We start from the raw sequence: 57,671 nt of genomic DNA, 5'->3' as shown, positions 1-57,671 counted from the left end.
AGGCGCGTGTTGTGCGCTGAAAGGTAGAGCACGCCGAGGAATTGCCCCAGCATGCTGGACAGCGTCACCACCGGCATCGGCCGCATCCGCAGTTTGGCGCGGATACTGCGCGCCGGCGGGTCGACGAGATCGCGGGCGGTGCGGTCCAGGGTGAGATCGAGCTGACTGGCGAGTTCGGCGCCGGTGGCGAAGCGGTCGGCGGGATCGGGGGACAGGCAGGTGAGCAGGGCATGCTGCAGTACCGGTGGGCAGTCCGGCGGAATGTCGGCGGCGAAGCGGTCGGGGACCGGCTGGCGACGCAGTTCGATCATCCGTTCCAGTGATGTATCCGATTCGCCCGCACTGCGTTCGTCGTCGAAGGGGAGTCGGCCGGTGAGTAGTTCCCACAGCACGACTGCGAGTGCGTACAGGTCGCTGCGTGTGTCGAGGTCGGCGGCGGTGGTCGCCATGGTCGGATGGCAGGCCTCGAGCTGCTCGGGGGACATGTAGGCCAGTGAGCCGCCGAAGTAGGCGGCGGGGCTGGCGCCGGGGATGTGACGGCTGAAGCTGATATTGAAGTCGGCGAGTTTGGGTTGCCCGTCGACCGTGAGCAGTACGTTGGCGGGTTTGATATCGCGGTGCAGCACACCGGCATGGTTGGCGTAGTCCAATGCGGAGGCGAGTCGACTGCCCAGCCACGCAACGGTTTCCGGCCAGCTCAGCCGTGCGACCTCGGTACGGGTAGCGGATGGTTGCGGTTCCAGCACCCCGCCGCTGGCGGCCGCCTCGTCGACGGCGTCGAGCAGTAGTCGACCGGTCTTTCCCGCGACGCCGGTGCGGCGGAGCAGCCGCAGTACGCCGAGCAGGGTCCCGCCTGGAACGTACTGCATGTACATCAATTTCAAGTGTTGATCGGCGATCTGGCGCTGATCGAAGACGCGCACGATGTTTTCGTGATCGAGCCGGGCCAGCGTCTGACCCTCACTGCCGCGATCATGGGAGATCTTGACCGCGACGAGCCGCTGCATCGAGCGCTGTCGTGCCAGAAAGACCCGGCCGAACGCACCCTGGCCGAGCAGGATCAACATATCGAAATCGTCAACGGTCGCACCGGGATTGATGGAGTCGAGCGTCGCGAGCGCGGCCGGATCGGTCAGGATGGTGGTCCGGAAGTGATCGCCATCGAGGCGGTCGGCGATCCGCGCCATCTGCTGCGAATACCGCTGCTTGTATTCGGTGAGATCCAGATCGTGATCGAACTGGCGGCGCGCGGTGATCTCCTCGTAGATCAGATCCGGAGGCAGTGGGGCGGTGTGGAGTTCGGGAAATTCGGCCAGGTACTCGTCGAGGCGCTTTTCGGCCGTTTTGCGGATCGACCGGTGATGCAGATCCACCTTGATCAACTCGATCAGCGCCGACCGCCGCAGTGCGGTTTCGGTGGGCAGGTGCGGGATCAGCTCGGGTGGTTCGCCCGCGGCCTCCCACTCACCCGCGAAATCGGCGACCGCCCTGGCCAATACGGCCTGAGCAGCCATCGCGCGATCCCCACCGTGCTCCGGTGGTACCGCGCCGAGCTGGGTATTCATCGTCGGCTCACTCGATCGAGGTTGGTGTCCCGGACAGAACCGAGAATATTCGATTATCGTCGTCCGCTGCTGATCTTCGCCACCGATGTGGGTCGCCGGGCTGGTCCCGGCGCTCGATTCGTAGTTGAGTGATCGTGGACCAGCGCCTTTCGACCAGTAGGAGGAGACCGTCATGAGCACGCTGTCGGATCGACCGAATGCCGCCTTGATCGTGATCGACGTGCAGAACGGTGTCGTGGGTGAGGCGTATCAGCGGGACACGGTGGTCGCGAATATCGGCACGCTCGTCGAGAAGGCCCGGCAGGACGGTGTTCCGATCGTCTGGGTGCAGCACTCTAGCGAGGAGCTCGTGCCGGGGACCGTTGCGTGGGAATACGTTCCGGAGTTGGTACGTGCGGAGTCGGAATCGTTGGTACACAAGAAGTTCGGCGATTCGTTCGAGGATACCGAGCTTGCGGAGATACTGGCGGAGGCGAGGGTCGGGCGTCTCGTGGTGACCGGCGCGGAGACCGACGCCTGCATCCGGTCCACGATCCATGGCGCCTTCGCACGGGGATACGACGTGACACTTGTCAGCGACGGGCACACCACATTCGACAAGAGCGAATGGGGTGCGCCGCCCCCGGAGCAGGTCATCGCGCACACGAATCTGTACTGGCGTTACCAGACCGCACCGGGAAGGACGGCCGCTGTCGCCGAGACGAAGGACGTGCGCTTCGAATGACGGTGCCCCCGCGAACTATAGGAGTTCGCGGGGGCACCGCACGGGGGATGACCGGCCTTATCGGTCGGTCATTCCTCCTTCATCACACCAGGTCGAACCGGTCCAGGTTCGACACCTTGACCCACGCGGCGATGAAGTCGTTGACGAACTTCTCCTTCGAGTCGTCGGTCGCGTAGACCTCCGCGAGGGCGCGCAGCTGCGAGTTCGATCCGAAGACCAGGTCGACGCGGCTGCCGGTCCACTCGACCGCGCCGGTAGCGCGATCGATGCCCTCGTAGGTTCCGTCATCGGTGGCCGACGGCTCCCACTTCGTGCCCAGATCGAGCAGGTTCACGAAGAAGTCGTTGGTCAACGATCCCGGGTTCGCGGTGAATACGCCCAGCGGCGACTGCTTGTGGTTCGCGCCGAGGACGCGCAGACCACCGATGAGGACGGTCAACTCGGGGCTGCTGAGGGTGAGCAGGTTCGCCCGGTCGATCAGCAGGTACTCGGCCGGGATCCGGTTACCCTTCCCGAGGTAGTTGCGGAAACCGTCCGCGCTGGGCTCGAGCGCGGAGAAGGACTCCGCATCGGTCTGTTCCTGGGTGGCGTCCGTGCGACCCGGGGTGAACGGCACCTCGACGTCGTAGCCGGCGTTCTTGGCTGCCTGCTCGACGGCCGCGGCGCCGCCGAGCACGACGAGGTCGGCGAAGGACACCCGGGTGTTCCCGGTCTGGGCGGAGTTGAAGGACTCCTGGATGCCTTCGAGAACGCGCACCACCTGGGCGAGTTCGTCGGGCTCGTTGACCTCCCAGCCGGCCTGCGGTTGCAGGCGGATGCGTCCGCCGTTGGCGCCACCGCGCTTGTCACTGCCGCGGAACGACGACGCCGCCGCCCACGTGGTCGAAACAAGCTGTGCGACAGTCAGACCCGAAGCCAGGATCTGGCTTTTGAGTGCGGCGATCTCGGCGGCCTCGATGAGGTCGTAATCGGCGGCCGGGACGGGGTCCTGCCAGAGCAGCGTCTCTTCCGGCACCTCCGGGCCGAGGTAGAGGACCTTCGGGCCCATATCGCGGTGGGTCAGCTTGTACCAGGCCTTGCCGAATTCCTCGGTGAGCTCCTCGGGGTGCTCGAGCCAGCGCCGGGTGATCTGCTCGTAGATCGGGTCGATTCGGAGCGAGAGGTCCGTCGTGAGCATGACCGGGGTGTGGGACTTCGACGGGTCGTGGGCATCGACTACGGTGCCCGCGCCTGCACCGTCCTTGGGGATCCACTGGTTTGCACCGGCGGGGCTCTTGGTCAGCTCCCACTCGTACCCGTACAGGGTCTCGAGGAAGCTGTTGTCCCACTTGGTCGGGGTGGGCGTCCAGGTGCCCTCCAGCCCGGAGGTGATCGCGTCCTTGCCGACGCCGGTCCCGAAGGCGTTCTTCCAACCCAGGCCCTGCTCCTCGAGTGGGGCGGCCTCGGGCTCGGGACCGACGAGCCCGGCATCGCCGGCGCCGTGGGTCTTGCCGAAGGTGTGGCCACCGACGATCAGCGCCGCCGTCTCGATATCGTTCATGGCCATGCGGTGGAACGTCTCACGGATGTCGACTGCCGCGGCGAGCGGATCCGGATTGCCGTTGGGGCCTTCTGGGTTGACGTAGATCAGACCCATTTGGACTGCGGCCAAGGGGTTTTCGAGATCGCGGGTACCGGTGTAGCGCTCATCGCCCAGCCAGGTCTGCTCGGGACCCCAGTACACGTCCTCCTCGGGCTCCCACTGGTCGACGCGGCCGCCGCCGAAACCGAAGGTCGGAAAGCCCATGTCTTCGAGCGCGACATTGCCCGCGTAGACCATGAGGTCGGCCCAGGAGAGCTTCTTGCCGTACTTCTTCTTGACCGGCCACAGCAGGCGTCGGGCCTTGTCGAGGTTTCCGTTGTCGGGCCAGCTGTTGAGCGGGGCGAACCGCTGCATACCGGCGCCGGCTCCGCCGCGGCCGTCGCTGATCCGGTAGGTACCCGCGGCATGCCAGGCCATCCGGATGAAGAACGGTCCGTAGTGACCGAAGTCGGCGGGCCACCACTCCTGCGAGGTGGTCATGACCTCGACGATGTCGGCCTTCACGGCAGCCAGATCGAGGGTTTTGAATTCCGCGGCGTAGTCGAAGTCCGCGTCCATGGGGTTGGCAACGGCCGGATTCTTCTGCAGGATCTTGAGATTGAGCTGGTTCGGCCACCAGTCACGGTTGCTTCCGCCCTCGGCTGGGGACTTGAGGCGACCGGACGTCACGGGGCAACCACCGGCGGCGGGTTCCGTATTGGCCTCTCCGATGGGCGGATGTTCCTCAGGCACGGCATTTCCTTTCGGGGGAGTGAGTGAATCGGGCTGTGATCACGGGTGTGATCCGGACATTTGTGCTGCCGAGCAGTCGGGGCACAGGCCCCAATAGATGACCTCGGCCTCATCGAGTACGAATCCGTTGTCGTGTGATGCGGTCAGGCAGGGCGCATCGCCGACGGCGCAGTCGACATCGGCGATGACGCCACACGAGCGGCACACCACATGGTGATGGTTATCGCCGACTCGCGTTTCGTAGCGCGCGACGGATCCCATCGGCTGGATGCGCCGCAGCAGACCGGCGGCCGTCAGCGCGCGCAACACGTCGTATACCGCCTGATGGGATACCGCACCGAGGGTCGCGCGCACGTGACCGAGGATCGAGTCCGTATCGGAGTGCGGATGCTCGTGCACGGCAGTCAGCACGGCAACCCGCGGCGCCGTAACGCGCAGCGACACCCCGCGCAACATGCGCTCGAATTCCGAATTCGTGGACACGTTCAAGAGTATGACTCATTCAAGTCTCCACCGGGAGGGTTTTGCGAAATCTCGAGACGATCCCACAACTTCGCCTGGTCTCTGGACCCGTCGCGTTCTGATGACCCCACAGTCCGCTGCCGGTCCGAGGTCGTGGTTATCGGGAGGGGAGCGGCGGATGAACTGTGAGCGGCCATCGCCACAGCATTTACCTGACATAATGTTGATTATCGGCGTTACAACGGAGGGGCTGGAAGTGGGCGGCTCTTGTTGTATGACGTTGGCATGTAAGGGATTTCGTGACCCTGCCTGCCGAGCGGCTGGCCGGCTACCGGCGAATCTCCGCGCGGAACGTGTGCTGTGGATGCGTGGTGTCCCCTTGTTGCTCGAATCTGTCGGTGTAAATATTCCGGTTGATTCTGGATTTCGGCGGAGAAATGTTGGATCAGCTCGAAGCCTCGGATCTCGACCGTTTGAGCTCGACTCCCCTCTGTGCCGCCGCAACGCTCAAAGCGTCACTGTGACGATTTAAGGGGTGGTGGCAGGAGTCCGGCGAGTCGGATTGGTTTCCGGTTATGAGGCCAGTGCTTGGTGATTGGATCTGTTTTGGGGGTCCAGTTGGCGGCAGGCTGGGGTGATGTTGGTTCGGCGGCTGGTGGCGCTTTATGTCGGGTTGTGGTTGTACGGGTTTTCGATGGCGGTGATGATTCGAGCCGGGCTCGGGTTGGATCCGTGGGATGTGTTTCATCAAGGGGTGGCCGCACATGTGCCGATCAGTTTCGGGGCGGTGACGGCTCTTACCGGAGTCGCGGTGTTGTTGGCGTGGATTCCGTTGCGGCAGTGGCCGGGTCTGGGCACCGTGAGCAATGTCGTGGTGATCGGTGTTTCGGTCGATGTCGGGTTGTGGATGCTGCCGGACTGGGATGTGGTGGCGGTGCGGGTCGGCGCGATGGGTGCCGCGGTGGTTTTGAATGCGGTGGCTACGGTGCTGTATATCGGGGCGGGCATGGGCCCCGGGCCGCGGGATGGACTGATGACTGGACTGGTACGCCGGACCGGATGGTCGGTGCGATTGGTGCGTACCGGGATCGAAGTATCGGTATTGACGACCGGCTGGCTATTGGGCGGCAGCGTAGGCATCGGCACGGTGGTCTATGCGTTCGGAATCGGTCCGCTCATTCAGGTCTTGATTCCGTTCGCGAATCGGTACCTGCCGGGATTTCATGTGGATCGGAAGGCTGAGCCCGATGTTGTCCCGGTGGTGCCTTGATCGCAGTCGGTCGACTCGGTGCCGGGCTTCGAAGTCGGCGGGCGATGTTCGAATTGCCCTGGGTGGCAAGAAGATACCGTCGAACCACTCCCCTTTGCCTCTCCCCGCTACCCCGCCGTAAATCGTCACTGTGACGAATGGCGCCATCGAGCAATGGCCGAAAATGTTGATTTCCTGGCCGCGGTGCTCTCTCGGCAACCGTGTCACCGTTCATACAGTTGTCGACATGACTAGCACTCCGTCCGTGCTCATCGTCGGCGCCGGATTCGGCGGCCTCGCCGCCGCGCTGGAGCTGAAGCGCCGCGGCCACGACGCGTTCACCATTATCGATAAGGCCGACGGGCTCGGCGGGGTCTGGCGGGACAATACGTATCCGGGCGCCGCCTGTGACGCGCCATCGGATCTGTACTCGTTCTCTTTCGCCCCGAATGCGCACTGGCCGAAGCGTTTCGCCGAGCAGCCCGACATCCTCGCCTACATGCATGATGTCGCGCGCCGCTACGACCTCGACAAGCATATGCGGTTCGGTGTGGAGGTCGACTCGGCGGACTTCGATGCCGACCGTGGCATCTGGCAGGTGCGCACGACAGAGGGTGAGCTGCTCGAGGCGGATGTCTTCGTGCCCGCGGTGGGTCAGCTGTCGCGTCCGGTGTGGCCGAATATTCCGGGTATGGATTCGTTCACCGGGGATGCGTTCCATTCGGCGCGCTGGGAACACGATGTCGAGCTGACCGGTAAGCGGGTCGCGATCATCGGCACCGGTGCGAGCGCGATTCAGATCATTCCGGCGATTCAGCCGAAGGTCGGGCAGTTGACAGTGTTCCAGCGGTCGGCGCCATGGATCATTCCGAAGATCGAAAGCTATTACGTGCCACCGAAACTCAATGCGCTGGACAAGCTGTCGATCGTGACGAAGTTCCCGCTGATCCAGCGCGCGGAGCGGTTCGGCTGGTATTCGTTCTACGAGTTGGTGACCTCGGGGCTGGAAGGCAATGGCCGAATCGCCGACGTGATCTCCGGGTGGGCCGACCGGCATCGGGCCTCACAGATCTCCGATCCCGAACTGCTGGCCAAGATGACCCCGGATTATGAGGCGGGCTGTAAGCGCGGGCTGATGGCGAGCAACTACTACCCGGCGGTGTCGCAGCAGAATGTGCACGTCGAGACCTCGCATATCGCCGAGATCACGCCGACCGGTGTGCGCACCGAGGACGGCGCGCTGTACGAGGTCGATGTGATCGTGTACTGCACCGGATTCAAGGCCACGGAGTTCTTGGCGCCCATGACGATTCGCGGGATCGGTGGCAAGGAGCTGCGCGAGGTGTGGTCGGGCGGTGCGCGCGCCTACAAGGGCCTCACCGTGCCGCATTTCCCGAATATGTTCATCATGTACGGGCCGAATACCAACCTCGGCGCGGGTTCGATCATCTACATGCACGAAAGGCAGGCGCGCTATCTGCGCCAAGCGGTCGAGCATCTGCGCGAGGCCGGTGGCTATCTGTCGGTGAAGCCGGAGGTGGAGGCGCGGTTCGATGATGAGATCCAGGGGCGGCTCGAACATACGGTGTGGACCAAGTGCACCAGCTGGTACCGGGAGGCGAGCGGTCGGGTGACGGCGAACTGGCCGGGCCGGATGAGTGAATACGACAAACGGACGCATTTCGATGTCCGCGACTACGAGCTTGTCCGCACCGGAAGGTAACCCCATGACGCACTATGACGTGCTGGTGATCGGTTCCGGTTTCGGTGGCAGTGTCACCGCGCTGCGGTTGACCGAGAAGGGCTACCGAGTCGGTGTCCTGGAGACCGGGCGGCGGTTCGCCGATCACGAATTCGCTGAGAACTCCTGGCATCTGCGCGAGTACCTGTGGGCGCCGAAACTGGGCTGCTTCGGTATTCAGCGGATGACGCTGCTGAACGACACCTTCATCATGAGCGGTTCCGGTGTCGGTGGTGGTTCGCTGGTTTACGCGAACACGCTGTACGAGGCACCGGACGCCTTCTACGGCGATAAGCAGTGGGCACATATCACCGATTGGAAGTCCGAGCTGGCACCGCATTACGACCAGGCCAAGCGCATGCTGGGGGTGACGACCAATCCGGCGACCACACCGTCGGATCGAGTGCTGCGGGAGGTCGCCGAGGATATGGGTATCGGCGATACCTACCGTCGCACACCGGTCGGAGTGTTGTTCGCGGATAAGGAGACTCGGCCCGGAGCTGCGGTCGCGGATCCGTTCTTCGGCGGTGTCGGACCCGAGCGGCGCTCGTGTACGCACTGTGGTGAGTGCATGACGGGGTGTCGGCACGGCGCGAAGAACACCCTGGTGAAGAACTATCTGTATCTGGCGGAGCAGGCGGGTGCGACCGTGCATCCGCTGACGACCGCGGTATCGGTGCGGCCACTGTCCGGTGGCGGATATGCGGTCGAGACCGTGCGCACCGGACGCTGGGTTCGCAAGGCGAAGCAGACCTTCACCGCCGATCAGGTGGTGTTCTCCGCGGCTGCGCTCGGCACTCAGCAGCTGCTGCACAGTCTGCGGGATCGCGGTGTGCTGCCGAATATTTCGCCGCGCCTGGGTCATCTGGCGCGCACGAATTCCGAGGCGGTGCTGGCGGCGCGAACGCGTGATAAGGATTCGGATTTCACCAAGGGTGTCGCTATCACCTCGTCGATCCATCCGAACTCCTACACCCATGTGGAGCCGGTGCGTTATGGCAAGGGCAGCAATTTCATGGGTCTGTTGACGACGGTGTTGGTCGACGGGCAGGAGGGTAAGCGTCGCTGGGTGCTCGGTCTGCGGGAGATGGTGCGGTATCGGCGGGATCTGCTGCGCATGCACAATCCGGCGCACTGGTCCGAGCGGATGATCGGGCTGCTGGTCATGCAGAATGTCGACAATTCGATCATCACCTATAACAAGCGCGGTCTGTTCGGTAAGCGGATGACTACCAAACCCGGTGCGGGACAAGCGCCTCCGGCGTGGATTCCGGAGGGGAACGAGGTCACGCGGCGGGTCGCCGAGAAGATCAACGGCATTCCGCAGGGCTCCTGGACCGAGATGGCCGATATCCCGATCACCGGCCACTTCATCGGCGGCTGCGCGATCGGCGACTCCCCAGATACCGGCGTGGTCGACCCGTATCAGCGGCTCTATGGCTACGAGGGTCTGCACATCGTGGACGGTTCGACGATCTCGGCGAATCTCGGGGTGAACCCGTCGCTGACCATCACCGCGCAGGCCGAGCGCGCGATGTCGTTGTGGCCGAACAAGGGTGAACAGGATCAGCGTCCGCCGCTGGGGGCGCCGTATCGGCGGATCGATGCGATCGCGCCGAAGAATCCGGTGGTGCCGGAGTCGGCGCCGGGAGCGCTTCGGTTGCCGATTACTCCGGTCTGACGGTCGTGGCCGCATCGACGCGATGCGGCTGTCGGCGCTATGCCTCCAAAGTAGACTCGGACTGTGACGCCCGCCCAGCTTCGGGCCTACTGGACCGTGGTGCGGCTCGGCTCCGTCTATGCGGCGGTCAGCGAGCTGGGGATGTTCGACGCCGGTGTCGCGACGCACCTCGCGCGGCAGAAGAAGCTCGACGATCCGCTGTTCACCCGCGCGGCGGCGGGGTCCGGCTTTCCCGCCCGGCGGGCTGCGCTCGGCCGGCCGGGCGGATTCTCGGAGTGCAGCGCCGGACAGCCATCGATGTGACCGAGGCGGCGCACGGCTGACGTGCACGTGACGTTGTGGAGTTGACCCCAGCAGAGGAGCAACACATGGACGACATCGAACGCACGCCGCAGCTCACGGCGTTTCCGCGCATCGACGACTACGGTTTCATCTCCGACTGCGAGGTCACCGCACTCATCGCGCCCAGCGGAGCCGTCGAGTGGATGTGTCTACCTCGCATGGACTCCCCTAGTGTCTTCGCAGCCGTACTCGATCGTTCCGCTGGTTCGTTTCGGTTCGCCCCCGCCGATTTCATGGTGCCCACCGATCGCCGCTATGTCCCCGGCACGATGGTGATGGAGACGAGTTGGCGCAGTGGTGAAGGGTGGGCGACGGTCCGCGATGTGCTGCTGGTCGGGCCATGGCGACACCAGGTACCGGGCCGCAGCGCCCATCGTCGAACTCCCACCGACTACGACGCCGAGCACATTCTGTTGCGGACGGTGCACTGTGAGACCGGGCAAATCCAGTTCGTGCTCGACTGCCAGCCGGCCTTCGACTACGGCAGGCATCGCGCGCATTGGGAGTACCTCGACAGTTACTACAGCGCGCAGGCCGGCGCCGACGGGATCGATCTGCAGTTGACGCTGAGCACCGATATGCGCTTGGGGCTGGAAGGTACGCATGCGCTGGCCCGCACCCTGCTGAAGGCGGGTGACACACGCTTTTGCGCGCTCTCCTGGGGTAGTCGCGACGCGCCACGCGCTGTTGACGAGGCCGACGCGCGGATGTTGCGGACAATCCACCATTGGCGGCACTGGCTGGCCGGTGGGCGGTTTCCGGACCATCCGTGGGCTGCCCAGCTCACCCGTAGCGCGCTGACTCTCAAGGGGCTGACCTTCGCGCCCACCGGCGCCATCAGCGCCGCCGCCACCACGTCATTGCCCGAAACACCAGGCGGACAACGCAATTGGGACTATCGCTATTCGTGGATACGTGACTCCGCTTTCGCGCTGTGGGGCCTGTACACGCTGGGCTTCAGCTGGGAGGCGAACGACTTCTTCTCCTACATCATCAGCTTGACCGAAGACGTCCGGGATATGCAGATCGTCTACGGCATCGGTGGCGAAAGCGACCTGACCGAGCAGACTCTCACCCACCTGCGCGGGTACGAAAATGCCCGCCCCGTGCGTATCGGCAACGGCGCATACCGGCAACGCCAGCACGATGTGTGGGGTGCTGCGCTGGACGCGGTCTATCTCTACGCGCGCAATCAGGATCGAATCGACGCACGAGCCTGGTTGGTGCTGAGCCGGGCGGTCAAAAGCGCCCTCACCTATTGGCGCGAGCCCGACCATGGCATCTGGGAAGTGCGGGGGGAGCTGCAACACTTCACCTCCAGCAAGGTGATGTGTTGGGTTGCCGCCGATCGCGGCGCCCGGCTGGCCCGCATCCATCAGGACTTCGAACGGGCGCATCGTTGGCAACAGGCCGCGGACGAAATCCGCGCCGATATCTGCGCTCATGCGGTCGATTCCCGGCAGGTGTTCACCCAGTACTACGGCAGTACGGCGCTGGATGCTTCGACCCTGCTGATCCCGTTGGTTCGTTTCCTGCCACCAGACGACGAGCGGGTGCGCAACACAGTTTTGGCCATCGCCGACGAACTGACCGAAGACGGCCTCGTATTGCGGTACCGCGTCAGTGAAACCGACGATGGCTGCACAGGGGAAGAAGGCGCGTTCACGATCTGCTCGTTCTGGCTGGTCTCGGCGCTGTCGGAGATCGGCGAGAAGACGCGGGCCAAACAGCTGTGTGAGAAGCTGCTCGCCTACGCCAGCCCCCTCGGCCTCTACGCCGAGGAAATCGACCCCCGAACCGGCCGACACTGGGGCAACTTCCCGCAGGCGTTCACCCATCTCGCTCTGATCAACGCCGTAATGCACGTCATCCAGGACGAACAAGCCATCCTGCGGCAGGCGCTCGGCGGGGAATCGATCGCCCCACGACTCGACGATGCATCATTCACACTGGGATATATGCACCGCTGACCCTGATGCTGCGGCCGGGTTTTCGCGCGACGATTGCACTCGAAATGCCGGCAGTCGCAACGCCGCTGGTCCAGGGCTCGGCCTGCAGACCGACCTCGGCACGAAATCTATTCGCGCATAACAACTTCCGAAGATTTCTATCGATACCGTTGGGCGTCGGGGACCGGCGGAGCCGTGATCGACGGTACGCCAACCGATCCCGTGCGCACGGTCGAATCCGCGGGCCGGGCTCGATCGGAACGGTATACCCGGCACGGTAGACGCCGCTACGATGAGGCGGTAACTCTCTCAATGGTGTGGAGGAACACGGGATGGGTGCTACCACCGTCGCTCGGCAATGCACGTTGTGTGAGGCGCACTGCGGGATTCTGGTGACCGTCGAGGATGATCAGGTCACCCGGATCGAGGGCAATCCGGATGATGTGCTCTCGCAGGGGTACATCTGCCCGAAGGCGACGGCGATGGGTGGGCTGCACCATGATCCGGATCGGTTGCGCACGCCGGTGCGCCGGGTCGGTGACCGGTTCGAGCCGATCGGGTGGGACGAGGCGTTCAGCGAGATCGGGCGGCGACTGCGGCAGGTGCGCCGCGCGCACGGGGACAGCGCGATCGGAATGTACCTGGGAAATCCGGCCGCACATAGTTCGTCGGTGATCTACGGCGCGCTGTTGCGCACGGTGCTGATGACGCGGAATTTCTTTTCGGCGTCCTCGATCGACCAGTTTCCGCAGGAGTTCGTGGCGTGGCGGATGTTCGGGTCGAATGTATTGATGCCGGTGGCCGATATCGATCGCACCGATCGACTCGTGATCATGGGCGCCAATCCGGCGGTATCGAACGGGTCGGTGACCACCATGCCCAATGCGAAGCAGCGCATCCGAGACGTGCGCAAGCGCGGCAAAGTGGTCGTCATCGATCCGCGGCGCACCGAGACCGCGCGCCTGGCCGACGAGCATGTGGCCATCGCACCCGGCGGTGATGTGTATCTGCTGCTGGCGATGCTGCAGGTGCTGGTCAGCGAAAACCTGTGTGAGGAAAGCAGGATTCGCGCGCAGTGCACCGGCTGGGAGGAGTTGCGGGCGCTGGTCGCCGAGATGACACCAGAGCTCGCCGCCCCGCTCACCGGTGTCGATGCCGAGACGATTCGGCGGCTGGCGCGTGAGCATGCGGCAGCTGATTCGGCATTGCTGTATGCCCGGATCGGGATATGCCACCAGGTGACCGGCACGCTGACACATTGGTTGGTCAACACCATCAACGCGGTCACCGGGAATCTGGATCGGCCGGGCGGGCAGATGTTCGCGACACCGCCGATCGATGCGCCGCGGTTCGGGAAGTATCTGCCGGTGGGCCACGGAGCGTGGACGGACCGCTCCGGCACTTACAAATCGTTCCGCTCGGAACTGCCGGTCGCGGTGCTGGCCGATGAGATCCTCACCGAGGGCGTCGGGCAGATCCGAGCGATGATCACCTACGCCGGTAATCCGGTGCTGTCGACACCGCAGCGCGGCAAACTCGACGCCGCGCTGGACTCGCTGGATTTCTATGTCGCCGTGGATATGTACGTGACCGAGACGACCCGGCACGCGGACATCATCCTGCCGCCGATCTCCCCGCTGGAGCGCGAGGATGTGAACATTCTGTTCCCGGTGTTCAGTGTGCGGAACAATCTGCGTTACGACGCCCGCGTTTTCGAACCTCCGGCCGACGGACTCGAGGATTGGCAGATCATGGCGCGGTTGATCACCGAGCTGGTGCCGCTGCCTGCGCGTCGGTTCACCACACGGGCGGTCAACGCGCTTCTCGAGCAGTTCAGTCCGATGCGGTTGACGACCATTGGGGTGGCCGCAGGTCCGTACGGGGTGCTGCGGCGCGGCCGCAAGGGGTTGTCCGTGGCGAAGGTGCGCGCCGCGGCCGGGGGGATCGATCTCGGTCCGCTGCAGCCGCGATTGCGCGCGTTGATCGGGACGAAGGATCGCAAAGTCCACCTCGCGCCCGACGATTTCGTCACGGCCGCACGGGAATTGCTCGACGATGCGCGCCGTGGCAATGCGCTGACCGCGCCCGCCGACGGCTACGACCTCAAACTCATCGGCCGCCGCCACCTGCGCAGCAACAACTCCTGGCTGCACAATGTCCCGTCCATGGTGAAGGGCCGCGATCGTTGCACCGCCCTCATGCATCCCGCCGACGCCGCCGAACGCGCCCTCACCGACGGCACACCCGTCGCGGTGACCTCCCGCACCGGCTCGATCGTGGTCACCCTCGAGGTCAGCGACGATATCCGCCGCGGCACCATCGCCATCCCGCACGGCTGGGGGCACCGTGAACCTGGCGTCGGCTGGCAAGTGGCGGCGTCTCTGCCCGGTGCGAATGTCAATTTGCTGCACGATCCGTCGCTCACCGACACATTCTCCGGGAATGCGGCGGTCAACAACACGTGGGTGACAGTGACTCCGGCGTCCCCGGCGCCGACGGCAGCGGATGTCGATCGCGAGCCTGCGCCGACTTCGTAGGAGTGCACTGCCCGCGGAATGCGCGCCGGTGCTGCCGTTGCCCGGCTGTCCAGGCCGGGAAGTCCGCCGATCGTGTGGGCCCACGGCCATTCCGCGGCGCGGGTTGACCGTCGCGGGGACCCCTTGGATGCGGTCGCACCTCGGTGCACGCCGTCGAGACCGATCAGGGCGTTTGGACGGTGACGCGGTAGCCGAGGCGGAGTTCTCTGGCGGGGTGGGCGGCGGAGGTGAGGTGGACCCAGCGGTGCAGGCCGGCGCGCGGGTCGGGGACGTAGGCGGCCTGGGTGTGGGTGATGCCGAAGGGGAAGTTTCCGGATGCCGCGGCGGCGGTGGCGGTCATCAGATGCATTTCCGCCCACAGGTTCGGTTCGGGCGCGTCTTCGGGCAGGGGGCGGGTGTTCGGGAGGAAGAAGCCGAACGGTTCGGCGGGGGCTCCGGAGGTGTGGATGAGCGTGCCGGTGACGAACAGGCGCACCGTTCCGGTGTATACAACGCAGTTGGGGGTCAGGTGCAGGGGTTGGGCAGGTTGCAGCTCGAGCCGGAAAACCATGGGCCGACTGTACGGTGTCGCGATGTGCGCGAAAAGCACTGGAGCGTCACGAAGTTCGGTTGCTCACACCCTCGGCGTTGCGCCGGTCGGAATCAGCGCCGACGCGGGCGCCGCATTTGTCCGATCTGGGCGAAAGGCTAGACGTCGCGCAGCGGTTCGATGCGGGCCGGAACATGCTTGTGCCATGGCGTTCCGGCAATCGCATCGCGCCAACCGGCATCGGTGAGCTCGTTGGCGGCCACACCGGTGCGGGTGCCATCGGGCAAGTCGAGGCCCAACCCGTTGGGCAGCGAGGCATGTCCGGGCCGCATGCGGTCGTTGATTTCGACCGCGGCCACGGCGCTGCCTCGCCGGGTGGTGATGCGGGCGTGCTCGCCGGTGGTGAGACCGAGGGCGGTGGCATCGTCGGGACTGAGACGCAACGCGCCCTCCGGATCGCGGCGACGCCAGCTGTTGTCGCGGAAGATGGTGTTGGCAGTGAAGGATCGTCGCTCTCCGGCCGACAGGACGAAGGGGAATTCGGGACTGGTGTGCGTGGCGGGCGTGGTCGGGAGTTCGCGCAGCGCGTGCAGCAATTCCGGGATTGCCAATGGGATGCGCGAGTGCGGAACATAGTCCCAGGCGTCCGGATAGTCGTCGAGGGTGAAGGTGACGCCGGAGCGGCCCGCGAGGATGGCGTCGAACAGTGCATCGGCATCGGGATGACCCGCTCGACGCATAGCGGCGGGGTGCACCTTCGCGACGCGCTGCGCAAGCGCCCACAACACAGCGGCCGAACGCGCACCATCGGGCAGCGTCGGGCCCAGGGTTTCATAGAGCAGGTAGGGGGCGAGTCCGCCGATCTTCTTGTTCATGGCCAACAGTGCGGCGAAGGCCAATGCGTAGGGGCGGCGGCCGAGTTTCGCGGCGGTCCGCAGTACCGTCAGCTCGGCACGCCCGACGACATCGAGTTCACGCAGCAGGCGCGCGTAGATCTCGGGTTCGGGCAATGTGCCGGCCAGCGGTTCGAGTACCGGCGCGCGCAGATGGAAGGTGTTGTGCGGGAACTCCAGATTGAAGAAGGTGGCCTCCCACTTCTCGAACTGGCTGGCCGCGGGCAGCACATAGTCGGCGTGGCGTGCGGTTTCGGTGAGCGCGACATCGATGACCACCACCAGATCCAATGCGTCCAGTGCGGCACGGAAGGCGGCCGAATCGGCGAGTGAGTGTGCCGGATTCGCGGACTCGATGATCATTGCCCGGAACCGGTCGGGGTGATCGGTGCAAATTTCCTCGGCGATCGAATTGCACGGCAGCATGCCGCCGAGGATCGGTGCGCCGGTCACCGGGCTGCGTTTGATGTCACGGCTATAGCTCGCCAACGGCGCCATCCACGAATGTGGTTGCATAGCACCGGGTTTGGCAAAGTTTCCGGTGAGCAGCCAGAGCAGCTTGTTCAAATAGGAGATCAGGGTGCTGTTGGGGCCCTGCTGGACGCCCAGGTCCTCGTAGGTGGCGACACTGCTCGCGGTGCCGATTCGGTGGGCGGCGGTGCGCAGCAATTCCACCGGCACGCCACAGGTTTCGGCATAGGACGCGATATCGATATCGCGCAGCGCCGCGGTGACGGCGTCGACCTGGTCGGCGTGTTCGGTGAGGAATGCGTGATCGAGCAGATCGTCTTGCACCAGCACGGCCAGCATCGCGGCCAGGCACCACGCGTCGGTTCCGGGGTGGATCTGCAGATGGATATCGGCGAGATCGGCGGTTTCGGTGCGCACCGGATCGAGCACGATCATGGTGCGGGCCGGGTCCTTGGCGATCTGCTGCAGGACGGTGCGGGCGCGCGGCACACCGTGCGATTGCCAGGGGTTCTTGCCGAGGAAGACCGAGACCTCGGCGTGTTCGAAATCGCCGGTGGTGTGGCCGCCGGTCAAATGCGCGTCGACCCAGCCCTCACCGGTCTTCTCCTGGGCGAGTGCGGTGGAGCGGTAGCGACTGCCCAGCGCCCGGCGTAGGGCACCGCTGTAGGCGCCGCCGAGGTGGTTGCCCTGTCCCCCGCCGCCGTAGAAGAAGATCTTGTCGCCGCCGTATGTGTTCTTGACTTCGGTGAGGCGCGCGGCGATCTCGGAAATCGCGGTGTCCCAGTCGATTTCGGTGAAACTGCCGTCGGTCTCGCGGCGCAGCGGGGAGCTCAGGCGGGTGCCGCCGTTCTGGTAGTGGTCCAGGCGCAGCGCCTTGTTGCAGGTGTATCCGGCCGAGGCGACGTGGTCCTTGTCGCCGCGGATCTTGGCGAAGCTGCGGCCGTCGAGTTGGATCAGCAGGCCGCAGTTGTTCTCACACAGGATGCAAGCGGTCTTATGCCATTCCTGTTGCGCCGCAGCATCATTGCGTCTAGGCCGCGCACTGTTGTCGGCTCGGCTGCCTTGCTGCGCGGCGGTACTCATCGATGCTCCTCTGAGTTGTCGTTGATCGAGAGCGGAGGCGAAACGCGTGTCGAAATATGGATGCGGGATCAACTGGTCTGGTCGACGCGAGTGCCGTCGATCCACGCCTTCGGTTCGGCCAGGAACGGTGTGTCGCCGAGCCGGTCGAGATCGTCGAAGAAGGCATCCTGGGTGCGTGTGGCGGCCTTACTGCTGCCGGTGGACAGGAATGCGGCGAGTTCGTGATTCAGGCTGCGCGACAACGACCGCTCGGTGCCGAAATAGATGGCGCGCTTGAGTTCCTTGATGACGACCGGATTGCGCGCGGCCAGACGCGCCGCGGTGGCCTCGGTTTCGGCGAGCAACTCGTCCTCGGCGGTGAGCCGGTGCACCAGGCCCAAGCGCAGGCCCTCCTGTGCGCTGAGCGGTCCACCTTCGAGGGTCAGTTCGATCGCCTTGGCCGCGCCGATCAGCCGCGGCAGGCGCTGGGTTCCGCCGCCGCCGGGAATGAGGTTGGCGATCGATTCGATCTGACCGAGTTTGACGTGCTCGGTGTCGGCGGCATATCGGATATCGCAGGCGAGGGCGATCTCGTGTCCGCCGCCTAGGGCGGGACCATTGATGGCGGCCAGATAGACCACGCGAGATCGGTTCATCCGCAGGGTCGTGCGCTTCCACCGGTAACCCCACACCATGCCGGTGCCGAGACCGCCACCGAAACGCTCCAGCAGCTGCGCCGCACCTGGTACCCGCAGGCTCGTATTGAGCACCGGGATCAGCGGCGCCACCGCGCGGGCCGGGATGAACGGATGCGGCATCGCGAGCATGCCGGTGAGTGCGCTCGGATCCGCGTGGGTGAGGAACCGCCCCGGCAGGCCGCCGGTGAGTACGATCGCCCCGACCGTGTCATCGGTATCGGCCGCCGTGGTCAGCAGGTCCAGATCTCGTACGACGGCGGGGGTGACGAAGTTCAGTGGCGGGGCGACGATGGTCGCGGTGAGCACTCTCCCGTTGCGGGTCAGGTCGATCGTCTCCAGGTCGAGCTCGGCTGCTCGCGACATCGGCGTCTCCTCGGGTCCGTGGTGGGCGCGTGGAACCTGCACCCGACGCTGATTATGGTCTCCACCATAATCGGGATGTCAAGGGCACGTGCGTCGAAACGGGTCCGCCGCAGCCCGAAGAACGGCTCTGAGCATGCCTTCTTCGCAGGGGCGAACTGCCGAATCCGCCGGAAAAGACCCACCTCACGGGTCGATCAGGCGCTACTCGGCAGCGCTGATGGCGATCGTCAGATGAGCTTGCAATTCGCGGACGGTGTCCTCGAGCGGCGTGGTGGCACGCTCGACCCGACACAGCGCGATCGCCCCCTCGACAGCGGCGACGGTGAGGGTGGCCATGCGCCGCGAGCGCACCGGGTCGAGGCCGTGACGGCTGAGCAGATCGGTGAGTGCGGTATTCCAGCGGGCGAAGATCGCGGCGGCAGATGCCGCGAATTCCGGTGCGTCGTCGTTGGTTTCGACGGCGACTGCGAAGATCGGGCAGCCCGCGCGGTAGTCGCTGTCGACGAGGGTCCGTCGCCACAGCGCGACGAACATATCCAGTGCGGTCCTCGGATCGTTCTCGCGGGTGATCGTCTCGATGAATTCCGACATCGAAGCACCGGCCGCGCTCAGCGCGTCGGTGATCAGCTGGGTGCGTCCGCCGGGAAAGTGGTGATAGACCGACCCGCGAGGCGCACCGGTATCAGCCAGCACCCGGTCCACGCTGGTGGCGCTCGCACCGTGGATGCGCAGGGAGTCGATCGTGCCCTCGATCATCCGCCGGCGCGCGTCACGCTGCCGTGGGCGCGCCGGAGCCTCCTTATTCGATCGGCGTGTCGCTGCCATGTAGCCATAGTATGGGACACCCCATAACGCTGGGGTGTCCGTCTATCGCACTCGGCTGGTGTGGAAATCCAGCACCGCGGCCAAGGTCTCCCCAGGGGCTTCGAGCTGGGGGTAGTGCCCGACCTTCGGCAACTCGACCACATCCGGATCCGCAATCAGCTCGCGATAGCGGCGCACCATGTGCGCACCCGATACCGGGTCGAGCAGACCGTCGATCAGCCGGACCGGGACCTGCGTGTCGACCAGCGCGCCCACCCAACGCTCCCGGTTCGCCCTGCGCTCACCCATGTAGCGAATCAGCTTGTGCCCGTTGCTCTTCCCGTGCTTACTGCACCACAGGATCCAGTACTGATCGAGCTCGTGGATACTCGGGCGGGTATCGGGACCGAAGACCCCGGCGAGGCTGCGACGGAAGACTCGCTCGGTGCCCAACACCCCGACCAGCGGTCCCAGCGGACTCGCCAGCAACTTCTGCGCCGGGCGCGCACGGTGGGTCTCGGGGAACAGTCCACCGTTGAGCAGGCATACTGATTCGATCACCAGGGAATCGTCGCCGTCGGCGCGGCGCTGTGCGTCGCGGGCCAGCAACTCCTGGGCGACGGTGTCGCCGTAATCGTGGGCCAGGATGTGCGTACGGGAAATCCCCTGTTCCCGCAGCAGATTCTCGTGGATATCGGCCTGATCGGCGATCCGGTAATCGTAATTGCGGGGTTTGGCCGACCAGCCGAAGCCGATCATATCCGGGGCGATCAGCCGCGCGAACCGCTCGCGCAGACCCGGCCATACCGCATGCCAGTCCCAGGACGCGGTGGGGAAACCGTGGATACAGAGCAGATTTCCGGCACCGTCACCGGTGCTGTCCTGCCAGAAGATCTGGTGGCCGCGGTGGGTGTGCCGCCGACCCCTCGCCCGCCAGGACGCAAACTCTTCCATGTCTACCTCCTTCGTGCCGACAACTATTGCGCGCGAACGCTACCGCCACAGCCATTCGGGGGAAGCGAACCACACTGTCCGTGTCACGTACCGCATGGTCTTTTCGAGCCGGGTGTTTGCTCTGCGAGAATGCCATAGTGCATGTCGCGATCGGCCTGGTTGTTCTAGTCGCGTCGGCGGCGTCGCTCGCGGCGCTCGCTCGACGGTTCGGCATATCCGAACCGCTGGTATTGACGCTGGCCGGGGTGGTCGCCTCGTATTTGCCGCACGTTCCCGAGGTCCACCCGGATCCCGAAGTCGTCCTGCTGGGTTTCCTGCCGCCGCTGCTCTACACCTCGGCGATTCGCACCTCGCTGGTCGACTTCCGGGCCAATGCGCGCACCATCGCGCTGCTGTCGGTGGGCCTGGTGCTGTTCAGCACGTTCGCGGTCGCGGCGGTGGTGTGGTGGCTGCTGCCGGTGCCGTTCGCGGTGGCGGTGGCCCTGGGCGCGGTGGTCGCGCCGACAGATGCGGTGGCCGCGACCGGGATCGCGCGGCGCATCGGCATGCCACGCCGGATCGTCACCATCCTCGAAGACGAATCGATGTTCAACGACGCGACCGCATTGGTGACAGTACGCACCGCGATCGCGGCGGCCGCGGGCACGGTGTCGGTGTGGAAGGCCGGTGGTGACTTCCTGCTCGCCGCCGGCGGTGGTGCGGCGGTGGGCATCGTCGTCGCCTATCTGCTGGCGATGCTGCGGCGGCGGATCACCGATCCGGTGCTGGATACCACGCTGTCGTTCCTGGCGCCGTTCGTCGCCTATCTGCCCGCCGAGGGGATCAAAGCCTCCGGTGTGATCGCGGTGGTGACCTGCGGCATGGTCCTGGGTCACGGTGCGCCGGTGTGGCAGAGCGCCGCCTCCCGGATCGCCGAACGCACCAATTGGCGCACCATCCAATTCATTCTCGAGAGCGTCGTCTTCCTGATGATCGGGCTGCAGATGCGCGCGATCATCGAGGGCGCGTGGAACAGCGACCTCGACCACGGAACCCTCATCGTGGCGGCGGTGGCGGTCATGTTGGCGGCCATGCTGTCGCGGCCGCTGTGGGTGTTCCCGGTCGCGTTGCTCTCACGCAAGCTCGGATTGTCGAATGCCGATGTGCCACTGAGTCATCCGGTGGTCGTGTCGTGGGCGGGCATGCGCGGTGTGGTCACGCTGGCGGCGGTGCTGCTGCTGCCCGCCGACACCCCGCAATTACCGGTGCTCAAACTGCTCGCGCTCATCGTGGTCGCGGGAACACTACTGCTGCAAGGGACTTCGCTGCCGTGGCTGGTGCGGCGGCTGCATGTGCGCGGCCCGAGTCGCGCGGAAAACGCACTGCAGAAGGCGAATCTGCTGCAGCAGGCGACCGCGGCCGGACTCGCCGAACTGGACAAGCACATCACCCCTGATACGCCGCCGGGTGTCGTCGAACAACTGCGCGATCGGGTCACCTGGAAGACCAACGCGGCCTGGGAACGCCTGGGCCGCTCGGAATCGGAACTGGCGACACCGACCGCCGAATATCGGCGACTGCGGCTGGAAATGCTGCGCGCGGAACGGGAAACGGTACTGCGCGTGCGGGATTCGGGCGGCGCGGACTACGAGATCCTGCAGTACGTGCTGTCGCAGCTCGATCTCGAGGAATCGATGATCGACCGCTTCGACGAAACCGAAGAGGAACACATCGAACCGCTCGCCGCCCCGGCAGCGACCGACAGCTGCGCGCATCTGGAGTCCGCGCCGTTGGTGCGTGAGCCCACCGAACCCGACGAGTGCAAGGAATGCATCGCCGAGGGATACACCTGGGTGCATCTGCGAATGTGCCTGTCCTGCGGGCACATTGCCTGCTGCGACTCCTCGGTGGGCAATCACGCGACCAAACACTATGGCAGCACCGGGCATCCGGTGATGCGCAGTGTGGAGCCCGGTGAGGCGTGGCGGTGGTGCTATGTGGACGAGCTACTCGGCTGAGCGGCGGGCGTGGGAGTAGATCAACCGCGCGTACTGGGCCAGCAGCTGGTCCAGTGAAATGTCCTCCCCGCTCGCGGCGATCTGCTGGTAGCCGATCAGCATCGACATGCCGAGCGCGGTGACCACCGCGGTGGTCTCCTCATTGCCCACAACGCCTTTGATCGCCTTGTGCACGGTGCGGCGGCGCGATTCGTCGACCCGCTTGAGTGCCAGATTCACCGATTCGTCGTTGGCGGCCCAGGCGCGGATCGCGGCCTCGGCGGCGTGGTGCAGGCCTGCGGCGAGGTCGGACATGGCGCGGATGTCGTCGTCGGGATTGCCCTGGTTGAAGTTCAGTGTGCGCAGGATGATGACCTGGCGGTTCTCCCAATGCTCGAGCAGCGCGTCCACGAAGCCCTGCCAGCTGCCGAAATGGTGGTAGAACGAGCCGCTGGTGACACCGAGGCGCCGGCACAGCACGCCGATATTGAGGCCCTTGAAGCCGAGTTCGGCCAAGACCTCCAGAGCGGTGTCGAAGTACTGCTCCTTGGTGACCACTCGTGACATACGCAGGCGCCGTTTCTGTTCGTGCGGGCAGGGTGGACCGGACAGTACCTCATCGTATGTCCGTCGCGCTGAAACGCAACGAAGTCCATGCATCGGCGTCGCCGCGCCACGAAAGTACCCGTGACCGGGCGAAACATGCAGTGGCATAGCGGAAGAGGGTTCGCCGGGTGCTGCCGATTCATAACAGAGCAACTGCTCTGTTATAGTCGTGGCATGCCGCGCCCACGAACCCATGACCCCGACACCGTGCTCGATGCCGCGGAGTCGCTGGCGGTGCGTTCGGGTCCGGCAGCGGTCACCATCCGGGCCGTCGCGGCGGCCACCGGCGTGTCCAACGGCGCGATCTATCACACCTTCGGCTCGCGCGCGGAACTGCTCGGGCGCAGCTGGATACGGGCGGCTGGGCGATTTCTGCGGATGCAGACCGAGTCGGTCGAGGCACATCTGGCCGCGAACGACGACACCTCACACGCGCTCGAGGCGGTCGTGGCCGCCGCCGAGACGCCGGTGGAGTTCGCGCGGCGATACCCGGACTCCTCGAAACTGCTGCTGACCGTCTCACGTGACGAGTTGCTCGGCGACGAACTGCCCGAACAGGTCGTCGCCGAACTCGCCGGAACCGATGACGCGCTGGTGCGACTGCTCATCCGGCTCTCACGTGCCCTGTGGGGCCGCGGCGACGCCGCCGCCGTCGACGTGATCACCACCTGCGTCGTCGATCTGCCGACCGGCATCCTGCTGCGCCGCGACCGGATCACCAAACCCATTGCCCGCGAACACCTTCGCGCCGCCGTGCGCGCGGTACTCGCGGTCGGCCCACCCGAATAACACCTGGAGCAAGGAACAACATGAGCACACTGAGCTACCACGAAAAGATCGCCGTCCTCGACCTCGGCGACGACGAAAACCGTTTCACCCCAGACTTTCTCGACGCGGTCAACGCCCACCTCGACACCGCACTCGCCGAGGAGGCACACGGTCTGGTGACCACCGCGAGCGGCAAGTTCTACTCCAACGGCCTCGACCTGGACTGGCTGGTCGCCAACGGGGACCGCACCCAGTGGTACATCGGCCGGGTGCAGGCACTGTTCGCCCGCGTGCTCACCCTGCCCATTCCCACCGCCGCCGCACTGCCAGGGCACGCCTTCGGCGCCGGCGCCATGCTCGCCCTCGCCCACGACTATCGGGTGATGCGCGCCGACCGCGGCTTCTTCTGTCTGCCCGAGGTCGATATCCGCATTCCGTTCACCGTGGGCATGGCCGCGCTGATCCAGTCCAAACTGACACCCAAGGCCGCCATGGCCTCGATGACCACCGGTCGCCGCTTCGGCGGCATCGATGCCTCGGACCTGGATATCGTCGACGCCACCGCCGGCGAAGGCGCGGTCGCCACCGCCGCGCTCGCGATGCTCGCCCCGCTCGGCGGTAAGGATCCCGCGACACTGGGCGCGATCAAGAACACCATGTTCGGTCCGGTCGTCGCCGCGCTGACCGAATCCGGCTCGTAGCAGGTAGTTCGGCACACATCAACCGAGGAGCCCGACATGACCGAGGCCGCCATCCTGCAACGCCAGGGCCATATCGCGATCATCACGCTGAACCGGCCCGAGGCGATGAACGCGGTGAACTCCGCGCTCTCGATCGCCGTCGGTGCGGCACTCGAGGAGTTGGCGGCCGATCGGGACCTGCGGGCCGGGGTGATCACCGGGGCCGGTCGCGCATTCTGCGCGGGCGCGGACCTCAAGGAACTGGCTCGCGGTAACGGAATTCACGACCCGCAGCATCCGGAGTACGGATTCGCCGGGCTGGTCCAGCATTTCATCGACAAACCGCTCATCGCCGCGGTCAACGGATTCGCCCTCGGCGGCGGCACCGAGATCGTATTGGCCTGCGATCTCGCGGTGATGAGCGCCGAAGCCGAACTCGGACTGCCCGAGGTCACCCGTGGGCTGTTCGCCGCCGCGGGCGGTGTGCTGCGGCTGCCGCGTCAGATCCCACCCAAGATCGCCCACGAGATGGTGCTGACCGGAGCACCCATCGACGCCGCGGCGGCCGCGCACTCGGGGTTGGTCAACCGGGTCGTCCCGGCCGATCAGGTGCTGCCCACCGCGATAGCGCTCGCCGAGACGATCGCTGCCAACGCGCCGCTGTCGGTGCGCGCGTCCAAGCGAATCATGCACCGCAGCAACGAATTCGGCTCCGATTGGGAAGCGCCGATGTGGGAGATGAGTTTCCGGGAGGCGGGGCCGATCTTCGCGAGCAAGGACGCGCTGGAAGGGCCGCGCGCTTTTACGGAGAAGCGTGCGCCGCGGTGGCGCGGGGAATGATGGCGGAGGTATTCGCCGGAAGTCGTCTCGGGCGGCAGGGATACGCTGCCGAAGGATGCGGCAGTGCGGGAGTCGTGGTGGGCCCCGGGGTGCGCCATGTCCCGAGGCCGGCGCCCGCGCTACTCGGATCCGCCGGCCGGAGCGTCGGTCAGGTGCTTGTCGAAGAACGCGAAGATGCGGCGCCAGGCATCGCGGGTGGCCTCGGCGTCGTAGCCCAGACCGGCGACCCGCAGGACCGGGTCGATGCCGAAGACGTTCGCGAAGCCGTGCATGGTGCCCGGATAGGTCTTGATGTCGTGCTCGACATCGAGATCGGTGAGCGCACGATCGAGCTTGCGGCCCGCGCCCAGGAGTGAGGGATCGAGCTGGGCGTAGCTGGCCACCACCGGACACGCGCCCTCGAGCTGGGCACGGTAGTCGCCGTAGAGGCCCGGATAGAACGGTGCGGCCGCGTCGAAACCCATTGGCGCGGTGAGCAACGCGAAGCCACCGCCCATGCAGAAGCCGATGACCGCGGTCTTGCCGGTGCAGTCGGGATCGGCGACCAGGCGGTCGCGGGCGGCGAGTATCTCCCGGATCGCGGGGCTGCCACCGGTGAAGATCAGCGACCGCATCACCGCGCGGATGCAGCGCACCCGACCATTGGCGAACAGGTTCGGGGCGATCGCGAGATAGCCGTAGTCGGCCAACATTTCGGCATTGCCGCGGATATCCGGGCCGAAGCCGACACCGTCGTGGAGTACCACGACACCGGGCCACGGACCGTCCCCGGTCGGGCGGGCCAGAATCGCCTCGAGAGCGCCGTCCGGTGCGTCGAGCTCGATGGTGTTCATGCCAACAATGTAGGCCACTGTCCCAGACGTGCATAGCTATCGCGTGGCGAGCCCTGTCGCACAACGCGAATTTCCGAGTTGATCGTGAAATCCCCGGTGCCGCGGCCCCGGTTGGTTTAACCTCTGCCGACGCGGTGTCCCCGGTCAGCGCGTTGTTCGAGCGAAAGGCGAATTGTTCATGTTTCGGCTGCCGTGGCGCGCCCTCTCCGTCGCGACCACCCTGGCGCTCACCATGTTCGCGGCCTCGCCCCTGGTCGCGGCCGACAGCGGTGACTACGCGAAATTCGATCCCGACCCGACCGGCGACGCCTACCTCGATCAGCATTTCAATACCGACGGTCTGCCCAACGGTGCGATCCTGTCGTCGCGATCGGTGCAGATTCTGCCGCCGCTGGCCGCCACCAACGACTTCGCCGCCTGGCAGGTGTGGTTCAAATCCACTGCCACCGACGGCACTTCGATCGCGGCGATCACCACGATCATGAAACCGAAGACATGGAACGGGCGCGTCGTCAGCAATAACTACGCGATCGACAGCGTCGGGCTCCAATGCAATCCGTCCTACCAACTGACCCACTCGGTCTCCATCGAGGCGCCCGATATCACCCGCCAACTGCTCGGGCACGGTTACGCGGTCGTGATGACCGACTACCAAGGCCCCAAGATGGCCTACGCACACGGACCCACCCAGGCTCGCGAAGTGCTCGACGGAATCCGTGCCGCACTACAGTTTCCGGCAGCCGGACTGGCCGGCAGCCCCGCCACGATGATCGGCTACAGCGGCGGCGCGATCGCCACCGTATGGGCCGCACAGCTGCAGCCCACATACGCCCCCGAACTGCGGATCCTCGGCGCCGCCGCCGGTGGCACACCCGCCGACCTGAGCCTGCTGCGCAAAACGATGGACGGGAAACCGCCCGCCGCGGCGCTGTATCTGATGGCGGCGCTCGGGGTGGCCCGAGCCACGCCCGAAGCCTTCGACCTGCTCAACGACGTCGGGGTGCGGACCGCCCAGGAGAGCAAGAACCTCTGCTCCAACGCCGCCCTCCTCGGCGCCGCGCCGGTGGCGGTGCGCACGCTGACCAAAGTCGACCCGTACCCGACCGAGGTCGTCCAGCGGATCTACCGCGAAACCAAGGCCGGCGGACTGACCCCGACGATGCCGATCTACCTGTGGCACGGCCTCTTCGACGAATGGATTCCCGCCGCAGGCGCGCAAGCACTCCAGCAACAGTGGAAAAGCGCCGGCGTTGACGTGTCACTGACTCTACTGCCGTGCGACCACATCACCTGCGCGTTCACACCCGGGGCAATCGACCGGATCGACACCTGGATGGGCGTCGCCTGAGCATCGGCCGTCTCGGAGTTGCTGTCGCACAACCATTCAGTGCCTCGCACAAGCTATGAGTGTGCGAGGTTGTCACTGGGTATGCGACAGCAACCCTGTTCGTCGGTCGGTGATGGAGGTTTCCACCACCGGTACCGATCGGGGCTTGCGGCGGGATACCTCGCATTCGGACCCGGCGCGTGGTGGCGGCTGCCCATGTGCGAGTCTTGAGGTGTCGACTCAGGGAAGGGGCTGCTCATGACGCTCGGTATGGTCCTCGGCGACTTCGGTGCTCGCGCTTCGACGCGGAACCGCTAGTCCGTCCTTACAGCCTCGGCTGAATCAGGCCGTTCTCCCGCTCCTCGTCGAAGTGCTCGCCGTGCCAACGCACGTCCGATCACGAGGAGCACCCCATGTCGACCATTCACTGGACCGAAGCAGATACCGACCACAGCGCACAGTGGCATTCCGAAAGCGCGGCGGCAGCGCCCGCGCAAGTCACCGTCGCCGATGACCGCATGCGTGCCGATACCGCCTACCGCCTGGCCTGCCAGGGGACGGCGCTGCTGTGGCGCGGCGACTTCCACAACGCGCGTCAGCTGTTGCGAGCACTGAGCCGCCGCATCGATCGCAAACCCGTACCGGCGGGCGATGGACCGGCCGAATCCTTCCACCTCTATCGGCGGGCTCGTGGGCAGCGGGCACGGGTGTTGGGCAGGCTGATCGTGCAATTGGAGCCGGACCACTCCCTGGCATTGCGCCGCGCCCCCGATGTTCGACAGGCGTGCACCGAGGTATATGGATCCGCGCATGAGCCGATGGTGATCGCCTTGACCGAACTACTCGGAGCGATCGGGGCACACGAGTGGCGCGAAAACGGTGTCCTGGTTCCGGCCCTCGGCGCGCGCATCCACCCGCACTACGGGGTGTTCTCTCCCGTGCGCGGCGAATACGTCGATCTGGTTGCCGAGGCGCCGCTTCCGGTCCAGCACCGCACCGCATTCGACCTCGGAACCGGAACCGGCGTGCTCGCGGCGGTGCTGGCTCGCCGCGGCGTCGACCACATCGTCGCCACCGATATCAATCCGCGCGCACTCGACTGCGCCCGCGACAATATCGACCGCCTCGGGCTCACGACCCGCATCGATGTCCAAGGTCCCGGTCTGTACCCCGACGGGCTCGCACACCTGATCGTCTGCAACCCGCCGTGGCTCCCGGTCCGTCCGACTTCCACCATCGAACAAGGCGTCTACGACCCGGACAGCTCCATGCTGCACGCCTTCCTGACCGACCTGCCCACTCACCTCGAACCCGGCGGCGAGGGCTGGCTGGTCCTATCCGATCTGGCCGAACGCCTCGGCCTGCGCACCCGCACCGAACTCCTCACCGCCATCGACGCGGCAGGCCTGCACATCATCGACCGGATCGACACCCGCCCCCACCACTCCCGACCCAGCGACACCACAGACCCGTTGCACGCAGCCCGAGCCGCGGAAGTGACCTCCCTGTGGCGCTTGGCCACCCGGATACCGTGCCGGCACCCGAGATTCATCAAGGGCACCGGCTGATCCCGGATGCGCCGCCGCGCAAGGCTCCGGTGCGATGCGGCGGTCCCGGGGTCCACCCTCGGCGCGCTCGGATCCCGCGACCGCCTGCAGAACTCGGGAGCAAGATCGGTGGGATCTGCCATGATCGCCGCAGCCAGAGACAGCATGGGTGAGCGCCACCGACCAAGCGGCTCGGGTGCGACGCAAACCTTCGCCCACCGTGACCGCGAGTGCGGAAAGCGGAGGGGCACGGGCGAAATCGGGTGAAAACGGCACGCGAGGGTTGGGTCGCAACTTACGGTCGGGAAGAAAATGTGGCCGTAGTGATTGTGGTGTGCGATGACCGAACCGAATACCTCCTGTGCCGCCTTCCAGCGGGTGGCGGCGATCGATCCCGACGCGATCGCGGTGCGCTCCATCGGTGGCGGGCACGCGTTGACCTGGCGGGAGTACGCCGAGCAGGTCCGGCATATCGCGGCGGGATTGCATGCGCTCGGGATCGGGCGCGGGGACACGGTCGCGCTGATGATGGCCAATCGGGTCGAGTTCTATCCGATCGAGGTAGGCGCACAGCACACCGGCGCGACCTCGTTCTCGGTGTACAACACCCTCGCGCCGGAGCAGCTGAAATATGTGTTCGGTAACGCGGGCAATCGGGTGGTGATCTGCGAGGAACAGTACGTCGAGCGGGTCCGCACCTGCGGGGCACAGATCGAGACCATCGTGTGCATGGATGCCGAGCACGCGGGAACGATCAGTCTCGCGGAGCTGAAGGCCAAGGGCCGCAACGATTTCGACTTCGAGGCGACATGGCGTTCGGTGCGGCCGGACGATATCGCGACGCTGGTCTACACCTCCGGTACCACCGGAAATCCGAAGGGCGTCGAGATCACCCATGCCAATCTGACCGCCGAGGCGCACGCGTTCAACGCTGTACTCCCCGTGGAATTCGGCGACCGGCAGACCTCCTACCTGCCGACCGCGCATATGGCCGACCGGTTCACCGCGCTGTACCTGCAGGAGTACTACGGCATTCAGATCACCGTCGTGCCGGACCGCAACCAGCTGCCCGCGGCGCTATTGGATGCGCGCCCGACGATTTGGGGTGCGGTGCCACGGGTGTGGGAGAAGTTCAAGGCTGCGGTCGAGTTCTCGGTCGCCAATGAGCCCGACGAAACCACGAGGGCTGCACTGCAATGGGCGCTCGGTGTGGCCGCACGCAAGGCCGCAGTGCTACTGGAGGGCGGAACCGTCGATGCGGAGCTGGCCGCTGAATGGGCCGAGGCCGACGACTCGGTGCTGTCGAAGCTGCGCGCCGAACTCGGCCTGGACCAGGTCAAGTGGGCGATGTCGGGCGCCGCGCCGGTCCCGCCGGAGACCCTCGGTTTCTTCTGTGGTCTCGGCGTCCCCATCTCCGAGATCTGGGGTATGTCCGAACTGACCTGTGTGGCCAGCGCCAGCCCACCCGCCGAGGCGCGCCTGGGCACCGTCGGACGCATGCTGCCCGGTTCGGAAGCCAAAATCGCCGACGACGGCGAATTCCTGGTCCGCGGACCGCTCGTGATGAAGCGCTACCGCAAGGAGCCGGGCAAGACCGCCGATGCGATCGACGCCGACGGCTGGCTGCACACAGGCGATATCCTGACCCGCGACGCCGACGGCTACCTACGCGTGGTCGACCGCAAAAAGGAACTCATCATCAACGCGGCCGGAAAGAATATGTCCCCGGCCAATATCGAGAACACCATCAAGGCCGCGACCCCGCTGGTCGGCTCGATTGTCACCATCGGCGACGCCCGCCCCTACAACACCGCCGTGATCGTGCTCGACGCCGAATCCGCGACACCCTATGCGACTCAACGCGGTCTGCCCGACGCCTCCGCCCCCGCCTTGGCCGCCGACCCGGGCGTCATCGCCGAAATCGCCCAGGGCATCGCCGCAGGCAACGCGAAACTGTCCAGAGTGGAACAGATCAAACGGTTCACCATCCTGCCCACCTTCTGGGAGCCCGGTGGCGACGAAATCACCCTCACCATGAAACTGCGCCGCAAGCCCATCGCGGCCAAATACGCCTCCGAAATCGAAACGCTCTACGCCCCGACACTATCGGCCTCCACCCACGAGCCAGCCACCCCGATCCCCTCCGAGGTCTGACCCAGCGATCACCGGATAACGGTGGCGGCAAATATCGAGAGCGCCCCGCCACCAGTACATTCTCACTCGGCGCGCAGGGCTTCGACGGGGCAGGTGTCGATGGCGAGTTGGGCGTCGGGGTGCTCGGGGCTGGGGATCGGGTCGGTGAGGATGCGGACTTTGCCGGAGTTGTCGACCTGGAAGATGTGCGGGAGTAGGGCTTCGCACATGCCGTGACCCTGGCAGCGGGTTCGGTCGGCGGTGATTCTCATGCGGGCCGCCGGGTTTCCACGCGTGCGGCTTGCAGCTGGATCGGGAGCCCGTCGAGTGGGATGGGGCCGGTCGCCCAGCCCATCGGCGGCACATATCCGGCGGGCACCGACCACCGGTAGTGCAACAGCATGCGATGCATGATCGCCTTGACGGTCATGCCGCCGAAGTACAGACCGATGCACTTGTGCGCGCCACCGCCGAAGGGCGCCCAGACGTAGCGGTGGGACTTGTCCTCTTGGCGTTCGGCGGTGAAACGCTCCGGATCGAAGACATCAGGGTCGTGCCACCAGCGATCGATACGCATCGCCGAATGCGAGCCGATGACGACAAGGGTGCGCGCGGGTAGGAAGTGGCCCTGAATCGCGGTGTCGCGCACCGTCTCCCGGATCTGCTGACCGACCGGGGAGTACATCCGCAGGATCTCCTTGAACACCAGATCCAGGGCGGGCAGCCGGTCGAGATCATCGTAATCGAGCGAATCCTTACCCAGCGCTTGCGATTCGGCGCGCAGCCGGTCCTGCCACTCCGGATGCAGACCGAGTTGATAGCCCATCATCGCCAGCGCGATGGTACTGGTGTCGTGCGCGGCCATCAGCACGAAGATCAGATGGTCGACGATGTCCTGATCGGTGAAGGTATGGCCCTCATCGCTGGCGGTGTGGCACAGCACGCTGAAGAGGTCGTCACCGGTGCCCGCGCGTCGGGCGGGCATTTCCCGGCGGCAGTAGTCCTCGAGTACCTTGCGCCCGCGCAAACCCTTCGCCCACACACCGCCGGGCAGATTGGTGCGCACCAGCGCCTGCCCGCCGCGCACCGCATCGATGAACGCGCGTTCGAGCCGCGCCGCCTCGGGACCGAGGCGTGCACCCATGAACACCTCCGATGCCATGCGCAGCAGCAGATGTTTTGTTGCCGGGAACAGCTGGAAGTCGTTGGCGGGCAACCAGTCATCCATGCCGCGGGCGATCGCCGGTGTGGTGATGTCGAGATAGCCGACCAGTCGCGGCCGGGTGAAGGCCTGCTGCAGAATGCGCCGGTGGTAGCGGTGCTCGTCGAAATCGCGCAGCAGGATGCCGCCACGGAAGAACGGTCCGATGAAGAAGTCGTAGCCGCCCTTGGCGGAATACACCTTGTCCCGGTCCGCGAGCACCTCCTCGATCGCCTCCGGGCTCACCACCATCACGACCTGCCGCCCGAGCAGTCCGGACCACTGCACGGAACCGTATTTCTCGAAGCGCCGCCGCGCGAAATCGAGGTTGTCCGTCATGGCTGGGAGGGCGTGCCCGATCACCGGTAAGCCGTAATCGCCTAGTATCGGCCGCAATTCGCTACCGGCGGGTGGTTCGGCGAGGGCTCGGGTCCGGGACGGATAACGCTCGGCCAGCGCGGATGCGGCGTACTTTGCCCGTCGGCCCATCGTCGACATCATGGTGTCCTCTCGCATCCTTGCGAAAATCGTGTGATCCACACCATACAGGAATCGATGGTTTCCGTAAACGGTTGTTTCCTGATTTGCCTGCGGCATACTGAGCCTGTGACACGGGCAGCGACCGGGATCTACCGCGGCGCCTCCGCCGAGCAGCGGCGCGAGGAACGCCGCCGTCGCCTGATGGATGCGGCCCTGGAGATCATCGGCACCCAGGGCTGGGCGACGACCACGGTGCGTGGAGTCTGCGAACAGGCCAAAGTCGGCCCGCGCTTCTTCTACGAGAGCTTCCCGGACCTCGACGCCCTGGCCGCCGCCGTGCACGACGAGATCATCGATACCGCAATCCACAGCTCGCTCGAGGCCCTCGCCGCGGCACCCGAAGGCATTCCGGCCAAAATGCGTGCGGCCGTCACCGCCATCGTGACCTCGGTTATCGACGACCCGCGCCGCGCCCGCATCGCCTTCGCCGAGGCCCACGGCAGCGAAACCCTGATGCGCCGCCGCGCCGCCGCCATGCGCACCATCGCCGACGTCGTCGCCGATCAGGAACGCGCCCTGCTCGACCCGCCACCGGGCAGCGACACCCTCGTGCGCGCGGTCTCGCTGATGATCACCGGCGGCGCCGCCGAACTGGTCCTCGCCTGGCTCGACGGCAGCATCGACATCACCCGCGACGAACTCATCGACCTCTGCGTCGAATTCGTCCTCACCTTCGCCGACAACCTGGCCACCATGGCCGCCCGCCTCCCACCCAGACCAGCTCCCTGAACGGTGTTGCCGTGTGGGAGTTGCGGTTACAGCGGGAACGTCAGGCGCTGGGGGCTGATGTAGTCGACCGGGTCGTGGAGGGGGCGCAGGTCCGGGCGGTGGCCGGTGGGGATGCGGGCCAGTTCGCCGCGCAGTGGGATGTCGTAGGTGGCGGCGGAGGCGGTGAGGCCCGGGAGCCAGTTGTCGTGGTGGGTGGGGACGAAGAGTTCGGGGCGGATGGCCTCGATGTAGCGGCGGGGGTCGCGTAGACCATTGGTGATCTGGTTGAAGCCCTGAACCGCGCCGATCTGGAGGTCGGTGGGTGGCAGGTCGGCGAAGACATCGAACACCTGTGGGGCCCGCTCGGTGAGCGGACCCGCCGAATCGTGCCAGACCAGCGAGAACCCGGGGACGCGGAACTGGTAGAGCAGCGTGCCGCCCTCCGGATCTTTGAGACGCGGCACACTCTGCAGGACACCGGCCAGCGTGGGTGGATGCCGCACCAGAGCGCGCAGATCCGGTAGCGGGAAGAACGGCGCGGACCCACCGGGACGTTCGCGAGCGGTGGGCGCGGAGTGCACGTGACGGACCGCGGTGACCTCGACCGGTCCCACGGTGAACTCGTGCCGCTCGCCCGGCAGCGAAGCCCCGTCCCCGAGCGCGACCGTCCGGAATGTCGGATCCGCCACCTGCGCACGGATATTCACGCCGTGATCGGCGGTTCCATAGACGACCGCCCCGGACGCTTCGGCGATCCGACCCGCATCGGCGGCGTGATCGAAATGCCCGTGCCCGATGAATATCGCTTCCGGCGCCAGATCCGCCAGATCCTGTGCCGTCGTGGGCACATAACCCGTGCTCGTCAGTCGCGGCACCCACGCATCCAGCAGAAACACCGACCCGGCCATAGCGAACGCGTAGGTCGTGCACCCCACCCAGGACAACACCACCCGATCCGCACGTACCGCACCCGTATCCGGATCCACGACGTCGGCCCCGAAGAACCGCGCCCGCGCCGCCACGGTCCGCGGATCCGCAGGTGCCGCCGAGGCCTGCAACCGACCCGCGGCCCCGGCGCCGATCACATCACCGAGCGCAGACCACCGCCCCACCAAGCCCCGAGGATGAATGCCGCACATCCATGTACAACACCACGGATCAACTCCCCGAACAACACACACCCCGATCCCGACGTGCTCTCGGCGCTGTCGTCGAGCCGATACTGCCCATCACGCAAGCACTTCGCCGCCACACGCCCGATCACGAATACGCGGTCACGAGACGACAGCAGATTGCCGCGGGGCTACAGCTGCACGCCGAGCAGGCCGTCTACGGCGGTCGCGATCAATGCCGGGGCCGTCGGGTCCTGGCCTCCGTAGTTCAGGGCTTGGTTGGCCCAGTTGTCCACGGCGGCAAGGGCTTTCGGGGTGTCGAGGTCGTCGGCGAGGTGTTGGCGCAGGCGGGCGACGGTGTCTTCGGCGGCGGGGCCGGAGGTGAGTGCGGTGGCTCGGCGCCACAGGTCCAGGCGGGTGGTGGCGTCGGCGAGGACGGTGTCGGTCCACATGCGGTCTCGGCGGTAGTGACCGGCGAGCAGGCCCAGGCGGATCGCGGCGGGGTCGACGCCCGCGGCGCGCAGTTTGGAGACGAGCACCAGATTGCCGCGCGATTTGGACATCTTCTCGCCGTCGAGGCCGATGAGACCGGCGTGCACGTAATGGCGGGCGAAGCGGCGGCCCGCGATCAATGCCTCGGCGTGTGCGGCGGAGTATTCGTGATGCGGGTAGATCAGGTCGCTGCCGCCGCCCTGGATATCGAATTCGGGGCCGACACGGTTGAGCGCGATCGCCGCACACTCGATATGCCAACCGGGTCGCCCGGCACCGAACGGCGCCGGCCACGACGGCTCGTCGGGACGCGCGGCGCGCCACAGCAGCGCGTCGATGGTGTCGCGCTTACCGGGGCGATCCGGATCGCCGCCGCGCTCGGCGAACAGCCGTTCCATGGTTGCGCGGTCGTAGCCGGATTCGTAGCCGAACTGCTCGGTGGCATCGGCGCGGAAGTAGATGTCCGGATATTCGGCATCCTCGACCGTGTATGCCGCGCCCGAGGCCAGCAGCTTCTGCACGAATTCGATGACCTCGTCGACGGACTCCACGGCGCCGATGTAGTCGCGCGGCGGCACGATGCGCAGGGCGGACATGTCCTCGCGGAACAGATTGATCTCGCGGGTGCCCAGATCGCGCCAGTCCACACCGTCGCGGGCGGCGCGCTCGAACAGCGGGTCGTCGACGTCGGTGACGTTCTGCACATAGTGCACCTCGTGGCCCGCATCGCGCCACAGCCGGTTGACCAGGTCGAAGGTCAGGTAGGTGGCGGCATGCCCGAGATGGGTGGCGTCATAGGGGGTGATCCCGCAGACGTACATGGTGGCCGTACGGCCCGGGGTCACCGGGCGAACCTGCCGGTCGGCGGTGTCGTACAACCGCAACGGTGGCCCTGCTCCGGGAATAGTCGGTAGGGCGGTATCGGACCAGGACTGCATGATTCGAGGGTAGAGGTGTGGTGACGGCCATTGCGCCGCACCCTGCTCCGAACGGTAGGTTGTAGGGCAACCACCCCGGATCTGACCTGCTCCGATGTCGCAAAAGCCGGATGTCAATGGTTGCCGTCTGGTGGATCGAATTGCCGCGAGTGGCGCAGGTCACTGTCGCTGAGTTTGCTGTGAGCGCCGAGCACTCGAATTCAGCCGGGGCCGAGTGGGATCGCGCTAGGTTGGACGGGTGACTGTTCTCGGTGCGGTGTCGATGCCCCAGGTTTCCCCGGAACGTTTGCTCGCGGTGGCGGCCGCAGCCGAGGACAGCGGTCTCGAAGAACTGTGGTTGTGGGAAGACTGCTTCTGGGCCGGCGGGATCGCAACTGCCGCAACGGTGTTGGCGAGGACGGAGCGAGTACGCGTCGGGATCGGGGTGATGCCCGTGCCGTTGCGGAATGTCGCGCTCACCGCCATGGAGGTGGCGGCGCTGCTGCGGCTGCATCCGGGCCGGGTTATTCCGGGTTTCGGGCACGGTGTGCAGGACTGGATGGGACAGATCGGTGCACGGGTCGAATCGCCGATGACGCTGCTGCGGGAACAGTTGAGTGCGCTGCGCGGCCTGCTGAACGGTGAGAAGATCAGTGCCGCAGGCCGATACGTACGCCTCGACAATGTCGCCCTGGACTGGCCGCCCACCACACCCCCACCGATCACGGCCGCCGCGACAGGTCCACAGACACTGCGCCTGTCCGGCGAACTCGCCGACGCCACCATCCTCACCTCGCGAACCACCCTCGACGGCGTCCGCGCCGCTCGCGCACGCATCGAGGAAGGCCGCGTGAAAGCCGCACGCACCGAACCACATCGGGTCATCGTCAACCTGCTCACAGCCACCGGCCCGGACGCGGCCGAACGCCTGACAGCCGCCCAGCAACGCAACACCAGCGAGCATCCGCCCGAAGCCGGTGTCGCCGGCGACGCCCGAACCATCGCCGCCGCCGTCCGCCGCTACACCGAGGCGGGCGCCGACACCGTCGTCCTCGAACCCACCGACGACGATCCGGATCTGATCGAATTCGTCCGCTTCGCCGGCACCGAGGTCCGCCCGCTGGTGAGCTGAGCGAGATACGAGTAGATCGGCTTGCTGCCGCCCGAAGCCCCGGCCGGTGCACCCCGCGATCAACACCGGGAAGCAAGTCCAGTACTGCACCATCCAGCTCCCATAAGGTCGGCCGCGCGAGCCGGACACGGCCATCGGCGGCATGCCTGGACTTGAGGACCCAGCCCAACTCGCAGGGACGGCCGTCCGCTTGTCTCGGCCGATCACCGCAGCGGCTGCAGCGGATAGGGTGCGATCAGCGATTGACCGGGTCGGCGGCGGTGTTCGACTCGACGACGAAGGTGCGGTCCCGGTGTGGGATGTCGAGTCCGTTGCCGAGTGCCCGAGCTGGGTGAATTCTCCGCGCCGCGTATCTCGCCGTTCGAACACCGGTTCGGCATCGAGCAGTCCGTGCACCTCTGCATTAGATGCAACATTGCACAGTCGGCTATCGCAGCCGACCCGTCAGGCCCGACTCAGAACGCGGGCCACGGAATCGGCCGCGAGGTCCTCGGCATCGGCATCACCGGATTGTCCAGCAACTCCTGCGCGCGGTCGGCGAGCGCATCGATCTCGGCATCGGTGATATGCGATGCCAGAGCATCGGCGAGCGCACCGGGGAGTGTCTTCGCGAAGGCGGCGATATCGGCCATCAGCGCGTCACAGATGGGTTTACCCGCCCATCCCCACAGCACCGTGCGCAACTTGTGCTCACTGTGCAGGCAGATGCCGTGGTCGACGCCGTAGACCTGCCCGTCGACACCTTCCAACGCGTGCCCGCCCTTGCGGTCGGCATTGTTGAGCAGCACATCGAGCACCGCCATCCGCTGCAACCGCGGATCGTCGGCATGGATCAGCGACACCTCGTTACCCGCCGCATCCTCGGCGCGCAGTACCTCGCAGAACCCCGCCGGCACCGCGCCCAACGGCACCAGATCGACCAGATCGAGCCGGTTGCCCTGATCGGTGTGGTTGTCCACCGACTCCACCCAGCGCTGCACCATGCCCGGCCCGTACGGGCCATCGCGCAGGATGGTCTCCGGAATCACACCCCAGCCGAGCGCATCCGACACCCGATACGAAGCCACCTCACGCCCGGCCAGGGTGCCGTCCGGGAAATCCCACAGCGGCCGTTCCCCGCGCACCGGCTTGTAGACCACGCGAACGCCGTCCGTATCGCAGACGAGGGTGACATTGCTCGCGGTCGTCACCCGCCCGATCACCGTCAATTCCGCGGTGTGCCATCGAGGCTCGGCCACGGACTACTCCTCTAGCTCGGCCGCGCCGAAAATATCCCCGCGCTTGTATCCGTTGGTTCGCACACACATATGCCCGCGCGACGAAAGCGGTTCCCCGCACAGCGGACACGGCGGCCGGCCCGCCGCGATCACCCGGGTGGAGCGCAACGCGAACTCCCGCGCCTGGATCGGGGTCAGGAACACCCGCACCGCGTCGGGGCCCTCTTCGGTGTCATCGAGCACCACCGACTCGTCGACCTCGGTTTCGGTGATCGCCAGCAGTTCCACCACCACCGCGCCCGCATCGGCGTCCCAGCCCAGGCCCATGGTGCCGACCCGGAACTCGGCGTCGATCGGGGTCACCAGCGGGTCGCTGTCGGAGATGTCCTCGGCCTGCGGCGGCACCTCGGCGCCGAAGCGGCGCGCGACCTCGTCGAGCAGCAGACCCATCCGGTCGGCGAGCACCTTCACCTGCTGCTTCTCCAGCAACACGCTGACCACCCGTGGTTCCTGCACGGCCTGCAGGTAGAACGCGCGATCGCCCGGCTCACCGACGGTCCCGGCGACAAAACGATCGGGGGTGCGAAATACGTGGATTGCGCGAGACATCTGCACCTCCTGATACGTGACCCTGATCGACTACCCGCGGCGCTGGACTCCGCAACACGCCACCTACTCGTTTACAAGGAATCTCGAAGCTCCGCATTCCCATTATCCGCACTCGGGGTACCACCTAGCTCACCACCGGGAACCGGACCGGCTTCGGGCTCCGCGGGCGACCCGGAAGCCGAGGCGGGCCGTTGCGGTTTGATTGCCAAACCGGACAGATCCGCCCCCGTGTCGTTGAGCCGAACCACATACGGCGCGGTCGGGGTGTAGCGCACGATGCTGAGCGAGGCGGGTTCGACCACGATGCGCTGGAAACCGTCGAGATGCACGCCGAGCGCGTCCGCGAGCACGGATTTGATCACGTCACCGTGCGTGCACGCCACCCACAGCACGTCGTGACCGGCCTTCTCGGCGAACCGTCGATCATGCTCGCGCACCGCGGCCACCGCACGGACCTGCACCTGCGCCAGACCTTCGCCGCCGGGGAAGACCGCGCCCGAGGCGTGCCGCTGCACCACCTTCCACAGCGGTTCGGTCAGCAGATCCGCGATCGCCTTACCGGTCCAGTCGCCGTAGTCGACCTCGATCAACCGATCGTCGTACTCCGGTTCCAGACCGAGCTTTTCCGCGAGCGGTGCGACCGTTCGCTGACAGCGCAGCAGCGGCGAATGCACGATGTGCTCGATAGGCAGCGCGGCCAGCCGTTCGGCGACGGCGCGGGCCTGGGTATCGCCGTGCTCGGTCAGATCGACGCCCGCACTACGCCCGGCCAGGGTGCGGGCGGTGTTCGAGGTCGAAACACCGTGCCGCAGCAGGATCACCGTCATTGCACCAGCCTAACGATCATGTCGCCGATACCACTCCGCCCGCGAGCAGGCCCATGACCGTCAGCCCGAGCACGATGCGGTAGCCGACGAACCAGTCCAGGGAATGTTTGCCGACGAACTTCAACAGCCACGCCACCGAGGCATACCCGACCACGAACGCCAGAATCGTCGCGACCAGCAGCTGTGGTCCGCTGGCATTGAGGCCTTCACCCGCCGGTTCGAACGCGTCGGGCAGGCTGAACAGTCCCGACGCCGTCACAGCGGGAATGGCGAGCAGGAACGAGAACCGCACGGCTGCTTCGCGCTCCAGCCCGAGGAACAGACCCGCCGTCGCGGTCGCACCGGAACGCGACACACCCGGGACCAGGGCCAGACATTGCGCGAAGCCCATGATCAAACCGTCGCGGGTGGTCAGCTGCTCGATCGGGCGGAGCTTGCGCCCGTAGTACTCACCGGCCGCGATGACCAGCGCGAACGCGACCAGCATGAACGACACCAACCACAGATTGCGGGCGCCGGTGCGGATCTGATCCTTGAAAAGAAACCCGAGCACACCGATCGGGATCGTCGCGATGATCACATACCAGCCGATGCGGTAGTCGAGTTCACGCTGCGCCTGCTCGTCCAGGACGCGCTTGTGATCAGCGGTGATGACCGGGAGCCGCATGGTGGGCTGGTCGTGCAGCGGCAGCTCCGGCCGGTCACGCTTGGTCAGCCGATCGCGCAGGCCGGCGAACCACGCCACGATGATCCGCCAGATGTCCTTGGCGAAGAACACCAGCACCGCGGCCTCGGTGCCCAACTGGGTGACGGCGGTGAACGAGGCGCCCGCGTCATCGCCGAAGAACACCGCCGACACGATGCGCAGATGCGCGGAGGAAGAAATCGGCAGAAACTCCGTGAGACCCTGCACCAGACCAAGTACCAAGGCCTGCACCCAGGTCATCGACTCGCCGACCACGAACCAGCCTCCACTTCCGCCCGAAAAATGTGTTCCTACTGGGCAATTGGTCCGGCGATCGATCGCATCACTGTGACCACCGCCGCAATCACGCAGCGACAGTACAGTGTCGAGATGGCGGCGGCATGCCCGGCTCGACGGCGCGACCCACGGTGCTGGTGGGCGTCGAGTTGCGTATCCACACTCTAGGCTTGGCGCCGTGACGATTGCGCGGGCACGGTGATGGAACAGCGGACGGTCGGCCGCAGCGGCCTACGGGTGTCCCGGATAGGACTTGCGACCCACACCTGGGGTGCGCATACCGACACCGACGATGCGGCGGTGCAGTTGGTGGCGTTCGCCGAGGCCGGCGGCACACTGGTCGATACCTCCCCCGCCTACGCCGGCGGTGCGGCACAACGGATTCTGGCCGAACTGCTCGGCGATCTGGTCTCCCGCGACGATCTGGTGCTCAGCGGCTGCGCGGGTGTCGCGCCGCGGACCACGCCCCCACCCGCAGGGCCGACCGTGCCCGAGCCGGAGCCGGTGCGTCCGGCCGTGGACACCTCGCGTCGCGCGCTGTTACGCCAGCTCGATCGGACGCTGCTCGAACTGGGTACCGACTATCTCGATATCTGGCATGTCGCCGCGTGGGATCCGGCGACCCCGCTCGATGAGGTCGCCGCCACTCTCGAATACGCGGTGCGCTCCGGGCGCGTCCGCTACGCGGGTGCGCGCGGGTTCAATGCCTGGCAGGTCGCCAGCCTCGCAGCGGTCGCGCCCGTCACCGTCGCGCAGACCCCGTACTCATTGCTGGTCCGTGACACCGAAACCGATTTCATTCCGGCTGCTCGACATCACGGTGTGGGGCTGATCGCCACCGCGCCGCTGGCCGGAGGCATTCTCACCGGCAAATACCGCGACGGGGTGCCCGCCGATTCGCGCGGTGCCGATGAGGCGACCGCCGCCGAGATCCGGCACCGGCTCGACGACCACGCGACCCGGGTGGTCGAGGCGCTGGTGACCGCCGCCGACGGGCTGGCCACCTCACCGTTGGCCGTTGCCCTCGCCTGGATCCGCGACCGGCCCGGCATCGCGAGCATGATCGTCGGCGCGCGCGATATCGGGCAGCTCACCGGGGTGCTGGCCGCCGAGACATTGGAACTGCCGCGTGCCATCGCGGCCGCGCTCGACGATGTCAGCGCACGCGCGGCAGGGTGAGTCGATGAGGGAGGCTAGCCTTACCTGCATGAGGTTTCTCGACCGTGTCCGATCCGGCGGGGTGCGTTCCCTCCTGGCCGTGCTGGCATTGACCCTGCTGGTCGGTTCGGCCTGCGGAACCGACAGCGATGCCACCCGCAGCGGCGGCCGCGGGCCGGTCACCGCGAAACTGGAGAACCTCGATCCGGTGCCGATCGGGCCCGAACCCACGCCCACGCTGCCCGCGACCGTCCGATCCTTCGACGGGGCCGAAGTCACGGTCACCGATGCCAGCCGCATCATCGCCGCCGACCGATTCGGCACACTCGCGCAGACGGTCTGGGCGTTGGGCATGGGCGCCAAACTGGTCGGGCGCAGTACCGCGGCGGGGTTTCCCGCGGTCGCGAATCTGCCGATCGTGACCGGTGGCAGCGGTTCGCTGAACGTGGAATCCGTTCTGGCACTGCGTCCTTCGGTCTTTCTCACCGACAGCACCAGCGCCGCCCCGCAGGTGCGCGAGCAGCTGCGCGCGGCCGGGGTGACGGTCGTCTACTTCGATCCGCAGCGCACCATGGACGGGGTGGTGCCGCAGATCGAGGCGGTGGCCGCCGCACTCGGTGTACCCGATCGTGGCCAGGCCCTGGCCCAGCGCACCCGCGGCGAAATCGCCGCCGCCAGTGCCGCAGTGCCCAAACAGGACAAACCCCTCACCATCGCGTTCCTCTACCTGCGCAGCACCGCCATCACCATGCTCGCCGGACCCGGCTCCGGCGCCGATGCCCTCATCGCGGCACTCGGCGCGCGCGATGCGGGCACCGAGTCCGGGTTGACCGAGCCGTTCGTCGCGATCACCAGTGAGGCCATGATCGCGGCCGCGCCTGATGTGCTGCTGGTGATGTCGGACGGGCTGAAGTCGGTCGGCGGTGTCGACGGGTTGGAAAAGGTGCCCGGCATCGCGCAGACACCCGCCGGGCGCAACAAGCGCGTGGTCGATATGGCCGACTCGGTGGTGTTGAGTTTCGGCCCGAACACCGGCCGGGTGATCGCTGCCCTCAGTGCGGCCGTGTACGGCACCGAGCCCGCATGAGCGGCGCGTCACGGTGCGGTGCTCGGGACGTCGGTCAAGTGCAGACGGCACTTCGCGGATGTGCAGCCGGACATCGAAGCGGTGCCGTGACGCGCGAGCGGACCACGAGTGCACTGTGCGAACAGCGGAGCCGAGCGTCGGGGACTGCGAGCGTCAGCGAAATGACCATGGGAACAACCGCCCCGGCGATGCAGCGTGATCCGCATCCGATTGCGCCGAAGTCGCGGGTGCGCTCGGTCACCGCGATCGTGTTCGCAGTAGCGGTGGCCGCGCTGCCGGCGGCGATCGGGCAGGTGTGGGTGTGAACGAAAGGGCCACTGGGACAACCGCGACCGACTCGGCGATGCCGCACAGTCCGCATCCGGTCGCGCCGAAGTCGCGGGGATGGTCGCGGACCGCGATCGTGTTCGCGGTGGCGGTGGCGGCGCTGGTGGTGTTGGCGCTGGCGTCGGCGGCGATCGGGCAGGTGCCGACGACGCCTGCCGAGGTCGCGGGCAGTGTGCTGCATCGGATCGGGTTGGACTGGGGGCCGATGCCCGCGCATCCGGCGGGTGAGGTGACGCTGTGGGAAGTGCGGTTCCCCCGCGTGGTGCTCGCGATCCTGGTCGGGGCCGCACTGGCGACAGCGGGTGCATTGCTGCAGGGGGTGTTCGCGAATCCGCTCGCCGAACCCGGTGTGATCGGAGTATCGGCAGGGGCGGCGGTCGGTGCGGGCACGGTGATCGTGGTGGGTGGTGCGTTCGTGGCGGCGTGGTCGGTGGCGGCGGCCGCATTCGCTGCGGGGCTGTTGACCACATTGCTGGTGTATCTGCTGTCGCGATCGAATGGGCGCACCGAGGTGGTCACGCTGGTGCTCACCGGTGTCGCGATCAATGCCTTCGCGGGTGGGCTGATCGCGTTCCTGCTGTTCATCGCGACCCCCGCCGCCCGCGATCAGATCGTGTTCTGGCAGTTGGGCAGTCTCAACGGAGCCACCTGGGATGCGGTGCACGTCGTCGCTCCATTGGCCGCTCTCGGCATTCTCGCCGCGGTCCTCATCGCACCCCGCCTGGACCTGCTCGCCCTCGGTGAATCCGCCGCGCGACATCTGGGCGTCGATGTGGAGCGCTTGCGGCGCAACGTGATCGTCGTGGTCGCCGTCCTCGCCACGGCGGGCGTCGCCTTCACCGGCATCGTGCTGTTCGTCGGGCTGATCGTGCCGCATGTGGTCCGTATGCTCGTCGGCCCCGCCCACCGCATCCTCATCCCGTTGAGCGCCATCGTCGGCGCGGTCGTGCTCCTCGCCGCCGACGTAGCCGCCCGCTCCCTGGTCCACAACGCCGACCTGCCCCTCGGCATGCTCACCTCCCTCATCGGCGGCCCCTTCTTCTTCTGGCTCCTGCGCCGCACCCGTGCTCGCGCGGGAGGTTGGGCATGATTCACGAAATCTCCTGGGGTACAACCGATCCACAAGCCGTCCGCGTGTGTCGTCGCGCTCACTTGCCCCGAAGCATTCGCACTTTTTCCCAGGATCATCACCACTTGTGGGCACCGACAACAGCTGCGGATCCAGATGAGGGGTGCGGGTCGTTCGGCGGCGTGGGAGTCAACCAGTGCCGCCGCGTCGGCGTGACAGCTAGCGGGCTATCGGGATGCAGCTTGATGGCGGGTCGACCAGGCAGGTCGAGCGCAGATTCCTGGTGGCGTCGCGCGCCGACGCTGGGGTGCGGGCCGGGAGTCGACGGGCGGGCCGCGCCGATCAGCCAACCGGCAGTGCACAGCGGAATGCCGAACCCGTCGGCGCTGCGAGGCAGCATCATCAGCGAAGGGGCGTGCAGCATCGTCGGTGTCGGCCTGGCGTACATGCCGGAGCCCGTGAGTGGGGCGCAGGTGTGAGCGGCATGCTGGAGGGATTGAGTTCGGTGTTCGCACGGACGCATGAGTTGCCGGTGCCGCCGCAGCGGGGGGCGGTTACGCTTCGGGCCAGCGGAGTGAGCATCGACAGGCGTGGGGCTTCGGGGGCCCAGACGCGCCGAGTCCTCGAAGCCGTCGACTTCGACGTTGTCGCGGGCGAGATCGTGGCGTTGGTGGGGCCGAACGGGGCGGGAAAGTCGACACTGCTGGCGGTGCTTGCGGGTGAGTTGGAACCGAGCGAGGGCACGATCGAACTCGATGGGCGGGCGCTGGGCCACTGGTCGCATTTGGATATGGCGCGGCGCCGGGCGGTACTGCCGCAGAGTCACACTGTCGGATTCCCGTTCACCGCTCGTGAGGTCGTCGCCATGGGTCGTGCGCCGTGGGTGCGGACCGAGCGGCGCGACCTCGATGACGAACGGATCGCCGCCGCCATGACCGCCGCCGACGTGGAACACCTTGCCGCCCGGGCATTTCCGACGCTCTCCGGTGGTGAACGCGCCCGCGTCGCCCTGGCCCGCGTCCTGGCTCAGGACACCGGAACACTGCTACTGGACGAACCCACCGCCGCCCTCGACCTCGGCCACCAAGAAGCGGTGCTGGGCCTGGCCACCGCCCGAGCCGCCGCGGGCGCCGCAGTTGTCGTCGTCCTGCACGACCTCGGTATCGCCGCCGCCTACGCCGACCGAGTCGCGGTCCTGGAATCCGGCCGCATAGCCGCGGACGGCCCACCCCGCAAAGTCCTCACCACCGAACTCCTCACCCGCGTCTACCAACACCCCGTCGAGGTCCTCAACCACCCGATAACCGGCGCCCAACTGGTCTTGCCCGTCCGCCGCTGAGGCCGTCCGCTACGTCGGAGCACCCCGTTCGTGCGAAAAGACCGGATGCGACTGCGGACAGTCTCAGGCCTGATGCACAGCAACCGCAGTGCGCCGTTGATCGCCCACAGCGCGAAGAAGACGGCGGTGAAGGCAAACCCGATCAGCCCGGCCGCGCCGCCGAACCAGGCGATCTCCACCAGAGCCCGCGACGGACCGGTGAGTGGGTATCGCGCATTCTTGCCGCCGCCCGCGGCGAACAGCGCCCACACCACGATGAATACCGCGGCGGCGCGGCCCGCTGAACAGCCACTCAACGCCAGATCAGCTTCAGCACCGCGGGTGTCAACAGCATGCGGACCACGGACGCGTCCAGGACCAGCGCCGCGATCATGCCGTAGGCGATGTACTTCATCAACACCAGATCGGAGAAGCCGAACGCACCGGTTACCACGATGAGAATCGCTGCGGCAGAAGTGATTACGCCGCCGGTATGGGCGATGCCGTAACGGATGGCTTCCGGCGGCGACGCACCGTCCGCGCGTGCCTCGGCCATCCGCGACAGCAGGAACACCTCGTAGTCGGTGGACAGCCCGAACACCACCGTCACGATCAACGCCAGCACAGCGAACATCAGCGGGCCCGGCGTGAAGTCGAAGATCCCGGCCCCGTGCCCCTCGACGAACACCCAGGTGAGCACGCCCAGTGTGGAGGCCAGACTCAATGCACTCATCAAAACGGCCTTGAGTGCCAACACAATCGAACGAAATGCCAGATACAGCATCACCAACGCCGCAGCCGCCAGCAGACCCACCAGCAACGGTAGTCGCACGAGCAACCCATTGATGCTGTCGCGCTCGAGCGCGGGCACCCCGGTCACCATGATGTCCACCCCGGAAGGTTCCGGAATCGCCCGCACCGCATCGATCACCGCGTCCGCATTGCGCTTGTCGGCGAGACCGGCGTTGAGCACATTGATCCCGTCCTTGGTCGGCGCACCGGGTTCGAAACGGCCCGTCAGACCGGGAAGCCGGCTGGCTTCGTAGCGGATATCGCCGAGCTGCTGCGGATTCGCGCCCACCACCACCAGTTTGATCGGCTCGGTGCGAAAACTCGGGAACAACTCGTCGAACCGTTCCTGCGCGACCCGCGCCGGATTGTCCTCGGACAGATACCGTTCACTGATCCCGCCGAACTCGATATTGCGAATCGGAACGATCAGTGCGAGCAGCCCGAGCACGATCGGCACCACCACCGCCCACGGCCGCCGCATCGCCCGCGTCGCCAACCGCGAGAAGAATCCGGCGTCGATCTGCGCCTCGGTTTTGGTGCGCGAGAACCGATGCCAACCCCACAGGTCGATCCGCCGCCCGACAATGCTCAGCACCGCGGGCAGCGCCGTCACCGACAGCAGCGCGGCAAGCAGCACCGAACTGATGCCGCCATAGGGCACCGACCGCAACACCCCGTTCGGGAAGATGAACAATGCCGCCAAGCTGATCGCGATGATCGCGGCCGAGAACAGTACGGTGCGCCCGGCCGTGGCGACGGTGCGCGCCGTCGCATCCTCCACACTGTGCCCGGCGGCCAACTCCTCCCGGAACCGGGTCACGGTGAACAGCCCGTAGTCGATCGCCAACCCCAGACTCACCAAGGTGACCACCGCACTGGCGAAGACATTCACGTCGATGTGATCGGTGAGCATCCGGATAGTGCCCTGGGTGCCGAGCACCGTCATCCCGCCGATCAGCACCGGCAGCAACGCGCCGACCACCCCGCCGAAAACGAAATACAGCAGGATCGCCACGATCGGCAGCGCGATGATCTCGGCCCGGCGAATATCGTCCTGCATGCCCTGATTGATGCCCTCGACGATCGGCTGCAGCCCGGCCAGCTGCACCGTGGTGCCGCCGGGTCCGCCACCCGCGCGCCCGGCGCCCAGCTCACCCTTGATCGCGGTGTAGTTCTCGACCGTCGCGGTGCCTTCCCCGCGCAATCCGACGCTGGCGAAGGCGTGGGAGTGTGCGGCGTCGGTGGCCTGCGCGGCGAAGGGGCTGTCCCAGTAGCTGTCGACCTTCAGGACCTGGTCGGGGTGCCGGGCCAGCAGTTGCTTCAGCGAATTCGTCACTGCCGCACGTACTGTCGGGTCGTCGACGGTCTTACCCTCGGGCGCGGTGTACAGCAGGATGATGTCGCTGTCGGTATCGCGACCGAAGGTGGCATCGGCGATCTTGGCGGCGGCCACCGATTCACTGCTCTCGTCGAACCAGCCCTCCTGGGTCAGCCGGCCCGCCAGATCCCGGCCGTACCAGCCCGAGAGCAGCACCACGAAAATGGCGATGCCCAGCACCAGATAGCGGTGGCGGTGGATGAGACGTCCCCACCGCAGTGAGCCGGATTCGATCATCTAGCCGCAGGCCGCGGTGCGGTAGTCGGCCGAGCGCAGGATGCCGCACAGGTCGGTGCGCGAGATCTTCCACTTGCCGTCGAGCAGCACGAAGTGCACGACGGTCGTGCGGACCGCGGTGCCGGTGCCGTCCTTGTCCAGCCGCATGGTCGCGGTAAGTGTGCCGTCGCGGTTGTCGAAGACCGGGTCGGTGACGCCGTAGATGGCGCGTGGATTGTCCTGCAGTGCCCGGTACATATCCGGGATGGCGTCGCGGAAGGCCTCACCGTCCTCGATGAGGTCGGTGCGCTCGGAGTCGGGCAGCGCCGGATCCAGGGCGCGTTTGATCTGCGCGTCCAATTCGGTGGCCGTCGGCAGCGGCCGGTGCGCGGCGCTCGAGGAGGTCGCGATCGAGGACGACAGCGAGGCATTGGCCGAGGAACGCGCGGCATCCACCGAGGCCTCGTCCGGTCCGGTGCTGCACGCCGCAGCCACCGCGACGAGGGTGGCCGCGGTCAGCGCGGAACGGACGAATCGTGTGGTTGGCATCACCATCTACATACCATCTATGACTGAACTGATCCGGCCCAGCAGGGCCCGCACGGTTGTCATGTCACGATCCGGGACCGCCTCGACCGGTTCCGCGTCCGGAATCATGTCGCGCACCAGCGCTACGACGCTGCGTTCGTCGTCGAGGTCGATATCGGTGGCGCGGGCCTGCGCGACGGCGACCACATCCTCAGGTCCTGGTACATCGCTGTCGAGGTCGGCCCGGTAGATCTCCAGCACCACGGTGGAGCGCACGGTGCGGAAGGCGTAGGGCCTGCCATCGGCCGTGGTGCCGAATCCGTGAGCAAACGGACCAACGGTTATGTCATCGATGGCAAACCCCGATGGATGGTCGGCTTTCAACCGGATCTCCCTGAATTGGACATTGTTTCGAGTCAACCGTAACCCCGATCGCCGACATTCTCCGCCAGCGGCGACCCCGGTAGGCCGGTCACGTGCGCCATCATGGTCAGATGGTGCGGTAGCGGATGATTCGTCGTAGTAAGGAGTTCGGTGGATGCGCCCACATGGTTCGCTGCCCGCAGCGCTCGCGAGTGTGGCGGTGCTGGCGCTGATCGCCGGATGTTCCTCCGATTCCGATAGCGACAAGCTTCAGACGCGACCCGCGGCCACTGCGGCGGTCGCCCCTGAGCAGCGCGCGCAACCCGCCGGGGACGTGTGGGGGCTCGGCAACCCGGTCGGCGGACTGTTCGCCGAGGCGGGCACCGGACAACTGGTTGCGCTCGAAGCGAGCCACGACACCAGCACGATGTTGTTCATCATCGACCCCGTGACGTTCACCCGTGTCGATGCCACCGGCGCGCCGAACGAGGAGATGCGCACCCTCCTGCTGCCCACCCACGGTGTCGGCTTGGCGCAGGGCAAGCCGGGCGAAGTGCTGATCCCCGGCGACCACCGGATCATGCGCCTCGACATCACCTCCGGCATCACCACCGAGGTGCCCGTGGACGGCGATGCCAGATCGGTTCGCTATCGCGACGACGGCACGATGTTCGTCGGCACCGCAGACGGCAAGGTGCGCGAACTCTCCCCCGACGGCACAGTCGCCGAAACCATTTCCGGGCTCGCCTCCGCCGACGCACTCGCCCTCACCGGCGACCATGTCTCGGTCCTGGACCGCCGCCAGACCTCGCTCACCCAGCTCGACCTCGGCAAAGACCGCCTCGGCCTGGCCCTGCGCGCGGGTGACGGCGCGACCAACCTGATCACCGACCCGTTCGGCCGCATCATCGTCACCGACACCGCGGGTGACGAACTGCTGGTCTACACTGCCGGACCGCTCGTGCTGCGGCAGCGATTCCCGGTAGGATCTTCGCCTTACGCGCTTGCCTACGATCAGCGGTCCGACACCGTGTGGGTGACGTGTACCCAGAGCAACGAAGTCGTCGGATTCGACCTGTCGACGGGTATACCGAAAGAGGTGGGCCGTTATCCGACGGTTCGACAACCGAACTCGGTGACCATCGACGAGCGCACCGGTGACCTGTTCGTCGGTTCCGCGACCGGAGACGGTCTGCAACGGATCCGCGCGGACCAGCGGAAGAAAGGGCAGTGATGGCGCCACAATCACGCGCAGCGCTACCGGCGAGCTGGGAAACCACCAGTGACGATTACGAATACGTGCCGCTGCGGCTTCCACCGGAGGTGACCCGGGTGACGGCGTCGATGCGGCTGGCCATCCAAGCCGAATTCGGCGGCTGGGAACTGTCGCGGGTACGCGCCTACACCGACGGCAGCAGGCGGGTGCTGCTGCGGCGGCGAAAAACCGCACTACTACCCCAGCCCGAACCGGGAATGTGAGGCCATGTATTCACTGCTGCTGCGCCTGATGTTCCTGCTGCCGCCGGAACGCATCCACCATCTGGCGTTCACGGTCATGCGGCTGGCCGCCCGGTTCGCGCCGTCGCGCTGGGCGATGACCAGAGTGCTGACCACCGACGATCCGATCCTGCGCAACCATGCCTTCGGCATCGACTTCCCGGCGCCGCTCGGGCTGGCAGCCGGATTCGACAAGAACGCCGACGGTGTGAACGCCTGGGCGCCATTGGGGTTCGGATTCGCCGAAATCGGCACCGTCACCGCGCAGGCCCAGCCCGGCAATCCCGCACCGCGGCTGTTCCGGCTGCCCGCCGACCACGGTCTGATCAACCGGATGGGTTTCAACAACCACGGCGCCGCCGCCGCGGCCGAATATCTGCGCAACCGCCGCGGCGGGGTCCCGATCGGCGCGAATATCGGTAAAACGAAAGTCGTCGAACCCGCCGACGCCGCCGCCGACTATGCGGTGAGCGCGTCGCTGCTCGGGCCGCTGGCCGACTTCGTCGTCGTCAATGTCAGCTCGCCCAACACCCCCGGGCTGCGGGATCTGCAGGCCGTCGAATCCCTGCGCCCGGTCCTGCAGGCCGTCCTCGACAGCGTCGAGGTCCCGGTGCTGGTGAAAATCGCCCCCGACCTGTCCGACGACGATGTCGACGCCGTCGCCGATCTCGCGGTCGAACTCGGCCTGGCCGGGATCGTTGCCACCAACACCACCATCCGCCGCGACGGCCTGCGCACCGATGCCGCCGAGGTCGCGGCCATGGGCGCGGGTGGCCTGTCCGGGCCCCCGGTCGCCGAGCGCTCCCTGGAAGTGCTGCGCCGGCTCTACCGCCGCGTCGGCGACCGTCTGGTGCTGATCTCGGTCGGTGGCATCGAAACCGCCGACCAGGCCTGGGAGCGCATCCTCGCCGGCGCCACCCTGCTGCAGGGCTACACCGGTTTCATCTACGGCGGACCGTTCTGGATGCGCCATATCCACCGTGGTATCGCCCAGCGATTGCGTGAAGCCGGTTACCACTGCATCGCCGAGGCGGTCGGCGCGGATCACGTCGCACGTACCTGATCCCGACCGGTCGTTTCGTGCGGCCGATGTATTGTTGCGGGACATGCCATTTCGCGCGTGCGCGGCCTAAGCTGGTGTGCGGCAAGTCGAGAGCACCCGAGGGGGCGGCGCATGGTCACCGGTGCCGAACAGTGGCATCCGCACGGCGTGGTCACCGTCATCGGTGACGCGGTCATCGATCACATCTACCGCACAGACACCATGCCCTCCGCAGGCTCCGAGGCAAGCGGGACATTCGAGGCGCAAGTCGGCGGCAAGGGACTCAACCGGGCCGTCGCGGCGGCCCGCCTCGGCTTGCGAGTCCGCCTGCTCACTGTGATCGGAGACGACGACAGCGGCCGTCGCATCATCGAGTATCTGCGGCGCGAGAATGTCGACACCGGATTGGTCAAGGTTGTTCCCGGAACGACACCGGTTGCCGTCGTGATGGTCGATCGCAATGGTGCGGGGGCATTTATCGGCCGGGTCGACGGCGCCAAGCTCGGCATAGCGGATCTGCGTAGTGAGCAGGTTCGCGCGGCGATCGTGTCCTCGGATGCAGTGCTGCTGACATTCGAATTGCCGACCGAGGTCATCAACGAGACACTATCGATGATCGGTGCCACACCGCAGCGTCCACGCCTCGTGGTTCACCCCGCACCCCCTGTCGAGAATTTTCAGGACCTCGAACCCCACTTCGAGCCGATCGATTATCTGAACGGAAGTTCGTGGGAACTCGGCGAATTGGCCGGCGCCGGCGATAGCGTCGGCGGCGAGTACTTCGCGACGACCATCGCGCCCGCGCTACTGGCACGCGGTGCATACTGCGTCTGCGAGGTGGAGCGCCTGGCCTGCCGGGTCCGCTCCGGCACCCGCCGACTCGACATTCCGGCGCGGCCGGAGACGGAATCGGAAGCATCCCCCGCGGCCAGCGCGGCATTCGACGCGGCGCTGGCCTACCGACTGGTGCGGACCGGGCAGCCCGCGAACCATGCGGATTTCGAGTGGGCGACCGCCGCGATGGCGGCAACCCGAACGACCAGCCCGCTCGCCGACGGGATGCCGACCATGCACGAGATCGATCGGATCGCCGCACCGACTCGCTGAGGCAGCTTCCCCGCCACGACGGCACCGGCCGCCTCCCCTCCCGGCGGCCGATGCCTCGCGGCGCCGCACGCTATCGGAACACCCACGGTGTCCGGTCTGCGTGCAGCGACGTCCGGGAGTGCCCCGCGGATTCGCAGTCCGCCGGGTCGTCCTGAATTCCGTTGGGACGCTGGCGTAGTCGAGCCAGCATCCGCTTCGACAGCAGGATCACCGCCTGCTCCCAGATGATGCCGACCCGCCCGGCCAGAATGGCCGCATCGGCGTGGGCGTGCCGGTCGTGCACGATGTCCGGATCGCTGAGGATCTCGTCGAGTTCCATGCCCGCCAGCGCCTGTTCGCGGGTCAGCAGCCGATCCGGCAGCCAGCTCAGCCGCCAGACCGCGGCCCCGACCCGGTCTGGCGGTATGCCGACTCGGGGGTGATATCGCTGATCATGGTCCAGTCGGTGGTGTCGACGGTCATGGGTGCCTCCGGTGTAGCAATTCGAGCCCGATGCGCTCGAGGGGTATTCCGATCTGGCCGGCGCAGTAGAAGGCTCGTGCTTGAACCGTCGAGTCGTGCCGGAAATCCTGGGTGCTGAAGATCTCCGCGAGATCCATCCCCGCCAAAGCTTGTTCCCGCGTCAGCAGCCGTTCGGGCAGCCAGCTCAGCCGCCACGACTTGGCCCACTTGTCCGCCAGCCGGTAGGCCGACTCCGCGGTGAGATCGCTGGTCATCGACCAGTGAGTTACGTAGATGGTCACGAATGCCTCCTGTCGAGCATCCGTTGGTGCAGCGTGTGCAGTGCGTGCTGCACGGTGATACCGAGTTGATCGGCCAATGCCCGCGCGTGCGCGTCGTGGTCCGATGCCGGGTCCGGGTGGCTCAGAAGCTCCTGCAATTGCATTCCGGCCCAGGCCTGTTCGCGGGTCAGCTGGTCGGGTAGCCAGCTCAATCGCCATGCCGGTTCTTCGCGACCTGCCCGCCACGCCCATGCGTCGGGCGTGACGCTGCTGGTCATCGACCGGCTGCATTCGTAGATCGTCACGGCTGTCTCCAGGGGTGCCAGAGCTGTCGCCGACCGCATTTTGGGTGCACCGAGCCCCGGTCGACCGCTGCATCGCGGTCAGCCGGGGCTCGCAGCTGTCGGATGGAGCAGGCGACGAAGTCGGCTTGATCGGGTGAAATGTCGTCCCGGCGAACTCGATTCGTTCACCTAGACGCGGGCGCGGTTGGGAACGAGCTCGGTTTCGGTACCGCCGGCCCTTGGCTCCCCGCGCCGCCGTGCGTGCCGTATCAGCAGAATCACTCTCATCACCAGGGCCCTCCCGAGTCATCTGGCGGACGACGCGTGGTCGCCGTAACTCAGTGTGGCATTTGCCATTCACTACGGTCAATTGCCGTTGTAAGTTGGTAATTGCCGGTTCACTCGACGGCTAAACCCCGGACGATTGGCATATCGTGAGAGTGTCACAGGGAACGATCGCAGCGTCATGGAGGACAGGCCCGCCTATGGTCCAGCAGGACTCACGCACGGTTGCCATCCGCAACATTCTCACCAGGCTCAGCAAACGCTCGGGGCTGAGTGCGGATCGGTTGCGCACCACGGAAATCGATGTTGCTCCCCTGCTGGATCTATCCGTCATCCGCCACCGAGCGCAGCAGGAGGGGCTCTCGGCCGAGGAAGCCGTCTTGCCCGTGGTTCGTGACCTCGCGCGACAACTGGATCCGACCAATCGGTTGATCGCCGATGCCGAACTGTCGTTGGGGCTGCTGCGTGAAAAGCCCCCGGCCGGAATAGATCTCGAGCGCTTGTATGCCGCCGACCTCGGCGAGCGTCGCGTGTACCTGACCGAACAGTGGCGGGGCCTGCACGAGGCCTACAGCGCCGATTTCGTACCGTCCGCACCGACTGTGCGTTCGTTGCGGGCCACACCCGAGCGACGCGCATTTACCGAATTGGCGGCCAAGCTCGCGGCCGCGGCCGCCTATTCGACATCGAACTACAGGTTCACCCCCGAACCGAAGGTGCTGATCGCACTGCCGGATGTACAGCCGCGCCGCGGCGTGGTCACGGTCATCGGATCGGCGGTAATCGACCACATCTACCGGATCGGGCAAATTCCATCGGCGGGCAAATCCACGCCGGGCAGCTTCGAAGTGCATGCTGGTGGTAAGGGGCTCAACCGTGCGGTGGCGGCCGCGCGTCTCGGACTGCAGGCTCAGCTCATCTCCGCGGTCGGAAACGACGACGCCGGTAGGCACATCCTCAACTATCTACGCGCCGAGAATGTCGATACCGAGTTGGTCAAAGTGGTCAACGGCGCCACGACGAATGTCTCCGCGGTCATGATCACCAGTACGGGTGTGTCCAGCAAGATCGGCTGCGAGGACGACCGCATCTGGCAAGGAGCACATGTGGTGAGCGAACCCCGGTTTCGCGAGGCGCTCGCAGCCTCGGACGCGGTCGTGTTGACCTTCGAGCAGCCCTCCGATGCGATCAAGGACGTACTGGCGGCCATCGGGGAGATGGATCGTCGTCCGTCGGTGGTGGTGAACCCCTCGCCGCCGATCGATGCGCCGCAGTATCTCTACCAGTATTTCGGCGCTGTCGACTATCTCGTCGGCTCGACGTGGGAACTGCGCGCATTGCTGCCCGGGGACCCGTCGGCGTCCGGGGCCCAGGTGGCGCAACGGCTGCGCAGTCTGGGTGTGCGCGGGGTCTGTGTGATCGACGGCTTCCGTTGCATCGTCAGGTCTGACGAGATCAATGCGGATATCGCAGATTTTCCTGTGGCACTGGAAGATTCGCCGGGCGCCGCAGCGGCCTTCTCCGCCGCGCTGGTGTCGAAGATCGTCGCCTCCGGCCGGCCGGCCGACGAACCGGTATTCCGCTGGGCGACTGCGGCGATGGTCGCGACCCAGTCGTTCGGTGACATTCCTGACGCCATGCCATCGGTTCGGGATATCGACCGCATCGTCCACCTCGGGGAAGAGTCGGCCGGCGCGTAACATACGCGATGGCGCGGCTCGGGTAGATTTACAGCGCTGAAATCGGTGATCGAGTTACAGTTTGTCGTTCGCTGGCAGCCCGGGCCTTCTCGCGCCGCAAACGGCGGCAAACCCAACTATCCCATCGTCTTCGGAGGAGCATTGACCACAGCTGTGCCGACGCTTGGTGAGACCGCCCATCGGCTCACCCGCAAGGGGCAGGATCTGCAGGTTCGTGTGATGGAAGTGGCCGGCGGCGCCGAGTACGGACATGTGCTCGTTTTCGGCGAAGCCGACGATGGGTGTCTGGTCCGGGTGCATTCGCGGTGTCTATATGGCGAGGGGCTCGGTTCGGACGATTGCGATTGCGGGCCGGAACTCGACAAGTCCTTGGACCTGATCTGGGCTGAGGGCAGCGGTGTCCTGGTCTATCTGGAGCAAGAGGGCCGCGGCGTCGGGCTGATCGCCAAGGCGCTGGGTTACCGGGAAAGTCAGCGGTCGGGCGCGGACACCTTCACCAGCTACGAGCGGCTCGGATTCCCCGTGGACAATCGTAGTTACCTGCACGCGGCGAAAAGCCTGCAGGAACTCGGACTGGCCCGGGTGCGCCTACTCACCAACAATCCGGACAAGGCCGCCGAACTGCGCGCCGCCGGTCTGGCTGTGACCATGGAACCGCTGCTGACTCCGGTGCTCAGTGCGCGGGCTGCGGCATATCTGGATGCGAAACGCCGACGCCGCGGCCATCTCATTCCCACGGGCGACGTGCCGTGGGCTCCAGACGTGCAACCGGTATTCAAACGCAAGAGCCGCATCTGGCGGTTCTGGACGATGCGGGGTCAGGCCCGCCGTCGGCGCACACTTCCCGCGTCCAAGTAACGGACACGATTACCCCGATCTGGCTACCATGAGTGAGCCGCGCCACACGGTGCTATCCCACCGCGTGACACGATGAGATAGAGTCGCTTGCAATTTATCAGGAGCAGCGGGTCTCGAACCGCGTGGAAACCATGCGGTCGCGCCGGGCGCGGTTCACGCAGAGATATCGGGAAACGGGAAGATGACGACAACAGAAATCGGTTTCGCGCACGAGTCCGGCAAGACGGTGTACACGGTGCCGGAGGCATTCCAGGAGACCGTGAAGTTACGACCGGATCAGGTCGCGTTGCGGACGGTCGGCGGTACCACTGAGGTCAGCTGGCGCGAATACGGTGAGCGAGTGCGCGCGCTGGCGGCGGGGCTCGCCGGCTTGGGCGTCGGCCATGGCGACACCGTCGGCATCATGCTCACCAACCGGCCCGAGTTCAACCTGATCGATACGGCCGCACTGCATTTGGGCGCCACCCCGTTCTCGATCTACAACACCAGCTCCCCTGAGCAGATCACACATCTGTTCACCAATGCGGAGAACAAGGTGGTGATCACCGAGCGCGCCTTCCTCGACGTGATCAAGGGCGCGGGCGTCGAGCTCGAGCACATCGTGGTGGTGGACGGTCCGGCCGCCGATACGGTCGGCCTGGCCGACCTCGAGGCGAATCCGGCCGCCGACTTCGATTTCGACGCCGCTTGGCAGGCGGTAACCCCCGACGATCTGGCCACGCTGATCTACACCTCGGGCACCACCGGCCCGTCCAAGGGCGTGGAGATCACCCATCGCAATGTGCTGGCCCAGATCATCGCGCTGGTCAACGGGCCGCTGCCGGTCGGCTTCGACGACCGCGCCATCTCCTACCTGCCCGCCGCGCACGTCGCCGACCGCATTTCCGCCCATGCCATCAGCCTGCTCACCGGCATCCTGATCACCTGCGTGCCGGATCCGCGCGAGATCGCCGCGGCACTGCCCGACGCGCGCCCCACCGTCTTCTTCGGCGTGCCCCGGGTGTGGCAGAAGATCAAGGCCGGTATCGACGGCAAGCTGGCCACCGAAGCGAGCCCGGTGAAGAAGGCGCTGGCGAACTGGGCCATCAGCACCGGCATCGCGGCCGCGCGCGCCGAGCTGGCGGGTAAGGGCCGCAGTCCGGTGCTCGCCGCGCA

Annotated in this window: 51 protein-coding genes and 1 pseudogene (2 of these 52 running past the window's edge); 28 read left to right on the top strand and 24 right to left on the bottom strand. The window is 66.3% G+C overall.

What is annotated here, in order from left to right:
• Positions 1-1,565, bottom strand: the 5' portion of a protein-coding gene (locus ON44_RS17135) for a serine/threonine-protein kinase (protein ID WP_083897933.1). 694 nt of this gene lie to the left of the window's left edge; the window shows 1,565 of its 2,259 coding nt (coding positions 1-1,565); it begins with the start codon at positions 1,563-1,565; the stop codon falls past the left edge of the window.
• 172 nt (positions 1,566-1,737) lie between these two features.
• Between ON44_RS17135 and ON44_RS17130 the strand changes: the two genes are divergently transcribed.
• Positions 1,738-2,289, top strand: coding sequence for an isochorismatase family protein (locus ON44_RS17130; RefSeq protein ID WP_040691152.1), 552 nt, complete (start codon positions 1,738-1,740; stop codon positions 2,287-2,289).
• An 82-nt stretch (positions 2,290-2,371) separates the two neighbouring features.
• Here the strand turns inward: ON44_RS17130 and katG are convergent, their stop codons facing one another.
• Together katG and ON44_RS17120 are read right to left on the bottom strand one after the other, a co-directional pair.
• Positions 2,372-4,603 carry a catalase/peroxidase HPI gene (gene katG, locus ON44_RS17125; protein WP_040691149.1) on the bottom strand — a complete coding sequence of 744 codons (2,232 nt, stop codon included), beginning with the start codon at positions 4,601-4,603 and terminating at the stop codon, positions 2,372-2,374.
• Between the two features lie 39 nt (positions 4,604-4,642).
• The gene (locus ON44_RS17120; protein WP_218007592.1) at positions 4,643-5,059 is read right to left on the bottom strand and encodes a Fur family transcriptional regulator; all 417 of its coding nucleotides are present in this window, start codon (positions 5,057-5,059) and stop codon (positions 4,643-4,645) included.
• A gap of 643 nt (positions 5,060-5,702) precedes the next feature.
• Here ON44_RS17120 and yczE point away from each other — a divergent pair.
• The 6 genes and pseudogenes from yczE (at position 5,703) to ON44_RS17090 (ending at position 14,564) form a co-directional block, all read left to right on the top strand.
• The gene (gene yczE / locus ON44_RS17115) at positions 5,703-6,335 is read left to right on the top strand and encodes a membrane protein YczE (RefSeq protein WP_040691249.1); all 633 of its coding nucleotides are present in this window, start codon (positions 5,703-5,705) and stop codon (positions 6,333-6,335) included.
• A gap of 226 nt (positions 6,336-6,561) precedes the next feature.
• Positions 6,562-8,037: a flavin-containing monooxygenase gene (locus tag ON44_RS17110; RefSeq protein WP_040691246.1), complete on the top strand. Its 1,476-nt coding sequence runs from the start codon at positions 6,562-6,564 to the stop codon at positions 8,035-8,037.
• 4 nt (positions 8,038-8,041) lie between these two features.
• Complete coding sequence (locus ON44_RS17105; RefSeq protein ID WP_040691144.1) at positions 8,042-9,736, top strand: FAD-dependent oxidoreductase; 1,695 nt, start codon at positions 8,042-8,044, stop codon at positions 9,734-9,736.
• Between the two features lie 63 nt (positions 9,737-9,799).
• Positions 9,800-10,056: pseudogene (locus tag ON44_RS17100) on the top strand (LysR family transcriptional regulator); the annotation flags it as partial.
• Between the two features lie 48 nt (positions 10,057-10,104).
• Complete coding sequence (locus ON44_RS17095) at positions 10,105-12,048, top strand: glycoside hydrolase family 15 protein (RefSeq protein WP_063721578.1); 1,944 nt, start codon at positions 10,105-10,107, stop codon at positions 12,046-12,048.
• 311 nt (positions 12,049-12,359) lie between these two features.
• Positions 12,360-14,564, top strand: a complete 2,205-nt coding sequence (locus ON44_RS17090) for a molybdopterin oxidoreductase family protein (RefSeq protein WP_040691242.1) — start codon at positions 12,360-12,362, stop codon at positions 14,562-14,564.
• A gap of 163 nt (positions 14,565-14,727) precedes the next feature.
• Here ON44_RS17090 and ON44_RS17085 read toward each other — a convergent pair whose 3' ends face one another.
• The 5 genes from ON44_RS17085 to ON44_RS17065 all read right to left on the bottom strand — a co-directional run bounded on the left by ON44_RS17085 (position 14,728) and on the right by ON44_RS17065 (position 20,338).
• A complete protein-coding gene (locus tag ON44_RS17085; RefSeq protein ID WP_157187193.1) occupies positions 14,728-15,114 on the bottom strand; it encodes a hypothetical protein in 387 nt (128 codons plus the stop codon).
• Between the two features lie 137 nt (positions 15,115-15,251).
• On the bottom strand, positions 15,252-17,540 hold the full coding sequence (locus tag ON44_RS17080; protein ID WP_083897932.1) for a molybdopterin-dependent oxidoreductase: 2,289 nt from the start codon (positions 17,538-17,540) through the stop codon (positions 15,252-15,254).
• Between the two features lie 68 nt (positions 17,541-17,608).
• On the bottom strand, positions 17,609-18,580 hold the full coding sequence (locus tag ON44_RS17075; protein ID WP_040691236.1) for an enoyl-CoA hydratase/isomerase family protein: 972 nt from the start codon (positions 18,578-18,580) through the stop codon (positions 17,609-17,611).
• 201 nt (positions 18,581-18,781) lie between these two features.
• Positions 18,782-19,405 (bottom strand): TetR/AcrR family transcriptional regulator, encoded by a 624-nt coding sequence (locus ON44_RS17070; protein WP_245567199.1) that lies wholly within the window; start codon positions 19,403-19,405, stop codon positions 18,782-18,784.
• A gap of 42 nt (positions 19,406-19,447) precedes the next feature.
• A complete protein-coding gene (locus ON44_RS17065; RefSeq protein ID WP_040691136.1) occupies positions 19,448-20,338 on the bottom strand; it encodes an alpha/beta fold hydrolase in 891 nt (296 codons plus the stop codon).
• Positions 20,339-20,475: 137 nt separating this feature from the next.
• Between ON44_RS17065 and ON44_RS17060 the strand changes: the two genes are divergently transcribed.
• Complete coding sequence (locus ON44_RS17060; protein WP_040691133.1) at positions 20,476-22,335, top strand: Na+/H+ antiporter; 1,860 nt, start codon at positions 20,476-20,478, stop codon at positions 22,333-22,335.
• On the opposite strand, the gene ON44_RS17055 is transcribed toward ON44_RS17060, so the two are convergent.
• Entirely contained in the window at positions 22,324-22,881 is a 558-nt protein-coding gene (locus ON44_RS17055; protein WP_040691131.1) for a TetR/AcrR family transcriptional regulator, read from the bottom strand. The genes ON44_RS17060 and ON44_RS17055 overlap by 12 nt on opposite strands.
• Before the next feature lie 213 nt (positions 22,882-23,094).
• Between ON44_RS17055 and ON44_RS17050 the strand changes: the two genes are divergently transcribed.
• From ON44_RS17050 to ON44_RS17040, 3 genes are read left to right on the top strand one after another with little or no spacing between them, the layout of a single operon-like run.
• A complete protein-coding gene (locus ON44_RS17050; RefSeq protein WP_040691129.1) occupies positions 23,095-23,709 on the top strand; it encodes a TetR/AcrR family transcriptional regulator in 615 nt (204 codons plus the stop codon).
• 20 nt (positions 23,710-23,729) lie between these two features.
• The gene (locus ON44_RS17045) at positions 23,730-24,389 is read left to right on the top strand and encodes an enoyl-CoA hydratase-related protein (protein ID WP_040691126.1); all 660 of its coding nucleotides are present in this window, start codon (positions 23,730-23,732) and stop codon (positions 24,387-24,389) included.
• 36 nt (positions 24,390-24,425) lie between these two features.
• Complete coding sequence (locus ON44_RS17040) at positions 24,426-25,208, top strand: crotonase/enoyl-CoA hydratase family protein (RefSeq protein ID WP_040691122.1); 783 nt, start codon at positions 24,426-24,428, stop codon at positions 25,206-25,208.
• Between the two features lie 119 nt (positions 25,209-25,327).
• On the opposite strand, the gene ON44_RS17035 is transcribed toward ON44_RS17040, so the two are convergent.
• Complete coding sequence (locus ON44_RS17035) at positions 25,328-26,041, bottom strand: dienelactone hydrolase family protein (protein WP_040691120.1); 714 nt, start codon at positions 26,039-26,041, stop codon at positions 25,328-25,330.
• 178 nt (positions 26,042-26,219) lie between these two features.
• On the opposite strand from ON44_RS17035, the gene ON44_RS17030 reads away from it, so the two are divergent.
• The 3 genes from ON44_RS17030 to fadD11 all read left to right on the top strand — a co-directional run bounded on the left by ON44_RS17030 (position 26,220) and on the right by fadD11 (position 31,069).
• Positions 26,220-27,389 carry a lipase family protein gene (locus ON44_RS17030; protein WP_051182118.1) on the top strand — a complete coding sequence of 390 codons (1,170 nt, stop codon included), beginning with the start codon at positions 26,220-26,222 and terminating at the stop codon, positions 27,387-27,389.
• Positions 27,390-27,781: 392 nt separating this feature from the next.
• The gene (locus ON44_RS17025; RefSeq protein WP_051182117.1) at positions 27,782-28,936 is read left to right on the top strand and encodes a methyltransferase; all 1,155 of its coding nucleotides are present in this window, start codon (positions 27,782-27,784) and stop codon (positions 28,934-28,936) included.
• Between the two features lie 318 nt (positions 28,937-29,254).
• Positions 29,255-31,069 carry a fatty acid--CoA ligase FadD11 gene (gene fadD11, locus ON44_RS17020; protein ID WP_040691118.1) on the top strand — a complete coding sequence of 605 codons (1,815 nt, stop codon included), beginning with the start codon at positions 29,255-29,257 and terminating at the stop codon, positions 31,067-31,069.
• Between the two features lie 62 nt (positions 31,070-31,131).
• Here fadD11 and ON44_RS17015 read toward each other — a convergent pair whose 3' ends face one another.
• Together ON44_RS17015 and ON44_RS17010 are read right to left on the bottom strand one after the other, a co-directional pair.
• Positions 31,132-31,320: a ferredoxin gene (locus tag ON44_RS17015; RefSeq protein ID WP_040691116.1), complete on the bottom strand. Its 189-nt coding sequence runs from the start codon at positions 31,318-31,320 to the stop codon at positions 31,132-31,134.
• Positions 31,317-32,765 carry a cytochrome P450 gene (locus tag ON44_RS17010; RefSeq protein WP_083897938.1) on the bottom strand — a complete coding sequence of 483 codons (1,449 nt, stop codon included), beginning with the start codon at positions 32,763-32,765 and terminating at the stop codon, positions 31,317-31,319. Before ON44_RS17010 ends, ON44_RS17015 begins: the two co-directional genes overlap by 4 nt.
• Before the next feature lie 90 nt (positions 32,766-32,855).
• Between ON44_RS17010 and ON44_RS17005 the strand changes: the two genes are divergently transcribed.
• A complete protein-coding gene (locus tag ON44_RS17005; RefSeq protein ID WP_040691114.1) occupies positions 32,856-33,518 on the top strand; it encodes a TetR/AcrR family transcriptional regulator in 663 nt (220 codons plus the stop codon).
• A 26-nt stretch (positions 33,519-33,544) separates the two neighbouring features.
• Here ON44_RS17005 and ON44_RS17000 read toward each other — a convergent pair whose 3' ends face one another.
• Both ON44_RS17000 and mshC read right to left on the bottom strand, forming a co-directional pair.
• The gene (locus ON44_RS17000; RefSeq protein WP_245567197.1) at positions 33,545-34,609 is read right to left on the bottom strand and encodes an MBL fold metallo-hydrolase; all 1,065 of its coding nucleotides are present in this window, start codon (positions 34,607-34,609) and stop codon (positions 33,545-33,547) included.
• A gap of 191 nt (positions 34,610-34,800) precedes the next feature.
• Positions 34,801-36,039: a cysteine--1-D-myo-inosityl 2-amino-2-deoxy-alpha-D-glucopyranoside ligase gene (gene mshC, locus ON44_RS16995; RefSeq protein WP_040691110.1), complete on the bottom strand. Its 1,239-nt coding sequence runs from the start codon at positions 36,037-36,039 to the stop codon at positions 34,801-34,803.
• 238 nt (positions 36,040-36,277) lie between these two features.
• Between mshC and ON44_RS16990 the strand changes: the two genes are divergently transcribed.
• Entirely contained in the window at positions 36,278-37,150 is an 873-nt protein-coding gene (locus ON44_RS16990) for an LLM class flavin-dependent oxidoreductase (RefSeq protein ID WP_040691109.1), read from the top strand.
• Positions 37,151-37,605: 455 nt separating this feature from the next.
• On the opposite strand, the gene ON44_RS16985 is transcribed toward ON44_RS16990, so the two are convergent.
• From ON44_RS16985 to ON44_RS16970, 4 genes are all read right to left on the bottom strand, one after another.
• The gene (locus ON44_RS16985; protein ID WP_040691107.1) at positions 37,606-38,388 is read right to left on the bottom strand and encodes an SCO1664 family protein; all 783 of its coding nucleotides are present in this window, start codon (positions 38,386-38,388) and stop codon (positions 37,606-37,608) included.
• Between the two features lie 3 nt (positions 38,389-38,391).
• Positions 38,392-38,976, bottom strand: a complete 585-nt coding sequence (locus tag ON44_RS16980; RefSeq protein ID WP_040691105.1) for a DUF3090 domain-containing protein — start codon at positions 38,974-38,976, stop codon at positions 38,392-38,394.
• A gap of 71 nt (positions 38,977-39,047) precedes the next feature.
• Complete coding sequence (locus ON44_RS16975) at positions 39,048-39,803, bottom strand: histidine phosphatase family protein (protein ID WP_040691103.1); 756 nt, start codon at positions 39,801-39,803, stop codon at positions 39,048-39,050.
• Between the two features lie 16 nt (positions 39,804-39,819).
• Positions 39,820-40,749, bottom strand: a complete 930-nt coding sequence (locus ON44_RS16970) for an undecaprenyl-diphosphate phosphatase (RefSeq protein ID WP_040691226.1) — start codon at positions 40,747-40,749, stop codon at positions 39,820-39,822.
• A 237-nt stretch (positions 40,750-40,986) separates the two neighbouring features.
• On the opposite strand from ON44_RS16970, the gene ON44_RS16965 reads away from it, so the two are divergent.
• The 5 genes from ON44_RS16965 (at position 40,987) to ON44_RS16950 (ending at position 45,765) form a co-directional block, all read left to right on the top strand.
• Positions 40,987-41,964, top strand: a complete 978-nt coding sequence (locus tag ON44_RS16965) for an aldo/keto reductase (protein WP_040691101.1) — start codon at positions 40,987-40,989, stop codon at positions 41,962-41,964.
• A 28-nt stretch (positions 41,965-41,992) separates the two neighbouring features.
• On the top strand, positions 41,993-43,030 hold the full coding sequence (locus ON44_RS16960) for a heme/hemin ABC transporter substrate-binding protein (RefSeq protein ID WP_051182116.1): 1,038 nt from the start codon (positions 41,993-41,995) through the stop codon (positions 43,028-43,030).
• 161 nt (positions 43,031-43,191) lie between these two features.
• Positions 43,192-43,335: a hypothetical protein gene (locus ON44_RS50265; protein ID WP_157187192.1), complete on the top strand. Its 144-nt coding sequence runs from the start codon at positions 43,192-43,194 to the stop codon at positions 43,333-43,335.
• A 38-nt stretch (positions 43,336-43,373) separates the two neighbouring features.
• Positions 43,374-44,447 carry a FecCD family ABC transporter permease gene (locus ON44_RS16955; RefSeq protein WP_040691099.1) on the top strand — a complete coding sequence of 358 codons (1,074 nt, stop codon included), beginning with the start codon at positions 43,374-43,376 and terminating at the stop codon, positions 44,445-44,447.
• 463 nt (positions 44,448-44,910) lie between these two features.
• The gene (locus tag ON44_RS16950; protein ID WP_051182126.1) at positions 44,911-45,765 is read left to right on the top strand and encodes a heme ABC transporter ATP-binding protein; all 855 of its coding nucleotides are present in this window, start codon (positions 44,911-44,913) and stop codon (positions 45,763-45,765) included.
• Positions 45,766-46,057: 292 nt separating this feature from the next.
• On the opposite strand, the gene ON44_RS16945 is transcribed toward ON44_RS16950, so the two are convergent.
• From ON44_RS16945 to ON44_RS16935, 3 genes are read right to left on the bottom strand one after another with little or no spacing between them, the layout of a single operon-like run.
• Entirely contained in the window at positions 46,058-48,151 is a 2,094-nt protein-coding gene (locus tag ON44_RS16945; protein WP_040691097.1) for an MMPL family transporter, read from the bottom strand.
• Entirely contained in the window at positions 48,152-48,679 is a 528-nt protein-coding gene (locus tag ON44_RS16940) for a WKL family lipoprotein (protein ID WP_245567196.1), read from the bottom strand.
• Between the two features lie 6 nt (positions 48,680-48,685).
• Positions 48,686-49,042 (bottom strand): hypothetical protein, encoded by a 357-nt coding sequence (locus ON44_RS16935; RefSeq protein WP_040691095.1) that lies wholly within the window; start codon positions 49,040-49,042, stop codon positions 48,686-48,688.
• Positions 49,043-49,196: 154 nt separating this feature from the next.
• Between ON44_RS16935 and ON44_RS16930 the strand changes: the two genes are divergently transcribed.
• The 4 genes from ON44_RS16930 to ON44_RS16915 all read left to right on the top strand — a co-directional run bounded on the left by ON44_RS16930 (position 49,197) and on the right by ON44_RS16915 (position 52,667).
• A complete protein-coding gene (locus tag ON44_RS16930; RefSeq protein WP_051182115.1) occupies positions 49,197-50,255 on the top strand; it encodes a YncE family protein in 1,059 nt (352 codons plus the stop codon).
• Positions 50,255-50,500, top strand: coding sequence for a DUF5703 family protein (locus ON44_RS16925; protein WP_040691094.1), 246 nt, complete (start codon positions 50,255-50,257; stop codon positions 50,498-50,500). Before ON44_RS16930 ends, ON44_RS16925 begins: the two co-directional genes overlap by 1 nt.
• A 4-nt stretch (positions 50,501-50,504) precedes the next feature.
• Entirely contained in the window at positions 50,505-51,581 is a 1,077-nt protein-coding gene (locus ON44_RS16920; protein WP_040691092.1) for a quinone-dependent dihydroorotate dehydrogenase, read from the top strand.
• Between the two features lie 111 nt (positions 51,582-51,692).
• Positions 51,693-52,667 (top strand): PfkB family carbohydrate kinase, encoded by a 975-nt coding sequence (locus ON44_RS16915; RefSeq protein ID WP_051182114.1) that lies wholly within the window; start codon positions 51,693-51,695, stop codon positions 52,665-52,667.
• A 70-nt stretch (positions 52,668-52,737) separates the two neighbouring features.
• Here the strand turns inward: ON44_RS16915 and ON44_RS16910 are convergent, their stop codons facing one another.
• From ON44_RS16910 to ON44_RS16900, 3 genes are all read right to left on the bottom strand, one after another.
• Positions 52,738-52,986 (bottom strand): hypothetical protein, encoded by a 249-nt coding sequence (locus ON44_RS16910; protein WP_040691090.1) that lies wholly within the window; start codon positions 52,984-52,986, stop codon positions 52,738-52,740.
• A gap of 139 nt (positions 52,987-53,125) precedes the next feature.
• Positions 53,126-53,410, bottom strand: coding sequence for a hypothetical protein (locus ON44_RS16905; RefSeq protein WP_040691088.1), 285 nt, complete (start codon positions 53,408-53,410; stop codon positions 53,126-53,128).
• Complete coding sequence (locus ON44_RS16900) at positions 53,407-53,694, bottom strand: hypothetical protein (RefSeq protein ID WP_040691218.1); 288 nt, start codon at positions 53,692-53,694, stop codon at positions 53,407-53,409. Before ON44_RS16900 ends, ON44_RS16905 begins: the two co-directional genes overlap by 4 nt.
• 464 nt (positions 53,695-54,158) lie before the next feature.
• On the opposite strand from ON44_RS16900, the gene ON44_RS16895 reads away from it, so the two are divergent.
• From ON44_RS16895 to ON44_RS16885, 3 genes are all read left to right on the top strand, one after another.
• Complete coding sequence (locus ON44_RS16895; protein WP_040691086.1) at positions 54,159-55,658, top strand: PfkB family carbohydrate kinase; 1,500 nt, start codon at positions 54,159-54,161, stop codon at positions 55,656-55,658.
• Between the two features lie 141 nt (positions 55,659-55,799).
• Entirely contained in the window at positions 55,800-56,516 is a 717-nt protein-coding gene (locus ON44_RS16890; RefSeq protein WP_245567195.1) for a GTP cyclohydrolase II, read from the top strand.
• Positions 56,517-56,697: 181 nt separating this feature from the next.
• Positions 56,698-57,671: the 5' portion of an AMP-dependent synthetase/ligase gene (locus ON44_RS16885; RefSeq protein ID WP_040691084.1), read on the top strand. 859 nt of this gene lie beyond the right edge of the window; the window shows 974 of its 1,833 coding nt (coding positions 1-974); it begins with the start codon at positions 56,698-56,700; its stop codon lies off the right edge, out of view.

Origin of the sequence: Nocardia vinacea NBRC 16497 (genome assembly GCF_000308835.1) — a bacterium.
GTDB lineage: Bacteria > Actinomycetota > Actinomycetes > Mycobacteriales > Mycobacteriaceae > Nocardia > Nocardia vinacea.
Note: the sequence above shows the minus strand (reverse complement) of the source record. Positions and strands in the feature narration are given on the sequence as shown.

Excerpts from the sequence above, each read along its gene's own strand:
- ON44_RS17085 (WP_157187193.1), bottom strand. The coding sequence starts at position 15,114 with ATGGTTTTCCGGCTCGAGCTGCAACCTGCCCAACCCCTGCACCTGACC.
- ON44_RS16980 (WP_040691105.1), bottom strand. The coding sequence starts at position 38,976 with ATGTCTCGCGCAATCCACGTATTTCGCACCCCCGATCGTTTTGTCGCC.
- ON44_RS16940 (WP_245567196.1), bottom strand. The coding sequence starts at position 48,679 with ATGCCAACCACACGATTCGTCCGTTCCGCGCTGACCGCGGCCACCCTC.
- ON44_RS17130 (WP_040691152.1), top strand. The coding sequence starts at position 1,738 with ATGAGCACGCTGTCGGATCGACCGAATGCCGCCTTGATCGTGATCGAC.
- ON44_RS16930 (WP_051182115.1), top strand. The coding sequence starts at position 49,197 with ATGCGCCCACATGGTTCGCTGCCCGCAGCGCTCGCGAGTGTGGCGGTG.
- ON44_RS17080 (WP_083897932.1), bottom strand. The coding sequence starts at position 17,540 with ATGAGTACCGCCGCGCAGCAAGGCAGCCGAGCCGACAACAGTGCGCGG.
- ON44_RS17030 (WP_051182118.1), top strand. The coding sequence starts at position 26,220 with ATGTTTCGGCTGCCGTGGCGCGCCCTCTCCGTCGCGACCACCCTGGCG.
- ON44_RS17095 (WP_063721578.1), top strand. The coding sequence starts at position 10,105 with ATGGACGACATCGAACGCACGCCGCAGCTCACGGCGTTTCCGCGCATC.
- ON44_RS16965 (WP_040691101.1), top strand. The coding sequence starts at position 40,987 with ATGGAACAGCGGACGGTCGGCCGCAGCGGCCTACGGGTGTCCCGGATA.
- ON44_RS17040 (WP_040691122.1), top strand. The coding sequence starts at position 24,426 with ATGACCGAGGCCGCCATCCTGCAACGCCAGGGCCATATCGCGATCATC.
- ON44_RS17110 (WP_040691246.1), top strand. The coding sequence starts at position 6,562 with ATGACTAGCACTCCGTCCGTGCTCATCGTCGGCGCCGGATTCGGCGGC.
- ON44_RS50265 (WP_157187192.1), top strand. The coding sequence starts at position 43,192 with ATGACCATGGGAACAACCGCCCCGGCGATGCAGCGTGATCCGCATCCG.
- ON44_RS16910 (WP_040691090.1), bottom strand. The coding sequence starts at position 52,986 with ATGGAACTCGACGAGATCCTCAGCGATCCGGACATCGTGCACGACCGG.
- ON44_RS16925 (WP_040691094.1), top strand. The coding sequence starts at position 50,255 with ATGGCGCCACAATCACGCGCAGCGCTACCGGCGAGCTGGGAAACCACC.
- ON44_RS16955 (WP_040691099.1), top strand. The coding sequence starts at position 43,374 with ATGCCGCACAGTCCGCATCCGGTCGCGCCGAAGTCGCGGGGATGGTCG.
- ON44_RS17035 (WP_040691120.1), bottom strand. The coding sequence starts at position 26,041 with ATGAACACCATCGAGCTCGACGCACCGGACGGCGCTCTCGAGGCGATT.
- ON44_RS17105 (WP_040691144.1), top strand. The coding sequence starts at position 8,042 with ATGACGCACTATGACGTGCTGGTGATCGGTTCCGGTTTCGGTGGCAGT.
- ON44_RS16945 (WP_040691097.1), bottom strand. The coding sequence starts at position 48,151 with ATGATCGAATCCGGCTCACTGCGGTGGGGACGTCTCATCCACCGCCAC.
- ON44_RS17025 (WP_051182117.1), top strand. The coding sequence starts at position 27,782 with ATGTCGACCATTCACTGGACCGAAGCAGATACCGACCACAGCGCACAG.
- ON44_RS16960 (WP_051182116.1), top strand. The coding sequence starts at position 41,993 with ATGAGGTTTCTCGACCGTGTCCGATCCGGCGGGGTGCGTTCCCTCCTG.
- ON44_RS17055 (WP_040691131.1), bottom strand. The coding sequence starts at position 22,881 with ATGTCACGAGTGGTCACCAAGGAGCAGTACTTCGACACCGCTCTGGAG.
- yczE (WP_040691249.1), top strand. The coding sequence starts at position 5,703 with ATGTTGGTTCGGCGGCTGGTGGCGCTTTATGTCGGGTTGTGGTTGTAC.
- ON44_RS17120 (WP_218007592.1), bottom strand. The coding sequence starts at position 5,059 with ATGTTGCGCGGGGTGTCGCTGCGCGTTACGGCGCCGCGGGTTGCCGTG.
- ON44_RS17015 (WP_040691116.1), bottom strand. The coding sequence starts at position 31,320 with ATGAGAATCACCGCCGACCGAACCCGCTGCCAGGGTCACGGCATGTGC.
- ON44_RS17075 (WP_040691236.1), bottom strand. The coding sequence starts at position 18,580 with ATGTCGCGAGCAGCCGAGCTCGACCTGGAGACGATCGACCTGACCCGC.
- mshC (WP_040691110.1), bottom strand. The coding sequence starts at position 36,039 with ATGCAGTCCTGGTCCGATACCGCCCTACCGACTATTCCCGGAGCAGGG.
- ON44_RS17045 (WP_040691126.1), top strand. The coding sequence starts at position 23,730 with ATGAGCACACTGAGCTACCACGAAAAGATCGCCGTCCTCGACCTCGGC.
- ON44_RS16920 (WP_040691092.1), top strand. The coding sequence starts at position 50,505 with ATGTATTCACTGCTGCTGCGCCTGATGTTCCTGCTGCCGCCGGAACGC.
- fadD11 (WP_040691118.1), top strand. The coding sequence starts at position 29,255 with ATGACCGAACCGAATACCTCCTGTGCCGCCTTCCAGCGGGTGGCGGCG.
- ON44_RS17090 (WP_040691242.1), top strand. The coding sequence starts at position 12,360 with ATGGGTGCTACCACCGTCGCTCGGCAATGCACGTTGTGTGAGGCGCAC.
- ON44_RS16975 (WP_040691103.1), bottom strand. The coding sequence starts at position 39,803 with ATGACGGTGATCCTGCTGCGGCACGGTGTTTCGACCTCGAACACCGCC.
- ON44_RS16915 (WP_051182114.1), top strand. The coding sequence starts at position 51,693 with ATGGTCACCGGTGCCGAACAGTGGCATCCGCACGGCGTGGTCACCGTC.
- ON44_RS16895 (WP_040691086.1), top strand. The coding sequence starts at position 54,159 with ATGGTCCAGCAGGACTCACGCACGGTTGCCATCCGCAACATTCTCACC.
- ON44_RS17070 (WP_245567199.1), bottom strand. The coding sequence starts at position 19,405 with ATGGCAGCGACACGCCGATCGAATAAGGAGGCTCCGGCGCGCCCACGG.
- ON44_RS17050 (WP_040691129.1), top strand. The coding sequence starts at position 23,095 with ATGCCGCGCCCACGAACCCATGACCCCGACACCGTGCTCGATGCCGCG.
- ON44_RS17010 (WP_083897938.1), bottom strand. The coding sequence starts at position 32,765 with ATGCGAGAGGACACCATGATGTCGACGATGGGCCGACGGGCAAAGTAC.
- ON44_RS17065 (WP_040691136.1), bottom strand. The coding sequence starts at position 20,338 with ATGGAAGAGTTTGCGTCCTGGCGGGCGAGGGGTCGGCGGCACACCCAC.
- ON44_RS16970 (WP_040691226.1), bottom strand. The coding sequence starts at position 40,749 with ATGACCTGGGTGCAGGCCTTGGTACTTGGTCTGGTGCAGGGTCTCACG.
- ON44_RS16950 (WP_051182126.1), top strand. The coding sequence starts at position 44,911 with ATGCTGGAGGGATTGAGTTCGGTGTTCGCACGGACGCATGAGTTGCCG.